Here is a 57,671-nt window from a genome sequence, read left to right as displayed (position 1 = left end):
ACGTCGCCGAGGTTCTTGCTCACACCGCGACCGGGCGTCAGGTCGGGCAGCAGCGTCGCGTGCCAGGTGAGGGTGGTGCCCTCGCCCGGCGCCGCCGAACCGAGCACCGCGCGGCACGAGTCGAGGCCGACGGTCACGTCGTGGATCTCGGCCATGCTCGACAGGGTGTCGCGCGGGATCAGTGCGCACACGTCGATCTGCCTGGTCGCCTGGGCGACGGTCGCGCGCTGCTGTTCGGTCGTGGCGGGCTGCGACCAGAATTCGGGCGGTGGCGCCGGGATCACCGGCGCGGGCGGCGCGGTCTCCTGCCGGGATTCGCTCGCGTCATCGTCACCACACGCGGCGCAGCACAGCAACACCGCGGCGGCCAGCACCATCCGACGATTCATCAGCACCCCTGTCCTCGGTGGAACCGGCCCGCGCACCGAGTCTGCCCGGGTGGCAATCGGGCCGCAAACATCGTGCCCGGAATGTTGTGACCCTGCTCAGGGAAACACGGCGAGGGTTTCGCGCATGACCCGCTCGGCGACGGCCGAATCGGCGGTCACCGCCACGGTCGGCACCCGGGGGCCGAGCAGGGCGTCGGTCGGGCCGGGCGCCATGCGCGGGCCGACGATCGCCGAAAGGGCCGTGACATCGGACTGGGTGCCCTCGAAGCGGTACACCTGACGGATGCCGACGGTGAAGGCGGGGACGTCGTCGACGATCGTGCGTTCCTCGTTGTAGTCGTAGGTGACGATCGCGGCGTGCCCGTCGACCGTCAGCTTGCACGTGGTGACACCCTGATCGGCCACGGGCACGGTGACCCCGAGCAGCGGGGCGACGGCGCACGGGTCGGTCCCGGTCACCACCGTCCGGTCCGAATCCGGTGAGCTGCCCTGCGCCGGTTCCTCGCGCCACCGCACCAGCGCGATCCGCATCAGCGTCTCCGCGGTGGCGCAGGCGTCGCGCGGCGCCCGCACGCTCATCGACAGATCGGCGCCGGAGATGAAGCGCGCCCACGCCTGACAGCTTCCGCGGACCTGCGGATCGTCGGATCCGGACGGCTCGTCGTGGAAGAGCACGCGCACATCGCCCATGGACCGCTCGCGCACCGGCAGGTCCATGCTCGGCTCGCCGGAGAAACTCACCCCCGTACTCCAGGTGGCGTCGATCCCGGTGAGATGTCCGTCGACGGCGATGTTGAACCGGCACTGCTGAGGATGCACGTTCTCGACGTCCCTGACCTTGCCCAGCGTGCCCAGCCGCACGCGGGGCAGCAGCCCGCACACATCGAGCGCGCGCACCTTCCGCAGCACCTCGGACCGGTCCTGGTCCGAGATCGCCGCGGTGGACCAGAACCCGCCCCGCGGCATGGTGTCGTCCACCGCCTCGCCCTGGCAGGCGACCAGCGTGAGGGCCGCCGCGAGGAGCGGGAGTGTGCGTCGCACGGCGGGTCCCTTCGGATCAGGCAGGGGGGAACAGCGGTAGAAGCTGTCGCATCACGTCTTTCGCGACATCCTCGGTATCGGCGAAAACGTCGACCACCGGAACCACGTTACCGCCGAAGCCGGTCGGGCCAGGCGGCAGCTCCGGGCCGACGACGGCGACCAAGCTGGTGTCGCGCGCGTACACGGTCCGCCCGTCGATGTTCTGCTCGGTCTTGCTCAGGAAAGCGCGCTCGAGCAGCTTGTACGAGATGACGACATCCGCGCCGCGGTAGGTGAACCCGCAGCCGGTGATGGTCGGCACACCGAAGTCGCCGGTGCCGTCGAGGCGGGCCCGCACGGCACACGGGTCGGCGCCGTGCAGGGCCGTGCGCCGCGTATCGGGGGAGGTGCCCTGCGGCGGCGCCGTCAGCCAGCGCTGCACCGTGGCACCGGCCAGCGCGGTCAGCCGTGCGCACCCGTCGACCGCGCTCGGCGTGGTGGTCTGGAAGTAGAGAGCGGCGCCGGAGCGGAACCGCGCGGTGGCGTTGCAGGTCTTCTCGGTGGCGCCCTCGGCCTCGTCGCCGGGCAGGATCGACAGCGAGACATCACCGAGCTGGGTCTCGGTGTAGCCGGGGAAGCGCGGGACATCGCCGAACAGGACCATCGACGCCCAGCTCAGCTTGTCCACCGCTCCGTTCGACGCGAATGCGACCCGGCAGGAATCGGTTTGGTCGTTGTCGACCGTGCGCACCTCGCCGAGCGCGGCCAGCTCCGAGCGCGGGACCAGCGCACAGACATCGATCTGCCGGGCCCGCGCGGCGACCTCGGCCTTCTGCTCGTCGGTCTGCGGAACGGTGTGCCACCAGTCCGCCGACACCGGCGGCAAGGCGGGCGGTTCGGCTGCGCGCGACGACTCGGCAGTTCCGCACCCGGCCAGCACCACGGCCGCGGCGGCCAGAACGAGCTGTCGCGCAGGGGTTTTCCGCCCGAAGCGCCGCCGTGCCGGCGACTGCTCGGTGTCGGCCCTCGGCCCGTGTGGCAGGGCCAGCGGAACAGCGGCTCGGGTGACGTGGCGCGGCATGAGTGATCCCCCTGGAAGATCGCGGTCCGGTGGTGGACAGCGCGAGCCGCAGTTTGCCGGGTGCGCGGGGAGAAAGCAAAGGGCGGCGGCGGACCGAGTGGCCGGCTTCACGCGGTGACGGGTCGGTGGGCGAATGTGGTGGATCTCTGGCGATGCGATGGTGGCGCGGCGGCGGTCGTGGCGCACAATAGGGGCCGCGTGTGTGGTGCGTCGGTACGGTCATCCTGGCCGGGCGGGGCGCGCCGCAACACAAGCTGTTGTGCTTACTGGCGATGTCACCCACTACGAGTAGTGTTCAGGTGAACGGGCTCGCGCACGGCGGCGGTGCGGGTAAACGGTCTGGCGGAAAGGTGTGGAGGCGGAATGAAGCTCATCGATCGGGTACATGCCATCAACTGGAATCGGGTGCCCGATGAGAAGGACGCCGAGGTCTGGGATCGTCTGACGGGCAACTTCTGGCTGCCGGAGAAGGTTCCGGTGTCCAACGACATCCCCTCCTGGAACACCCTGACCCCCGATGAGAAGCGGCTGACCATGCGGGTCTTCACCGGCCTGACGCTGCTCGACACCATCCAGGGCACCGTCGGCGCGGTCTCGCTGATCCCGGACGCGCTCACCCCGCACGAGGAGGCGGTGTACACCAACATCGCGTTCATGGAGTCGGTGCACGCCAAGAGCTACAGCTCCATCTTCTCCACGCTGTGCTCCACCAAGGAGATCGACGAGGCGTTCCGCTGGTCGGAGGAGAACCGCAACCTGCAGCGCAAGGCCGAGATCGTCCTGTCGTACTACAACGGCGACGACCCGCTCAAGCGCAAGGTGGCCTCCACGCTGCTGGAGAGCTTCCTGTTCTACTCCGGCTTCTACCTGCCGATGCACTGGTCCTCGCGGGCCAAGCTCACCAACACCGCCGACATGATCCGGCTGATCATCCGCGACGAGGCCGTGCACGGGTACTACATCGGCTACAAGTACCAGAAGGGCCTCGAGCTGGTCTCCCAGGCCGAGCGCGACGAGCTCAAGAACTACACCTTCGAGCTGCTTTTCGAGCTCTACGACAACGAGGTCGACTACACCCAGGACCTCTACGACGAGGTCGGCCTCACCGAGGACGTCAAGAAGTTCCTGCGCTACAACGCCAACAAGGCGCTGATGAACCTCGGCTACGAGGGCCTGTTCCCGAAGGACGAATGCGAGGTGAACCCGGCCATCCTGTCGGCCCTGTCGCCCAACGCCGACGAGAACCACGACTTTTTCTCCGGCTCGGGCTCGAGCTACGTGATCGGCAAGGCCGTCAACACCGAGGACGAGGACTGGGAGTTCTGACCCGGTCCGCGCGCTTGCGCCACCGCAGGGGCGGCATGCCGTAGCGGCGGTGGAAGGCGCGGTTGAACGCGGCTTCGGAGTGGTAGCCGACCGCGCCGGCGATCCTGCCCACCGGCTCGTCGGTGGAGCCGAGCAGGTGCGCGGCGTGTTCGAGCCGCCGGTCGGTGACGTAGGCGCCGGGCGAGCGGCCGAGCAGCCGGGTGAACCGGTCGGTGAACGCCGACCGGGACATCCTGGCCAGCGCCGCGAGTTCGGTGACCGGCCACGGACGGTCGGGTTCGTTGTGGATCGCGGTGAGGACCGGACCGAGCGCGGGGTCCAGCGCCGCGGTGAGCCAGCCGGGCGCGGTGTCGTCCTCGGCCGACCAGGCGCGCAGGGCGTGGATGAACAACAGGTCGAGAATGCGCGAGATCATCACGCCCGCACCGGGTCTGGCGTCGGTGAGCTCGGCGACGAGCAGCTGCGAACTGAGCGTCAGCCAATCGCGTCCGGCGCCCGCGCGGACGACCACGGCGGCGGGCAGGACCGACAGCAGCGGATCGGCGATCACCTCCTCCACCCGGAAGGTTCCGGTGACCCAGCGCGGGGTCGCCGGGTCGGGCAGCTGCTCGAGGCGCCGGACGGTGTCGGCCGCGGTGAGTTCGCGTTCGGGGGCGTCACCCCACGCCGATCACGTGACGGTCGCCGCGCGCGAGCAGCACCATGTCACCCGCGCGCAGCGGGACGGTCCGGCCGTCGACGTGGACGACGAGGTCGCCACGCTCGGCGATGTGCAGCAGCCGGATGCCCGCGGGGATCGCGATCGCGAACGGCGGCGTCGGGGCACAACGGACGAGCCGATCGCCGCGGAGCCGGACGGTGTGCAGGATGTCCGAGAGCGCGTCCAGCTCGCTGTCGGGGGCGAGCGGGTCCGAGGCGGCCGGTTGTTCAGCAAAGTTTTCTGGCCCATCAGTCATGGTATTTGCCTCATCATCCAAATATCGTGGCTCTTGTCCGTCGTGTCAACGGCGGTGAACCCGACCCGAGAGAAGGCATTCATGGCTGTGGAGCCGACAATCGTTCTGGTGCATGGTTTCTGGGGTGGCGCCGCCCACTGGTCGAAGGTGATCGTCGAGCTGAACCGGCGCGGTGTCACGCAGGTGCGCGCGGTGGAGAATCCGCTCACCTCGCTGGCCGACGACGCCGAGCGCACGCGGAAGATGGTGGCCCAGGTCGACGGCCCGGTCGTGCTCGTCGGGCACTCCTACGGCGGCGCGGTGATCACCGAGGCCGGTGACCTGCCCAATGTCGTCGGACTGGTCTACATCGCGGCCTTCGCGCCCGACGCGGGGGAGAGCCCCGGCGCGATCACCGAGCAGCAGCCGCCCGCCGCGGTCGCCGCGATCGCCCCGGATTCGGACGGCTACCTGTGGATCGCGCGGGACGAGTTCCACGACAGCTTCTGCCAGGACCTGACCGCCGACGAGGCGCTGGTGATGGCGGTGACGCAGAAGGCCCCGCTCGGCTCGACCTTCGGCGACACGGTGACCGCGCCCGCCTGGAAGGCGAAGCCCACCTGGTACCAGGTCTCGACGGAGGACCGGATGATCCATCCGGACAACGAGCGCCGCATGGCCGAGCGGATGAACCCGCGCAAGATCGTGGAACTCGCGGCGAGCCACGCCTCCCTGGCGTCGCAGCCGGGGCCGGTCGTCGACTTGATCGAGGAGGCGATCAGGGGCAGCGCGGACTGAACGCCGCCCGCGCGCTGTCGGCGGTTGCCCATGGAAATCGGGCTTTTCGGAAGTGGGGGGTTGTCGGTCTAATCGGTGGATGACCGCGATCCGGCAGCTTGGCACGTTCGGTGAGCTCCTCGGTCGAGGTGGGGCGGGGGAGCGCGTCGCCGTGGTGGACGGCGGGCGCAGCTGGAGCTATGGGGCGCTCGCCGACACCGCGCACCGGCTCGCACGCGAGCTGGTGGCGCGGGGGGCCGGGCCGGAGACCGTGGTGCTGGTGGCGGTGCCGCGATCGGTGGAGCTGGTGCGCGCGGTGTGGGCTGTCGCCGCGACCGGCGCCGCGTTCCTCCCGGTCGACCTGCGGCAGCCGCCGAGCAGGCGCGGGCAGCTGCTGGCCGAGGCGGGCGCCCGGATCGGCATCACCACCAGGGCCGTGCTGCCCGGGCTGCCGAGCTGGATCACCTGGATCGTGCTCGACGACGAGGAACTCCTGCGCCGCTGCGCCGAGCACGATCCGGCACCGCTCACCGATGCCGACCGGCTGGCCCCGGCCCGTCTCGACCAGCTCGCCTACGTGATCTACACCTCCGGTTCGACCGGCGCGCCGAAGGCCGTGGCGGTGACTCATCGTGGGCTCGGCACACTGCTCGCCGAGGTGTCGGCCGCGCTCGGACCACTCGACGACGCGCGCGTGTTGCAGATCGCCTCGCCGGGCTTCGACCTGTTCGTCAACGAACTCCTGCTGGCCTTCGCGCACGGCGCGACGCTGGTGATCGTGCCGCCGGAGATCACCGGCGGCGCCGAACTCGACGAGCTCATCGCCGGGCAGGCGGTGACGCACGCGATCATCACGCCCGCCGTGCTCGCGACCCTCGACCCGCGCAGGCACACCACACTGCGCGGGCTGATGGTCGGTGGCGACGCTTCGGATCCGGCGCTGATCGCGCGGTGGGCGCCGGGCCGGACCTACGTGAACGGCTACGGACCGACGGAGACGACGGTCTTCGTCACCGCCCGGCGCTTGGTCGCCGGTGCGCCGGTCGCGCTGGGCGCGGCGTTCGACGGCTGGACGGCACAGGTCCTCGACGAGCGCCTGCGCCCGGTGCCCGCGGGCGCGCCCGGCGAGCTGTACCTGTCGGGGCCGGGCGTGGCACGCGGCTATCGGCGCGCTCCGGGCGCGACGGCGGCGCGGTTCGTCGCCGGGCCGTCCGGGACGCGCAGGTACCGCACCGGCGACCTCGTCCGCTCCGACGCCGAGGGCAATCTGGAGTTCCTCGGCCGCACGGACTTTCAGCTCAAGGTCCTCGGCATCCGGTTGGAGCCCGGCGAGATCGACGCCGTGCTGACAGCGCACGCCGACATCCGTGCCGCGGTGACGACCGGCTGCCGCAATCCGGCGGGCGCGCTGGTTCCGGTGAGCTATGTGACCGCCGAACCGGGACACACGGTGGACATCCCCCGCGTACTGGCCTTCGCCCGCGAGCGGCTCGCCGCGCACGCGGTGCCCGCGACCGTGGTCGTGCTCGACGAGTTGCCGTTGACCCCGGTCGGCAAGGTCGACCGGGCCGCCCTGCCCGCTCCCACCTTCGCCACCGGGCGCGGCGCCGAGCCGGCCGACGCGGTCGAACGCCTGGTGAGCACGGTCATGGCCGGACTCCTCGGTACCCCGGTCGGCGCGCACGACGACTTCTTCGCCCTCGGCGGGAACTCGCTGCTCGCGGCCCAGCTCGGGGCGCGGCTGGGCGCCGCGACGAGCAAGCACGTCCCGGTGCGCGCGGTCTTCGACGCGCCGACCGTGGCTCGGCTGGCCGCCACGGTGCGCACGCTCTCGCGGACGGCGCCGCGACCACCGGTGACGCGGCGCGAACGTCCGGCGGCCCTGCCGCTGGCTCCCGCCCAGCGGCGCCTGTGGGTGCTCAACCGGATCGACCACCGGTCGCCTGCGGACAACATCGCCTTGGCGGTGCGCGTGCGTGGTCCGCTGTCGGTCGCGGCGCTGCGGGCCGCCCTCGACGACGTGATCGAGCGGCACGAGCCGCTGCGCACGCTGTACCCCGAGGTCGACGGCATCGGTGTCCAGCGTGTGCTGCCGATCGACGGGGCGCGCGGCGCGCTCGATCGGGTCATGGTGGACCCGGCTGGGCTGGACCCCGCGCTGGCCGAATTCGGCAGCGTGGGTTTCGATCTCACGTCGGAGCCACCGCTGCGGGCCAGGCTGTTCGCGATCGGTTCGGACGAGCACGTGCTGGCCCTCGTCGTCCACCACATCAGTGCCGACGGCTGGTCGCTGGGCCCGCTGGCGCGCGACCTGTTCGGCGCGTACGCGGCGCGGCGACACGGCGGTCTGCCCGACTTCGCGCCGCTGCCCGCCGCCTACGCCGATTACGCACTGGCACAGCAGGACTGGCTCACCGGTCAGGCCGGCGCGGCGGAATTCGACAGTCAGCTACGGTACTGGCGGGCCCGGCTCGCCGGGCTCGCGCCCCGGATCGACCTTCCCGTCGACCGGCCCCTTCCGGCTGTCGCGTCGGGCGTGGGCGCGGTCGTCACCCTCGAACTCGGCCCTGAACTCGCGTCGGCGCTGCGGCGGCTCGCGGTGGCGCACGGCGCGACCCAGTTCATGGTGGTGCACGCGATTCTCGCTGTGGCACTGGCTCGTTCGGGCGCGGGAGGCGATATCGCCATCGGCACTCCGGTGGCCGGTCGCGGCGGGCCGGAGCTGGACGACCTGGTCGGCATGTTCGTCAACATGGTCGTGCTCCGCACGACCGTCGACCCCGCCGATTCCTTCACCGGCGTGCTCACCCGCGTCCGCGACATCGACCTGGGTGCGCTGGCCAATGCCGATCTGCCGTTCGAGCGCGTCGTGGAGGCGATTGATCCGCCGCGCACCCGCGCCTACCATCCGCTGTTCCAGGTGGTGCTCACCGCGGCCGCCGCCGTCGACACGGCAACGGCCGGTCTGGCCGTCGAACCCGTCGAATCCTCGCTCACCCCCGCGAAATTCGACCTCCAGCTGACGATGTCGGAACCAGCCGCCGACACCATCGCGCTGGCGTTCACCTACGCGACCGACCTGTTCGACCGCGCGACGATCGAGCTGTTCGCCCACACTCTCGAGCGCCTCGCCGGCGCGGTCGCCGCCGACCCTGCCGCGACGGTCGGTGACATCGACCTGACCGATGCGAGCGCCCCGGCGGCGCCCCCCGCCGACCGCCGCGACCACCGTACGCTGAACGACCTGTTCGACGTCGCGGCACACCGGCACGCGTCCGCGACGGCTGTCCGCGCCGGGACGACCACGCTGACCTACCGGGAACTCGACGACCGCAGCGCGGTCCTGGCCCGGCGGCTCGTGGCGGCGGGAGCCGGCCCCGAGCGACGAGTCGCGGTCCGCGTCGGCCGCTCGGCCGAGCTGATCGTGGCCGTTCTCGCGGTGATCCGTAGCGGCGCGGCCTATGTGCCCATCGACCCGGAGTCGCCACGCGAGCGGATCGACTACCTGCTGGCCGACGCGCGGCCGGTGCGCGTGATCGAGGACGGGCTGGTCGTGCGCCCGGTCGCCGGTGGCGGACTGGCCGAACGGTGCGAGGGCGCCGCCGTCGGGCTGTCCGATCGGGTCCGCCACGCCCCGGTTCGTGCGGAGAACGTCGCGTACGTGATCTACACCTCCGGGTCCACCGGCGCGCCGAAAGGTGTCGCGGTCGAGCATCGTCAGATCGTCGCGCTGCTGGAGCGGTCCCGGCGGGCACTGACCACCCGCGCCGGCGATGTCTGGGCGCTGTTCCATTCGGCCGCGTTCGATTTCGCCGTCTGGGAGATGTGGGGCGCGCTCACCACCGGCGCCGCGCTGGTGGTGGTCGATCGCGAGACCGCGCGGTCACCCGAGCGGCTGCGTGAAATGCTCGGCCGCGAACAGGTTTCGGTGCTGGGCCAGACGCCGTCCGCTTTCGCCGGTCTGGACGAGGCGGACGCGCTGGCGACGACGAACGAACGCGTCGCGCGGGGCCGTGCGGATCAGGAGACGTCGAGCGCGCGGCGGATCCCGCCGCGGGCGACGCAGGGCGCCGGGCGAGTTCCGGAGGTCCGGGGCGAGCCGGAGCCCGCTCATGGCCCGCCGGCCGAGTACGCCCCACCGCCTCTGCGCCGCATCGTGTTCGGCGGTGAGCCGCTGGATCCGCGCCGGCTCACCTCCTGGCTCGACCGGCACGGGTCCGATGGGCCTCGGCTGGTGAACATGTACGGCATCACCGAGACCACGGTGCACGTCACACACACCGCGATCACCGACGGCGAACATCACCGGGCCGGGAGCCCGATCGGCCGACCGCTCGACGGGCTCACCGTCGAGGTGCTCGACGCCCGGCTGCATCCCGTGCCGACCGGTGTCGTGGGCGAAATCTATATCGGCGGAATGCAGGTCACCCGTGGCTACCTGCATCGGCCCGGGCTCACCGCCACCCGGTTCGTCGCGGACCCCCGTGCCGTGGGCCGCGTTCTCTACCGCTCGGGTGATCTCGGCCGCTGGAATCGCGAGGGTGGACTCGAGCACTTCGGTCGCGCGGACCGGCAGGTGAAGATTCGCGGCTACCGCATCGAGCCCGCGGAAATCGAAGTGGCGCTGCTGAAGTGCGCCGGTGTCGCCGCGGCGGTGGTGGTCGTGCGCGACGATCCGGCGAGGGGGCAGCAGCTCGTCGGTTACGTGGTGGCGGCGAGGGGCGCCGAGATCACGGCTGCCGCCGTCCGTGCCCGACTGCGAAACATGCTGCCCGAGTACCAGATTCCCGCCGCTGTGATGGTGATCGACGCCCTGCCGCTGACGCCGAACGGAAAGCTGGCGCTCGCCTCGCTGCCGGCTCCCGAGTTCGGCTCCGGCCGCGCGTACCGGGAGCCCGAGGGAGCCACCGAGCAGACGATCGCGGCGGTCTTCGCCGAACTCCTCGGCGCCGGCCGGGTCGGCGCGGACGACTCCTTCTTCGATCTCGGCGGCAACTCGATCCTGGCGACCCGGGTGGTGTCCCGCCTGCGCGCGGAACTGTCGGCCGACGTCGCCCTCGCCTGGCTGTTCAGCGACCCGACCCCGGCCGAACTGGCCCGCCGGGTCGGCGAGGGAGCCGCGGAATCCGCACTGGCGCCGGTGCTCACCCTGCGCGGCCGCGGCCGCGGCGCGCCGCTGTTCTGCGTGCACCCCGTGGTCGGCCTGGCCTGGAGCTTCGCCGGTCTGTCCGCCGAACTGTCCTGCCCGATCTATGGCCTGCAGTCGCCCGCCATCGCCGAGGACACCGCGCACCCCGAGTCGATCGAGGCCATGGCCGCCGACTACGTGACGAGGATCCGCGCCGTCCAGCCGCACGGACCGTACCGGCTGCTCGGCTGGTGCGTCGGCGGGGTGATCGCGCACGCCATGGCGGTCCGGCTGCGGGACCTGGGGGAGCGGGTGGAGGTGCTGGCCATGCTGGATTCCTTCGTCGGCGACGTCGGCTACCGCAGTGAGGATCCGGTGACGGTGGGCGACCTGCTCGGCCAGTTCGGCACCGAACACGAACTCGCCACTCCGGTCACCGAATTCACGCCGGCCGACGCGGTCACGCTGGTGTCGAGCCTGCCCGGCCCGTTCGAGGAACTGACCGAGGAGCGGGTGCACCGGCTCTTCGCGGGCATCCTGCACACGCAGGTGATCGGCGCGGCCCACCGCCCCCGCGTCTACGACGGCGACCTGCTGTTCTTCACCGCCGACCGCGACGACCGCGGCGAAGGCCGGGTGGCCGTCGCCTGGCGCGACCACATCGCCGGTGACATCCGCGACGTGCCGGTCGACGCCACCCACTGGAACATCACCGGCACCCGCGCGCTGAGCACGATCGGGCCCGCGCTGGCCGAGGCGCTCGACGGGCGTCCCCGTCGAGCCCACGCGTCGGTGGACCATCGTGCGGCCGAGGGCACCGACGTCGGGTGACGGTGGCGACGACCCCTCGCCGCCGCCACCATCTCAGCGCAGGGCCGCCAGTCCGCGGCGATCGATCTTGCCGGTCGGCGTGCGCGGCAGTTCGTCGACGAACACCACGTCGCGCGGTGCCTTGAACCGCGCCAGATGCGCCTTCACATAGGTGCGCACCGCGTCGGCGTCGAGGTCGGCCGCGCGGACCACGAAGGCCGCCAAGCGCTGGCCGAACTCCTCGTCGGGAACACCGATCACCGCGGCCTCGGTGACGGCCGGATGCCGGTAGAGCAGGTCCTCGACCTCGCCGGGGAAGACGTTCTCGCCGCCGGAGACGATCATGTCGTCGTCGCGTCCGTCGATGAAAAGCCGCCCGCCGCTGTCGAAGTGGCCCAGATCGCCCGTGCTCATCAGCCCACCGCGGACCTGCTTGGAGCCGCCGCCGGAGTACCCCTGGAAAGCGATCGAGTTGCCGACATGGACGGTCCCGATTCGCTCCGGTTCGATGACGGGCGTGTCACCGTCGAAGAGCGCCACGGTGATCCCGACCGGTGCTCGGCCGACGGTGCCCGGCGCGGCGAGCCAGTCAGCGGGTGTGGCGATGGTGGCGGTGCCGGTCTCGGTGCAGCCGTAGAAGTTGTAGAGCACCGGGCCGAACGTCTCGATCGCCCGCGTCCCGAGCGCCGACGGCAGCGCCGCGCCGGCCGTGAACACGATGCGCAGGGCGCTGGTGTCGGCGGCGGTCAGTACTCCCGGACCGAGATCGAGGATGCGGCGCAGCATCGTCGGGACCAGGACGATCATCTCGGCGTGATGCTCGGCGAGCTGGGCGAGCGCCCGGGCCGCGTCGAACTTGCCGTGCAGCACGACCGTCGACCCGAGATTCAGCGCGAGGATGAACTGCGAGAGGGCGGTGCCGTGGAACAGCGGCGCGCACAGCAGCACCGTCTGGCCTCGTCGCAACGGCACCCGATCGACGAATTGCGCACCGGCCAAAGGTGATTCGACCCTGCGCGGTGCGCCCTTCGGCGTGCCGGTCGTCCCGCCGGTGAGCAGGACGAAGCCGCCCTGCCGCACCGGATCGGGGAGCCGTGCGCCGCTCGCTGCGAATCGCCCGAGCCCGATCGCGTGCTTGTGGTCACCGCGCGCAGGGTCCGTGGCGGTGCGTGAATCGGACAGAGTGCTGTCGGTCGGCGGTGACGGGCTGGGGTCGAGCAGGGTGATTCCCGCCGGCAGATCCGTCGCGAGCACGGCGAGCCCTGGATCGAGCACGAGCGCGCCGACCTGCTCGCGGGCCAGCACGTCACGCAATTGCGCCGCCCCGAATCCGGTGTTGAGCAGCACCAGCCTGCTGCCGAGTTTGGCTGCGGCGGCGATGGTTTCGACCAATGCCAGCCCGTCGGGCGCGAGGACGCCGATCGTGTCCCGCGCGCGCAACCCCTCGGCGTACCAGCGCGCCGCGATCGCGTCGGTGTGCCGGTCCAGTTCCCCGTAGCTCACCCGGACCGTGCCGTCGATGAGAGCGATCCGCTCCGGTGCCCGGCGCGCCGAGGTGCGAATCCCCCCGGCGATCGGGCCGAGCGAGCGCATGGTGCGGGCGGTCCGGACCAGCTCGTCCGGTCGGCGGAGGTCGATGAGTCCGGCCCGCTGCATGACGGTGAGCTGCCGCAGTGACGTGCCCGCGGCGCGCACCCACCGGCGCCCGCTCAACATACCCGCGGCCCCGGATCCGCCCCCGCGGTCACCGCGAGCAGCCAGGCGACCGTCCCCAGCTCGGGCACGATCTCGGCGCTGATGTGCTCCGACATCGGCACCCGGAACATCCGCATGTTCACCCCGCGTGCGCAATAGGCCGCCGCGATCTTGTCGATGGCGAGTTCGGCGGGCAGCAGCTGATCGGTGGTCGAGTGCCACATGAGCAGCGGGATGTCGGGCGTGTTCTCGGGCCGGCCGAAACTCGCCGCCGAGAGTGCTTCGTGCGCGGCGGCCAGCGCGGCCTCCGGATCGGTCAGGTAGTCGACCACGGGACGCAGCAGCGTGGACGCGACAGTGGTGTAGAGACAACGGTTTTCGAGATCCGCGGCCACCTGCTTGCCCTCCGGTGTGAGGTAGGTCTGCAGGGCCTGATCGAACTCGGGGTACTCGCGAGCCAGGCCGAGCACCGCCAGCCAACCGGTGAAATTGGCCTGCGGCTGCTGACCGGAGATGGCGAACGGGGCGATGGCGACCTTGTCACCGGGGATGCCGCCCTGCGCGCTGCCCTTGATCTCGAGCTCGGGAGCGTAGTGACGGCGCTGTTCGGCCGCCGACGCCGAGGAATTGCCGCCGCCCGAGTAGCCCCACAGTCCCACCGGCGACGCCTCGAGGCCGAGGCCGCCGCGCTTGGCCGCGCGGATGCCGTCGAGCACCATCCGGCCCTCGGCCGGGGACATGATCGTGTTGCGCTTCCCGTCGAAATCGGTGACCGCCACCGCCGCGCCCGCCGACAGGAACTGGCCGATCAGCGCGACTTCCTTCTGGATGCCCGCCCGCAGGGTGTACGAGGGATTGCACTGCTGACCGAGACTGTCGATGGCCTCCTGGTACGAGATGAGCGGTCGCGCACCGGGACCCAGCCACGGGATGCCCGGCACGAGCACGGTGGTCGCGGTGCTGATGGGGGTGTCCTGCGCGTCTGTGCTGCGGAAGAGCAGTTGGGTGGTGTGCACCGGTACGGGGATGCCGAGCGCGTACGTCTGCACGACGCGGCTCCGGAGGACGTCGCCGTTGGCGCGGCTGTCGAGGTCGGCCGGGTCCGCGTACCAGGGGTCGTTCTGGGGTGTGGGCAGCGGGACCACCGCCGGGTACACCTGCGCCTCGTTCGGCAGCGGCGGGAGCTGGAAATCGTCGGCGGTGGCAGTCCCCGCGGCCAGCGTCAGCGCGACGGCGCCGAGCAGGGCGGTGGTGCCGAGACGGGATCGGTGGGTGGCCGTGCAGCGTCGCATGGCATCTCCTTCGGTAGGTGATCCCGATTACAGCAGGTTCTCTTGTTATGAACAAGAGGTCTTGTTCTTATTGCGCGATCGGTAGGCTGAGCTGCGTGACGTCGACCGACAAGAGTCCAGTGCGCTCCCGGCGCATCCAGGGACTGGACGCCGAACAGCGCCGCGCCCGCCGCCGCGAGCAGATCCTGGCCGCCGCGTTCGAGCTGATCGCCGCCGAGGGGTATGTCAACACCGCGATCGAGCAGATCTGCCAGACCGCGTTCGTCGGCAACAAGGCGTTCTACGAGCTGTTCGACAGCAAGGAGGACTGCTACCTGGCACTGCTCCAGCAGCAGAGCGAACGCGCCCAGGACATGGTCGCCGCGGCGCTGGCCGACTCCTCCGGCGACCGCCGCGCCGTGGTGGCCGCCGTGATCGGCGCCTTCGCCCATTCGATGGTCGACGATCCGCGCGTCGCGAAGGTGACCTTCGGCGAGGCCAGCGGCATCTCGGCCAAGGTCGAACAGCAGCGCCGCGTCAACCGCCGCTGGGCCGCCCAATTCCTCGAAACCCTCTGGCGCGAATACGGATTCGTGCCGCCCGAAGGCATCGGCATCGACCTGCACGCCCTCGCCGTCGCCACCATCGGCGGCCTCTTCGAAACCGTCTCCGACTGGTTGCACACCGACGCGGGAGCCACGGGCGACATCGACGTCCTGATCAGGGACCTGACCGCCTTCGCCGACACAGTCCACCTCGGTCTGAGCGCCACCCGCTAGACCGTGATCGGTCGCCGATCAGCGGTGAGCGGCACCGATGATCTGCTGGGTTTCGGCGGTGGTGGCGGCGTCGCACAGGATCAACACGATCCCCGGCGCCGGGAGCAGCTGTGCCGGATCGCACCGGGCGAGGCTGTTCGGCGGCGTGTTCTCGACGAGATCGCCGCGGTGCCACGTGCGCAGGCCGTCGTCGATCGAGACCACCTCCTCGGCCAGCAGGAGCGTCTCGCGATACGGCAGGGAGTACCTGGCGTGGCCGAGGACGACGGGAAGTGGCCTGGTCCCAGCGGGGTGGTCGCGCTCGGTCAGCGTCGTTCTGCTGCCCACCGTGCTGAGGACGGCGGTCGGGTCGGCGGACAGTACGCTCGCGGGTTCGGTCACCTCGGCGGTGCGCAGGTCGTCGGGAGAAGCGAAGTGCACGTGGCGAAGCGGACCGGCTCGCTGGTCCCAGTCGACCGAAACGACATCGTCCACCACGGACACTTCCGGCACCCGCCGGGCGTCGGGTACCGCGAGGTCGCGCTGGGCGATCGGTGTGCCGGTCAGGGCGTCGAGGGCGCGGATGGCGGTCGTCGTGGTGGATCCGGTGCCGCACAGCATCACCTGGTAGACGGCCGTCGAGGTGATCGCGGTGGTCGACTGTCCCTTCGCACAGTCGACGGGGACGCGCGGAGCGGACCACATCCGGCGCCCGGTTCGCGCGTCGTAGCGGATGAGCGCGCCGCCGTCGCGCCAGGTCAACATCGGGAGCGAGACGTCGGGCTCGACCGTGCCCAGCTCCGTCGACTCGCCGTGGCTGAAATCGGTGGAAGTCCAGAGCACTTCGCCCGTGGAAGCGTCGAAAGCCTTCCATCCCAGCCGGTTCCAGTAGGAAATCGCAACGTTCTCGGGTCCGATCACCGCGAGGGACCGAACGTCGAGGCGCACGCCCTGTTCGTGCGCGCCCGGACGCAGATGATGCCAGCGCGGTTCACCCGTGACGCCGTCATAGGCCGTGATGCCCGTGTCGGTTCCGACCAGAAATCCGGGCCCGCCCGCCACCACGGTGGCCGAGCTGGGCAGCTCGAGCCGGAACTGTTCGGTCCCCAGCCGGCTCGGCACGGGTGCCGCTGCCGCGGGCGGTGCGGTGCGGTGGTCGATGAACCGGCTGTCGTCCCCCGCGCGCACGGCGATACCCGTCGCGATCGCGCAGACCAGCACACCGATCATCGCCATCGTGGCGCCGGACCGCCGCGACAGCGCACCGCGCACCGGAGGGGCGAACGACGCGCCGAGCACCAGAACCGTGCCGACCACGGTCAGGATCCACGCCGCGACCGCTACCGGTAGCTGCGGAAACCGGGAGTAGTGCTCCAAGGTCCGCATGACGGTGTCGCGGATGTCGAGCTTGACGCTGATCACGAACTCGGCGACGACGATGAGATGCATCGCGACGGTCGGCACGTTGCCGAACCCGGCGGCCTGCAGCGACCGCGACCACCGCAGCGCGCCCGCGAGCGCCAGCAACGCCGCCACGCCGAGCACGATGGCGAAAACCCCTAGCTCGTCGGCGATGTCGCCGGCGATGCGCGGCTGGATCTCGACGGGATTGCCCGCCGCGAAGACAAGACTGTGCAGACCCAGCGCTATGCCCCCGGTCAACAAGACGACACCGAGAATCGCGGCGGCCGTCAGAGGCCGCGAATAGTCCCGTAGCCGTGGCAAAGTCGTCCGACTGTCGTCCATCGATCCCTCCCCGCGGCGGTACTTCCCCCGTCCGCCTCCCGCACCGAGGATAACGCTCGGTCTGATGCGGCGCTGAATCCCAGCAGCCCTACCGGACACCCGCACGGATTCCGGCATGACGCCCAGCATGGACCACCCGATTCGTTCATGCTGGTAGGCATGGCGAATCGGTGGATGGGGATCACGATCGACTGCGCGAAACCTTTCCGTTGAGGCTCGAGGGAACCCGTTCCGGAACGGCTACTCCACGGCGTTCTGGGGTGTGTCCAGGCGGGGGTTGGCGCGGGCGTTGGTGTGGAGGTAGCGGGCGGTGCCGTCGGTGAAGTCGTAGAGGGCGATCGTTCGGGTGTCTTCGGTGGGATCGATCGCGGGCATGAGGAAGTGGGTCTCGGTTATCGGTTGAAGCTCGTAGCGGAGGCGCTCGGGGTGGTGGAGCAGGTCGGCTCGCATCGGGTCCAGAACCATGGTCAGGTAGAGCTTGTCGTTCTCGGCGGACACCTCGTAGCGGGCGTCGGGGCCGCTGTAGACGCCCTCGTACCTGTGTGGGTCGAGACGCAGCGTCGGGTTCGGTGTGGGTGCGTCGGGGAGGGTGGTCGTGCCGAGGTCGGAGAGGATCGCGGTGAACGCCGCGCGGTGGAAGCTCTCCCGGGGGCTGCCGTTGATGAGGACGGCGATCGCGGTGCCGGAGTCGGGGAGCAGGCGGAGGCGGGCGTTCTGACCGATGGTGCTGCCGTCGGTGGCGTAGACGGTTTCACCGTGCCAGTCGCACACGACGAGGCCGAGCGCCCACTCGGGGCCGATCAGGTACGGGTCCGGCACGGGTACCCGGGAAGACGTCATCTCCAGGAGGCCGGCGGCGGAGACGATCTGAGTCCCGTTCGGCGCCACGCCTTCGTTGAGCAGGACATGGGCGAACCCGAGTACCTCCCGGATGGTGGAGGTGATGTTCCCGCCGGGGCCGAAGGCGCGCGGCAGGTGGTCGATGGGCGTGACGAAGGGGTCCTCCCCAGGCGAGCGGAGCAGATGACCGGTCGCGGCCCTGGTCTGGTCGACCTCCTCGTGTCTGCTGTTCGTACTGGTCAGGCCCATGGGGTTGAAGAGCCGGGCGCGCAGGACGGCGTCCCAGGGTTTGCCGTCGAGCACCTCCATGATCCGTGCGAGGACGGCGTATCCGAGGGCGGGACTGTAGCCGTGGGTGTGTCCGAGCGGGAACACATGTCGCGCGTCGGCCATGCCGGCGACCATGCGTGCGTAGACGTCGTCGTCCGCACCGGGGTCGCCGTAGGTCTCCTCGATGCCGTGGGTGTGCTGGAGCAGGTGACGCGCGGTGAGTGCGGCGCTCGTGCGGGGATCGGCGACCGCGAAATCGGGCAGGTAGGTCCGCACCGGTGCGTCGAGGTCGGCTCGGCCCTCGTCGACGAATCGCAGGAACGCCAGCGCGGTCCACGTCTTGGTCATGGACCCGATCTGGTAGACGGTGTCCGTGGTCGCGGGTTCGCGCGTTTCCACATTCTTGACCCCGGTGGCGAATTCGGCGATCTCGCCGTCGCGCAGCACGCCGATCGCCGCGCTCGGGATGCCGTGTTCGGCGAGTAGTTCGGTGATCCTGGCCCTGGACCGCGACAGATCGAGCGTCATCGCGGGAGGCCGATCGCGTTCGCGGCGTCGGCTTCGAAGTACTGCGTCGTCGCGTAGTCGCCGGCGTGGGCCTCGACGAACTCCCGGACGGCCTCGATCGAGTCGTGGGTGATGATGTTCACCGCCGCGGCGCCGTCCTTGCTCGCTACCGCCACCTTCCATGCGGCGCCCCGTGGGAGCCTGGCGTGTGCCCGCCGGAGTCCACTCCAGAATTTGTCGTTGTCCGAGACGGTCGATACAGCCATTACATGCATTCCGCTGCCTCTCATTCCTGCTTTCCGGATGAGAAAAAGCTATGTTGCGTTCACTATCTGATCAACGACCTGTCAGGGTAATGCCAGGACAATCCGCCAATCGTTGCAACAGCATTGACAACTAACGCAATTCTGGCGAGCGAGTTGTTGCACTGCGTTGTCGGGAAAGCAAAGGAGGTCGCGGTGCAGGGAGGCAGGCTGACGCACGAGGAGCGCCGCCGGATCGCGGTGTGGCTCGCCGACGGACTCGGGTACGCCGAGATCGGCCGACGGCTCGGCAGGCCGACCTCGACGATCAGTCGCGAGGTCGCGCGCAACGGCGAATCCGGCGACTACGCCGCCGAGCGCGCGCACCGGGCCGCGGGCCACCGTGCGCGCAGGCGAGTGCCGTCGCCGCCGACCTCGGACGACGGGCAGTCCGGTGCGGTGGAGCGCGAGTTCGTGGACCGGTTCGCGGCGCTGCTGTCCGCGACCGGCCTCCCCGGAATGGTCGCGCGAGTCTTCGTGCGGCTGCTCACCGCCGACACCGCGGGACTGACCTCCGCCGACCTCGTGCGCGAACTACGAGTCAGCCCCGCCTCGGTCTCCAAATCCATCGGCTACCTCGAAACGATGGAACTCGTCCGGCGCCAACCGGATTCGGTGGGACGACGCGAGCGCTACCGCGTCGACGACGGGGTGTGGCTGCGCGCGTGGCAGGCCGACACCGGCGCGCACGGCGAGATAGCGACCGCCGCCCAGCGGGGCATCGAGATCTTCGGTGCCGACACGACTGCGGGCGCCCGGCTCGCCGAGATGGGCCGGTTCTTCGCCCGGCTCAGCGCGCAGATGGGCGGCAGCGACCTCGCCGACGGTGCCGCCGACGACGCGCTGACCGTCCTCGCCGCCCTCGTCCACGCGGGCCGTCCGCGCACGATCGACGCGCTGAGCCTCGCGCTGGCATGGCCCCGGGACCGGGTCGTCGGCGCGCTCGACTTGCTCGAACGACACCCCAACCTCGGCGACCCACTCGCCCTACTCGCCACTGGCGCAGACACATTCACCGTCACCACGGGACCTGACCGCCTGTCCCCGGCGCAACGCGAGGCGCTCGCACGCTGAACCGTCAGCCCACGACCACCACGGCGCACGCGGCGAGGAAGATCATCTGCAAGGCCGTGCGGGCGGGGAGGGGCATGGTTTTGATGCCCAGGTTTTCGCGGGCGGCGCGGATGTTGGCGGGGAACATGGCCAGCAGGAGTGCGAAGAGGCAGGCCGCGGCGAGTTCGGTGGTGGCGGGGATGAGAAGGCCGAGGGCGCCTGCGATTTCGAGGATGCCGGTGAGTGTGACCATGGCGGGGGCCGAGGGGAAGCTCGGCGGGACCATGGCGATGAGGGCAGCGCGGCGCGGCTGCTGGAAGTGGGCCGTGGCGGTGAGGGCGAACATCGCGGCCAGGCCGACGGTGAGGGCGTGCGGCCAGGAGTCGGGCCAGGTGAGGTCGGTGAGCCAGCCGATCAGCCGGGTCGCGGCGGTGACGACGATGAGGACGATGAAGGGGGCCATGGGGATTCCTCGGAGACGAGCGCTGACAACAATCTTGACACTGCAAAGATTGACACCGCTCAAAGAACTTGTCAATGGCAAGTTTGTGGGTGAGGATCGAGGCATGAGCAAGACCGGGTACCACCACGGGGATCTGCGGGCGGCGCTGCTCGAGTCGGCGGCCGAGCAGATCGCGGCCGAGGGCGTCGAGGCGGTGTCGTTGCGCGCGCTGGCACGACGGGCGGGGGTGTCGCACGCGGCGCCCGCGCATCACTTCGGTGACCGGGCCGGCCTGTTCACCGCGCTGGCGATCGAGGGATTCGAGCTGCTGGCAACGGAATTGGCGGGCGCGGGCGACGACATGCGCGAGGTCGCGGTCGCCTACATCCGCTTCGCCCTGGCCAATCCCGGCCGGTTCGACATCATGTACCGCCGCGAAGTGCTGCGCGCCGACGATCCCGACCTGCTCGCGGCCAGGGCGCGCTCGGGCGCGGCCCTGCGGTCGGGGATCGCGGAGCTGCGGTCGGGGGAGTCGGCCGAACGGCAGCGCTCGACCCGGCTGGCCGCGTGGTCACTGGTGCACGGCTTCGCCACGCTGTGGCGGGAGGGCGCGCTGGAGGGATCGGAACTGGCCTCTTCGACAGACCCCGAAGAGCTCGCGCGGGCGATGCTGGCGACGGTGCAGTTCGACTGACCCGCGGCCCGGCGTCCGCTACCGGGGCGGCGGCCCGCTCGGCGGCTGACCACCCGGACCCCGGCCGCCACCGGGAGAACCGTTGTCGGACTGTGTGTTCTGTGATTTCGCCGCCACGCCCACCGTCAGTGACACCGCCATGCCGCTGGCCGGTGTACCGGTGACGGTGGCGAGTTCGGCGTCCCAGCCGTCGCCGAAGACATTGTCCGAGGACAGACTCACGCCAGACATGTTCGCGATGCTGGCGGAGTAGCCGGAGTCGGCCGCGAAGACCGACTGGCAGGCGTCCTGGGGGAGCGCGATCTGCGAGGTGAGGCGGGCGTTCCCGCCCGCGACGGCGGTGGCGAGAGAGTCGTAGACCTCGAAGTGGATGTGCGGCCAGCGCCCGGCGTAGCAGGCGGGGAAGACGGAGGTGAAGCGGACGACGCCCGTGTCGTCGGCGACCTGCACGCCGCGCAGGTAGTTCTGGTCGGTGACGCCGTCGCTGTAGAGCGAGTAGCGGCCCTCGCGGTCGCAGTGCCAGACATACACGGCCATGCCCGCACCGGCCGCGCCCGCGACCAGGTCGCGCAGGTTCAGGGTGAGCGTCATCGGAACACCTTGCGCCGCACCGGTGTACGCGCCGAAGCTCGGGGTGATGTCGGAGCGCACCACGCCGGATTCGATCAGGACGTTCGGTCCGTTCGAGCCGTCGCCCGGGTAGGGGCCCGCAGTCTCCTGGGGCGCCGCGGCGGGCGTCGCCGGGTCCGTGGTGGTGGCGGTGCTCGTGTCCGTGGCCGACGAGCAGCCCGCCGCCACCGCCGCCACGCCGGCGACGCCGAAGAAGCCCAGCGCCTTACGCCGCGACATCACCCGCAGATCGTGCCCAAGTCCCAGATCGTGTTCGTCCATACCGTGACGGTAGATCCGGCCCCTGCGCCGGAACCGCGAACACGCTGGGAGTTCGCTGGGAGTCGGGTCAGTCGGTGACGTAGCCGTTGAGGCTGTTGCGCAGGTCGGTGAGGACGGCGCGGGCAGCGGTGAGGCCGGTGGTGTGCCAGATGGCGTCGTCGACGGCGAAGACGCGGCGGTCCATGGCCGCGCCGAGTTCCTCGAACTCGTCCGAGCGCAGCACCTTCCTGCCGTGTTCCTCGCCGGCTTCGCCCGCGAACATCACGTAGATGATGTCGCCTTCGGCCTTGTCGGCCAGTTCGCCGGTGGCGATGTCGAAGGAGGTGCCGCGCTGGGCGGTGGGCCGCTGTACGCCGACGTCGGACAGGATCTGGGCGGCGAAGGTTTCGGTGCCCTGCGCCTGGGTGGTGTCCGCGGTGAAGCGCAGCACCGAAGCCTGCGACTGGTTCGCGTTGAGCGCGGCGCCGAGGTCGCGTGCCTCGGACAGGTAGCTCTGCAGCGCGACGTCGGCGGCGCCGTCACGGCCCATGCCCGCGGCGTAGGCGGCGAAATCGGATTGCCAGCTGCCGCCGGACCCGATCAGCACCGTCGGGGCGATCGCGCTGAGCGCCTCGTAACCACCGGCGGCGGGGGCGACGTCGCCGAGGATCAGGTCGGGCTTCAGTTCGGCGATGCGCGCGGGGTCGGGCTGCCCGATCGGGCCGACGCTGGGCACCTCGAGCACGCCGTAGCCCAGGTACATCGGCTGCGGCCGCGGGCCGTCGAGGGTCACCGCGCCGGCGACCCGCTCCCACAGGCCGACCGCGCAGGCGGCGTCGAGGGCCGAACTGGTGAGCACCACGATGCGCTGCGGATCGGCGGGGACCTGCGAGGTCCCGGCCGCGTGGGTGACGGTGCGGGTGGCGCCCTGCGCCGGATCGGGGGCGCTGGGCAGCGGGCAGGCCGTCGCGGTGTCGCGGTCGGCGCCGACCACGCCGGCGCCCGCGATATTGGTGGTGGTGCGGATGATCGTGCTCGCGTCGTCGTGCTTGTCCGCGCAGCCGGCGCTGACCACGGCGACGCACAGGAGCGCGGCAACGGCGAGGACGCCGCGCGAGCGGGCGCCACGGCCCTGCTCGGCGGTGCGACGGAATCGGGTGCGTTCTCGGGCGCTCACCGGCATGCGCACGAGGGTACTGCGTGGTCGCGCGCGCGACGGTCGCGGGCCGAGGTCATCGGCGACTGGCCCGCCGGAAGCCGATCGCGGCGGGGACGGCGAACAGCACGATAGCCCCGGCCGACCAGATCAGCGTGAGCACGAGCGGCCGGGCGATGGGCCCGTGGTCGGCGAGCCCGCGCATGGCGTCGACGGCGACCGACATGGGCTGATTGCGCACCACCGGCTGGATCCAGGTGGGAAACGCGACGAGCGGCACGAACCCGGTGCTGAAGAACATCATCAGCGAGGTGAGGATCGTGATGCCCTCCACCAGTGAGGCTTTCGCGGTGAACACGGCCACGGCGGTGACGATCGTGGCGAACGCCAGCCCGAACAGCACGGGCACCAGCAGGAACACGAGCGCGGCCAGCGGGCCCTGATGGAAACGGAAGCCGAGCAGGAAACCGACGAGCACCACGGCGAGGGTGCCGAGCACGATCCGGCAGCCCTCGGCGATGATGCGCGAGGCCAGCCCGGAGGCGCGGTGTACCGGCAGCACCCAGAACCGGGCCAGCAGCCCCGCGTCGCGTTCGCGGCCCAGCAGCACTCCGCTCGCGACGGCGCCGGAGAGCGCGCCGACGATGGCAACCATCGGCACCGAGCCGTAGAGCGCGTCCTCGCCGGTGAACTTCTGGATCTGCCCGCCGACGACGATGTCGAGCATGATCAGCAGCAGGCACGGGATGAGCAGGGTCTCGAGCAGGGTGATCGGATTGCGCGCCCAGCGCAGCAGCAGCCGTTGGGTCTGGATCGCGGTGTGCCGGACCAGCGCGCCCACCGAGGTCTCCGACGCGGGGTTCGTCGTGGACATCACGCCCTCCTCGCGCTCAGCCGGATGGCCAGTGGGGTGCAGATCAGCAGGATCGCGCCCACCCACAACAGCGGCGGGCCCATCAGCGACCAGCTCACCGTGCCCGCGTTGCCCGCGGTGTCACCGGCGAGGGCGCGCAGGGCGGTGGCGAACTGCGAGACGGGCTGATTGCGGACGAACCACTGGATCCAGCTGGGGAACTGACTCGCGGGCGCGAGCCCGGTCGAGAGCATGCCGAAGATCAACGGCGGCAGCACGAGCGCCTGGGAGGTGGCCTCCGGACTGCGCGACACCGTTCCGATGACATCGGCGCCGAGGGTGAAAGCGAGCCCGATGAGCAGCGAGAACGCCAGGAAACCGAGGGTGTGCGCGGCGTCCAGCCGGAACCGGAACCCGATGACGTACCCCGCCGCGACCGCCGCCGCCAACGAGATGAGCAGCCGGAAGACATTGGCCGACATGCGCGCCGCCACCGGAACGAGCGGCCGCAACGGCATCGAGCCGAACCGCCGGTTGAGTCCGGCGACGGAATCGGTGGCCGCCCGGAACGCCGCCGAGATGGCGGTGAACGCCGCGGCCTGCAGGATCACCAGCGGCATCATGTACTGGGCGTAGCTGCTGAAACCGTTGCCGGAGAACATCATCACCGTCTTGAGCGGAATGTAGAAGCTGGCGGTGAACGCGGCGGGCGCCACCACGGAGGCCAGCACCTCGCCGCTCTTCACCGACGGGACGATCAGGCGCGTGGTGAGCACCCACCACTGCTGCACGGTGTCGGGTGTGGCGCGCAGGTCGGTGCGCCAGGTGGTGGCGGTCACGAGAACGCCTCCGACGCGGGCTCGGTCGTGGCGAGATGCCCGGTGAGCTGCAGGAAGACATCGTCGAGGGAGGGGCGGCGCAGGGCGATGTCGACGAGCTCGACGGCCGCGTCGTCGAGCCGGCGCAGCGCCTCGGCGAGCGTTTTGGCGCCGTCGGGGGCGGGGATGGTGATGCGATCGGTCTCCGGGCCGAGCGTCGCCAGGTGGTCGGCGGGCAGCAGCGAATCGAGCGCGGCCACGATGGCGGGCAGTTCCTCGAGGTCGAGCGGGACGATCTCGCAGTAGCTGCCGCCGGTGCGGTGCTTGAGTTCGTCGGCGGTGCCCGAGGCGATGACGACACCGTGGTCGATCACGATGATCCGGTCGCTGAGCGCGTCGGCCTCCTCGAGGTATTGGGTGGTGAGCAGGGTGGTGATGCCTTCCTTCTTGAAGCCGCGCACGAGATCCCAGACTCCCTGCCTGCTGCGCGGGTCGAGGCCGGTGGTCGGTTCGTCGAGGAACACCACGTCGGGCCGGACCACCAGTCCGCAGGCGATGTCGATGCGCCTGCGCATGCCGCCGGAATAGGTGCCGACGCGGCGGTCGGCGGCCCGGTCCAGGTCGAACTCGCTGATCAGTTCCCTCGCCCTGGCCTTGGCCGCGGGTTTGCGCAGGCCCATCAGCCTGCCGAACATCACGAGGTTCTCGTAGCCGCTGAGCATGTCGTCCAGGGCGGCGTACTGGCCGGTCAGCATGATGGATCTGCGCACCGCGGCGGGATCGGCGACGACATCGTGTCCGGCCACCACCGCCCGGCCCCGGTCGGGGCTGATCAGCGTCGACAAGACGTTGACCATGGTGGTCTTGCCCGCGCCGTTGGGCCCGAGTATCCCCAGCACTTCGCCGGGCGGGGCCTCGAAATCGACGCCGCGCAGGGCATGGACCTCGCCGAACGATTTCTCGATGCCTTCGACGCGCACGCCGCCGGAACTCGTTGCGCTCATCGGTCTCCTGCTTCCATGTGGTCGTCGAGCACCGGCGAGATCGCCGACAGTGCTTGCGGAGTGGTCATCTCGTCGTGCGTGACGTCGACGGGGACGTCGACGATCTCGCCGGTCACGTAGGGCCGCCAGCCCTCGGGCCCCATCCATTCGGCGGGGTCGACGGTGGCCGTGAAATACAGGACGTCGCCGTCGTAGACGGGGCGCTGATAGCCGGTGCGGGTCCCCGCGGAGGCGTTGTAGGAGCCCGCCATGCGTTCGATGGTGGCGGCGTCGAGGAGTTCGACTCCGCCCATCTTCGCGGCGATGAGCTGGGCGGCTTCGGCGGCGGTGGCCTCGGCGGGGACGTTGTCGATGCCGAAGATCGAGCCGAAGGTGTTGATGAAGGCGCCGGGGGTGAGGCGCTCGATGGTGTCGCCGTCGATGTCGGCGGTGTCGGTGTCGAGCAGGGCGACCACGCCCACCCGCTCGCCCGCGGCCGTCAGCTCGACGGCCATGGCCTGGGCGATCAGCCCGCCGAACGACCAGCCGAGCAGGTGATACGGGCCGTGTGGTTGGACGGCCCGTATCTCGCGCACGTACCGCCGCGCGAACTCCTCGATCGAGCGGGCGGAGGGCTCGCGGCCGCTGAGGTCGGGGGCCTGTAGTCCGTAGATCGGGCGGCCTGGACGCAGTCGTTCGGCGAAACCCAGGTAGCTCCAGGACATTCCGGAGGAGGAGTGCACGCAGAACAGGGCGGGGCGGTCGCCGCCGAGCCGGATCGGCAGCAACACGTCCAGGCCGAGTCCGGCGGGTCCGGCGTCGGCGGCGCGCGCCGCCAGCGCGGCGGTCTCCTCGGCCGCGGCCCGCTGGGCGGCGGGAGAATCGGCGAATCGCGCTGCGGCGCTGAGCGCTTCGGCCCAGAGGTCGGCCAGTTCGGTGACGGCCTCGCGGGTCAAGAGGTGTTCCGGGTAGCCGAAGTCGGCCCGCAGGCGGTCGCCGGACACCAGGGCGTTCACATCGATCGCCGACATGGCCGGGACATCGGGATGTTCGGCCGCGTGCAGGTCGCCGAGATCGTCGGCGGGGAGCCAGCCGAGACCCTCCAGCCCGGCGGGGATCTCGGCGGAGGTGTGGCGGCCGAGATAGTTGACGACGATCTGTCCGGGCAGCCGGGTGGGGAGTTGCGCGGCGGTGTCCGGGTTCAGGTAGCGGAGCAGGCCGAAGCCGATTCCCTTGTCCGGCACCGCGAGCAGCTGATGCTTGACGGCGCGGATCGCGGTGCCGAGGGCCGGACCGCCGGCGAACGCGTCGTCCAGATCGATGTCGTCGAGGTCCAGGCGCACCGGGTACAGGGAGGTGAACCAGCCGATGGTCCGGGACAGGTCGGCGCCGGGCACGATCTCCTCCTGGCGTCCATGGCCTTCCAGGCGCAGCAGCGCCGATCGCTCGTCGACACCGCGGCGGGCGCGCCACCGCATCAGGGCCAGCGCCAGGGTGGCGTAGAGGCCGTCGGTGACGCTGCCGTGGAACAGCCGCGGCAGGGTGGTGAGCAGGGCGTCGGTGACCTGCTCGGAGACCTCGAGATCCACGCGGCGCACGGTCGGGCTCAGGTCGATCGCGGGATCGAGTTCGCGGTCGCCGAGCGGCGGGTCGGGGCAGTCGACGACGCGCCGCCAGTAGCCGAGTTCCTCGGCGCGCTCGCCTGCCGCCTCGGTGAGGGCGTACGACCAGCGACGCATGGAGGTGCCCACGTCGGCCAGGACCGGGGTGGCGCCCGCCGACACCTGCGCCCACGCGCCGATCAGGTCCTGCACGAGGATGCGCCACGAGACACTGTCGATGGCGAGGTGGTGGGCGACGATGATGAGCCGTCCCGGGCGGGTGCGGGCGCCCGCGTCACCGACCTGGTCGAGCCAGCGGAACTGCAGGACCACGCCGCGCGCGGGGTCGAGGCGGTTCATGGCGGCCTCGAGTTCGGTCTGCGCGTATTCGCGCAGGTCGATGCTGTCGAGCGCGTCGAACTCGGTGCGGTGCACCAGGGCGTCGACATCGACGGAGCCGGGCTCGGCGACCCGCAGGTGCCAGCCCTGCTCGTCCCGCCAGAGCCGCGAGCGCAGCATGTCGTGGCGGTCGAGCACGGCGCCGAGGGTCGCGACCAGGCCCTGGCGCTCGATGCCGACGGGCAGTTCCAGCACCGCGGTCTGGGCGAACCGGTCGAAGTCGCCGCCGCGTTCGACCATGTACCGGACGATCGGGGTGAGCGGGAGTTCGCCCACGCCGCCGCCGGGCAGCTCGGCCAGCTCGACGGCCGCGCCCGCGGTGTCGACGGCCGCGGCGAGCGCGCCGACCGTGCGGTGCTCGAACACCTGCAGCGGAGTGCAGTGCACGCCACGCAGTTTCGCCTGCGTCACCAGCTGGATCGCGAGGATGCTGTCACCGCCGAGGGCGAAGAAGGAATCGTCCACCCCGACGCGGTCGCGGCCGAGCAGTTCGGCGTAGACCTCGGCGAGGATCTGCTCGGTCGTCGTCTCCGGTGCGCGGTACGGCGCGTCCTCGACGGTGAACACGGGTTCCGGCAACGCTTTTCGATCGAGCTTGCCGACCGCGTTGATGGGGATCTCGTCCAGGACGACGAAGGCCGCGGGGACCATGTACCCCGGCAGGATGTCGGCGGCTTCGGCGCGGATCCTGGCGATGTCGAGGTCGATGCCCGGGGAGCGCACCAGATAGGCGGCGAGTGCGGTTGCGCCGGTAGGGCCTGGAACACCCAGTGTCACAGCGACGTCGACGCCGTCGAGGCGGCTGAGGACAGCGTCGATCTCGCCGAGTTCGATGCGCTGGCCACGGACCTTCACCTGGAAGTCGGTGCGGCCGAGGTACTCCAGGGTGAGTACCTGCTCCCGGTCCGGGTGCGCCCGGTGCTCCTGGTGCCCGACGGCCTCGACGTGACCACCCCGGGCGAGGCGGGCGTTGCCGGTCCAGCGCACGAGATCACCGGTGCGATAGAGGCGTTCGCCGGGCGCGCCGAACGGGTCCGCGACGAAGCGCGTGGCGGTCAGGCCCGGGCGGGCGTGGTAGCACCGTGCCATGGCGGAGCCGGCGAGATAGAGCTCACCGGCGACGCCGACCGGTACAGGTCGGAGCCGGTCGTCGAGGACGAGGGCCGCCGCGCCGCGGATCGGTGCGCCGATGGTCACCGGTTCGTCCGCCGACAGGGGCGCCGAGGCCGTGGCCCAGATGGTGTATTCGGTCGGGCCGTACAGGTTGACCATGGTCCGCCCGGACTCGTCACCGCACCAGCGCGCGACGAGGTCGGGGCCGACCGCCTCACCGGCGACCGCCAGGACCCGCAGGCTCGAGACGGTGGCCGGGTCGATGGTGGCCAGCGCCGACGGGGTGATCACCATGTGCGTCACCGACTCCGCCGCGATCAGCTCCGCGAGCGGGCCGCCGCCGAAGACGTCGGGCGGCGAGATCACCGACGCGCCGCCGGCGCCGAAGGCCATCAGGGCCTCGAAGATCGATGCGTCGAAGCTCGGTGAGGCGACCTGGAGTACGCGGGCCTGTTCGTCCAGGCGCAGGTCGGCGCGTTGCGCGGCGACCAGGTCGGCCAGCCCGCGGTGGCTGACGGTCACGCCCTTCGGCGTTCCCGTGGAGCCGGAGGTGTAGATCATCCAGGCGGGGCTGTCGATGTGGATGGGGGCCGGGAGTTCGGTGGTGGTGAGCGAGGCCGCGCTCATCGCGTCCAGGTGGGCGGCGCATTCGGGGTCGTCGAGGACCAGCCACCTCGTGGTGTCGGGCAGCTGCGGCCGGTAGGCGGCCAGCGTCAGCCCCACCGGCGCCCCCGAATCGGAGAGCATGTGCGCGATCCGATCCGTGGGATGCTTCGGATCCACCGGCAGGAACGCCGCGCCGGTCTTGGCCGCCGCCCAGATGCCGATGTGGAGCTCGGCGCACCGGGGGAGGCCCAGTGCCACCACGGTTTCGGTGCGCGCGCCCGCGTCGATGAGCAGCCGGGCGAGCTGGTTCGAGCGTGCGTCGAGTGCCTGGTAGGTGGTGCTGGCGGCGGGGGCGTGACCGCTGGCGTCGGCGGCGCGATCGTCCGGGATCTGGATGACGAGGGCGGGGCGGTTCGGGTGGGTGGCGGCGGTGGCGGTGAGCAGGCGGGCCAGGGTGGTCGTGCCGCTGGTGGACGGGCCGCGGACCGGGATCAGTTCGGCGCGTTCGGATTCCGCGAGGATGTCGATGTCGGCGATGCGGAGGTCCGGGTCGTTGAGGACCGCTGTGAGCACCTGGCGCCATCTGGCGGCGAACTCGGTGACGGTGGGCGGGTCGAAAAGGTCTGTCGCGTAGGTGAGTACGCCCTCGATGCCCGCGGGGCCGGTCTCGTCGAAGCGCTCGCGCAGATCGAGGGTGAGGTCGAAGGCGGAGGAGCGGCGATCGAAGTCCTCGACCTCGAACCGCAGGCCGGGGAGTTCGAGGACCGGCTCGACGAAGTTCTGCAGCGACAGCGACACCTGGAACAGCGGGTGATGCGCGGTCGACCGGACCGGGTCGAGCACCTGGACGAGCCGCTCGAACGGCACATCGGCGCGGGCGAAGGCTTCGAGGTCGGTGGCCCGCACCTGCCCGAGCAATTGCCGGAAACCGGTGCCCGGATCGACGGGGGTACGCAGGGCGAGCGTGTTGACGAACATGCCGACGAGGTCGTCGAGCGCGGCCTCGCCCCGGCCCGCGACCGGCGTGCCGATGACGACGTCGTCGGTGCCGCCCAGCCGTGCGAGCAGCACCGCCAGCGCGGCGTGCACCACCATGAAGACGCTGACGTTGTTCGCCGCGGCAGTGTCGACCAGCGCGCGGTGCGTCCGCTCGTCGATGGTGAAGGCGACGTCGTCGCTGCGCATCGACTGCACGGCCGGGCGCGGGCGATCGCTGGGCAGCTCGAGTGCGTCCGGCGCGCCCGCGAGAACCTCGCCCCAGTACCGGATCTGCTGCGCGGCCATCGAATCCGGATCGGACTCGCTGCCGAGCAGTTCGCGATGCCACAGGGCGAAGTCGGTGTACTGCACACCCAGCGGCACCCGATCCGGCTCGTCTCCAGCCACCCGCGCCGAATACGCGGCGACCAGATCGCCGGCAAGCGGCGCCATCGACGCACCGTCGGCACTGATGTGGTGCACGACGAGGACGATGACGTGGACGGGTGGGTGTTCCCCCGCGTCTGCGCCCGAGGGGGAGCCGGCGACCGCTGCTGCGCGCATGTCGGTGCCACCGGTCCGGTCCGGCGCTGGCGTGCCGATGTAGAACAGGGCGACGCGCAGGGGCGGTTCTCTGGTGAGGTCGAAGCCGGTTCCGGCCAGGTCGTTGATGCGGGCACGCAGGGGCGCACCGTCGTCGGTGGTGACGACCGGCATGGGGGGAACGGCGGTGTCGACGTCGACGACGACCTGGCGCGGGCCCTCGGCGTCGGCGGGGTAGCGGGTGCGCAGGGTCTCCTGGCGTTCGACCACGTCGGCGAGGGCGCGGCGCATGGCGTCGACATCCAGGTCGCCGGTGAGGCGAAGGGCGATGGCGATGTTGTAGGCCGAGGAGCTGGGGTCGAGCTGGTTGAGGACCCACATGCGCTGCTGGGCGGGGGAGAGCGGGACGCGGTCGGGGCGGATGCGCGCGGCCAGCGCGGGGCGGCCGGGACCGCCGTCGGCGGCGGGCACGACCCGGGAGGACAGGTGCGCGACCGTGGGGGCGTCGAACAGGTCGCGCAGGGCGATGGTGGCGCCGAGGGCGGAATTGACGCGGGCGACGACCTTGGTGGCGCTGAGCGAGTTGCCGCCGAGTTCGAAGAAGGACTGGTCGACGCTCACCCGCTCGGCGCCGAGCACGTCGGCGAACACCCGGGCGACGGCCTCCTCGGTCGGCGTGCGGGGCGCGAGGTACGGACGGTCGGTCACCGAGAAGTCCGGTACCGGAAGGGCTTTGCGGTCCAGCTTGCCGACCGGGGTCAGCGGAATCTCGTCGAGGACCACGACGTAGGCGGGCACCATGTACCCGGGCAGCTCGGCGGCCACCCCGGCACGCACCCGTTCGGTGTCGAGATCGATCCCGGGCACCGGCAGCACATAGGACACCAGCACCGTGGCGCCCGCAGGTCCCGCGCGGCCGATGGTGACCGCGTAGTCGATCTGGTCGTCGCGGGTGAGCACCGCGTCGATCTCGCCCAGTTCGATACGCAGCCCGCGGATCTTGACCTGGAAGTCGCTGCGGCCCAGGTATTCCAGTGCCAGGTCGCCGTCGTTCTCGACCCAGCGCACCATGTCACCGGTGCGGTACATGCGTTCCCCGGCGGCGCCGAACGGGTTGGCGACGAAGCGGCTCGCGGTCATCTCGAAGCGGTTGAAATAGCCACGGGCCAAGGCGGGGCCGGCCAGATACAGCTCGCCCTGGATGCCGACGGGGACCGGTCGCAGCCAGCCGTCGAGCACGACCACCGCCGCACCCCGGATCGGCCCGCCGATGGTGACCGGTTCGCCCGCGACGAGTTCGGCCGGACCGGTGGCCCAGATGCTGAATTCGGTGGGGCCGTACAGATTCAGCATGCGCCGCCCCGGCGCCCACTTCTCGATGAGCTCGGGTGTGGCGGCTTCGCCGGCGACCGAGAGCACGCGCAACGCGTCGAGTCCGGCCGGTTCCATGGTGGCCAGGGCCGACGGCGTGATCACCGCGTGGGTGACCCGCTCGGTGCGCAGCAGCTGGGCGAGTTCGTCGCCGCCGTACACCTCGGGCGGCGACACCACGAGCCTGCCGCCCGCCGCGTGCGCGGTGAGCATCTCGAATACGGAGGCGTCGAAGCTGGGGGAGGCCACCTGCAAGGCGCTGGCCGTCGGGTCCAGATCCATGGTTTCCCGCTGGGCGGCCGTGAGATTGGCGACGCCGCGATGACTGAGCAGCACCGCTTTGGGCTTGCCGGTGGAGCCGGAGGTGTAGATCAGGTAGGCGGTGTGATCGAGGTCGATGGGACCGCCGCGCTCCGCGTCGGTGATGGGCGCGTCGGAGACCAGCATGGCGCGGCGCAGGGTGTTCAGGTCGTCGAGCAGCAGCCAGTCGATGGTGGCGGGCAGTGTCTCGCCGATCGCGGTGACCGTGACGCCGATCGGCGCCTTGGAATCGGCGAGCATGTGCTCGATCCGTTCGACCGGGTAGCTCGGGTCCAGCGGCATGAACGCCGCGCCGGTCTTCACCAGCGCCCACACCGCGACCACCGATTCCAGCGAGCGGGTGAGCGCGAGCACCACGAACACCTCGGGCCCGATCCCGCGCCGCAGCAGCACGCGCGCGAAGCGGTTCGACCAGGCGTCGAGTTCGCTGTAGCGCATGGACAATTCGCCCGCGGTGACCGCGACCGCGTCGGGGTCGATGGCCGCGCCCGCCGCCAGGATGTCGGGCAGAGTCCGCATGGGCAGGGCGCTCGGGCCGCGCACCGGCGCCAAGGCGGCCCGTTCGATGTCGTCGCAGGGCTGCAGCTGCGAGACCAGGGCATGCGGGTGGTCGGCGAGCTGCCCGAGCAGCCGCACGAACCGGTCGAGCAGCGACTGCGCGGCGGTGGGGGCGAGCTGATCTGCCAGGAATTTCACGGTGATGCGCAGCGCGTCGCCGGTGTCGCCGCGCAGCGGGATCACCATGAGGTTCAACGGATACGGCGTCGCGTCGGTGCCCTCCACGTCGAGTACCCGCATCCCGGCGATGTCGAGCGCCTGCGACAGCGCCTCGCGATCGATCGGATAGGACTCGAAAACGGTGAGGGTGTCGAACAATTCGGCCAGACCCACCGCGCGGTGGATCGCCGCGAGACCGACGTGCTGGTGATCCATGAGCCGGGCCTGCTCGGCTTGGACGCGGGCCAGCAGATCGCTCACCTTCTCCGCCGGATCCAGCGTCACCCGCACCGGGACGGTGTTGATGAACAGCCCGACCATCTCCTCGACGCCGGACAACTCCGGCGGTCGCCCCGACACCGTGCTGCCGAACACCACATCGGTGCGGCCGGTGAGCATGGCCAGCAGCATCGACCACGCCGCCTGGACGAGGGTGTTCACCGTCGCGCCCGCCTCGCGGGCGGCGGCCTCGAGCACCCGGACGGTGTCGGCGGTCAGCTCGTGCGAGAGCATGCCGGTCTCGGTGGACTCGATGCCGGCCAGGGTGGGCACAGCGCGGGTCGGGGTGTCGATCCCGGCCAGGGCCTGCCGCCAGGCCGCGAGGGAGGCGTCGGCGTCCTGGGCGGCGAGCCAGGACAGGAACTCGCGGTAGGAACGTGCGGGCGGCAGCGCCGCGGCGTCACCGTCGGTGACGTAGAGCGCGAGCAGTTCGCGCACGAGCAACGGCGTCGACCACCCGTCCAGCACCAGGTGGTGATTGGTCATGACGAGCCGGAATTCGCCCGGTGCGGTGGTGACGAGGGTGAAGCGGACCAGCGGCGGTCTGGTCAGATCGAAGCGGGTGCGCGCGTCGAGCGCGATCACCCGATCGAGCTCGCGCGTGCGCTCCTCGGTGTCGGCGATATCCGTGAGATCGATCGTGTCCCAGCGGATCTCGGCGTGGTCGAGGACGAGCTGACGCGGCCCGTCGTCGGTTTCCACGAACGCCACCCGCAGATTCTCGTGCCGGTCGATCAAGCCCTGTGCCGCGCGGCGCAGGCGGGCGGCGTCGACCGTGCCGGCGAGGGTGAGCAGGGACTGGACCGTGTAGCCGTCGGCGGTGTCGGAGTCGTAGAGGGCGTGGAAGAGCAGGCCGTACTGCAGCGGGGACAGCGGCCAGACATCCGCGAGGCGCGGGTATGCGTTCTCCCATCGCTCGATCTGTGGCTGGTCGAGCGTGACCAGGGGGAAGTCCGACGGGGTGCGGCCACCCGCGCCCGCGTCGGCCGCGTGGATGACCAGCGCTTCGAGCGCGGCCGACCAGAGATCGGCCAGCTCCCGCACGGCGGCGGCGTCGAGCAGTCTGCTCGCGTAGGCCCAGGTGACTTCGAGGCCCGCGTCGGTGTGCACGGCATTGATGTCGACCACAGCCGCCAGGGGCGCATCGTCGTCGTTGGTCGCGGCGAAGCGGCGCGGGATCCACGGATCGGCGCCGCCGGTGACCGCGCGGCCGAGGTAGTTGAAGCTGAGCTGCGGGGTCGGGGCGTCGGCCAGTGCCCGCGCCGTCTCGTCGTCGAGGTAGCGCAGCAGGCCGTAGCCGACTCCCTTGTCCGGGATCGCGCGCAGCTGTTCCTTGGTCGCCTTGATCGCCGCTCCCGCCGACCGACCGCCGGCGAACGCGTCGGCCAGGTCGATCCCGGTCAGGTCGACGGCGACGGGGTAGACGCTGGTGAACCAGCCGACCGTGCGTGCGACATCCGCGCCGGGGAGCAGGGATTCGCTGCGGCCGTGGCCCTCGAGGGTCAGCAGCGCGCCGGTGCGGTCGCGCCACCGGCAGACCGCGAGGGTGAGGGCGGCGAGCAGCACATCGTCGGCGCCGCAATGGAATCGCTCCGGCAGGGTGGTCAGTACCGAGTGCGCGAGATCGGCCGGAATCTTCGTGCGGTACTCCGCCATGGTGGCGACGGTGTCGCCCGCCGGATCGAACGTGGCGTGGCCGTACGCGGTGTCCGGAGTGGCCAGAATCCTTTGCCACACCGGCAATTCGTCGCGGCGTGCGGCCGCTTGCTCGGGCTGGCTGTATGCCCACCGCCGGAACGAAGTGCCGACAGGGTCGAGCGCGCCACCGTACGCCGCGGTGGCCAGGTCGGGCAGCAGGATTCGCCACGAGACGCCGTCGGTGACGAGATGGTGCAGGACCAGCCAGCACAGGGGCGAGTCCTCCGGCCGTTCGAGCAGGACGTACCGGGCGACGACACCGGAGGTGGGGTCGAGCCGGTCCGCGGCCTGCTGGAGGGCGCGCTCGATCAGGTCGCGGTCGCGGGAGCTGACGGAGTCGAGGGTGGTGCCGGCGTCCTGCGCCGTGGTACCGGCGGAGGTGTGATCGTTGGTGCGTGCGGCTTCCGGCTCTACCCGGACCACCTCGATCAATTCGTCGACGTCGATCGAACCACCTTCGGCCACAACCCATTCCCAGTGGCCTTCGACTTGCCGCAGCGACGAGCGCAGCAGGTCGTGGTGCTCGGTGAGCGCCTGGATCGCCGTCGCCAGCGCGGCACGATCGGTGCCCGCGGGCAGACCGATCAGCACCGCCTGGGCGTAGCGGTGCCAGGTGTCGCCGTGCTCGAGCATGGCGTGCACGATCGGGGTGAGCTCCACCGGACCGACACCGCCGCCGGGCAATTCGTGCACCACGGCGGCTTCGGTGGTGGTGGCGACCGCGGCCAGGGCGGCGACGGTCTTGCGCTCGAAGACATCGCGGGCGCTGAAGCCCAGTCCCGCGGCCTTGGCGCGGGAGACCAGCTGGATGGAGACGATGCTGTCGCCGCCGAGGGCGAAGAAGCTCTCGTCGACACCGACCACATCCAGCCCGAGGACGTCGGCGAACAGCTCGGCCAGGAGTTGTTCGCGTGGGTTCGACGGCGCCCGCAGCTCGACCGCCCTGGCGCTGAAATCCGGGGCGGGCAGAGCCTTGCGGTCGACCTTGCCCAAAGGAGTGAGCGGCACCCGATCGAGGACCATCACGACCGACGGCACCATGTAGGCCGGAAGCTGTTCACCGACAGCGGCTTTCACCGCCTCGGGATGAACCTCCGCGCCCGGCGCTGCCGTCACGTACGACACCAGCGCCGTCGCACCCGAGGGTGATTCGACGCCGAGGGTGATCGCGTAGTCGATCTCGGCCAGCCGCTGCAGCGCGGCATCGATCTCACCCAGCTCGATCCGGAAGCCGCGCACCTTCACCTGGAAATCGCTGCGTCCCTGGTATGCCAGGGTGACGTGGCCGTCGGCGGCCGTCCACCGGACGAGATCACCCGTCCGGTACATCCGCTCACCCGGCGCGTGCGGATTCGGGACGAACCTGCTTGCGGTCAATCCGCTGCGGCGGTGATACCCGCGCGCCACTCCGGGACCGGCGAGATACAGCTCGCCCAGGGTGCCCGGCGCGACGGGCCGCAGCCACGGATCGAGCACCAACCCGGTGACACCGTGGACGAGACCGCCGATGGTCATGGGCGCTCCCGGCCGCAGCGGTGCGCTCAGCGTGGTGGTGACCGTCGTCTCGGTGGGCCCGTACCCGTTGAGCAGTACCCGGTCCGACCACTTCGACACCAGTTCCGGCGGACACGCGTCACCACCGACCACGATGGTGCCCAACTCGGGCAGCGTCGCCGGATCCAGCGAACCGACCACCGCGGGCGTGACATTGAGATGGGTGACCCGATGCGCGCGCAGCACCTGCGCCATGTCCTCGCCCGCGTACGCCGACGGCGGCACGATCGCCAGCGCGGCGCCGCTCGCGAGCGTCACCAGGATCTCCTCCACGGAGATGTCGAAACTCGGCGAGACAGCGTGCGCGACAACCGAACCCGTGTCGACACCGAAACCGCCGCCCGAACCCGCGACGAGATTGGCCAGGCCGCGATGCGACACCAGCACGCCCTTGGGCAGGCCGGTCGAGCCCGACGTGTAGATGATGTAGGCCACCTGATCCAGGTGGACCGCGCCCCGCCGATCGGCATCGGTGAGCGGCCCGGTCTCCTGCTCGGCGATCCGGCGCACGGTCGCCTCGTCGTCGAGGCAGAGCCAGGAGACGCTGTCCGGCAGCGACTTCCGTGCCTCGGCCACGGTCAGCCCGCTGACCACGCCGCTGTCGCCGACCATGTGCTCGATCCGGTCGGCGGGATAGGTCGGGTCGATCGGCACGAACGGCGCGCCCGTCCTGGCCACCGCGACGGTGGCCAGCACCGACTGCGCGGAGCGGGGAATCGAGAGCGCCACACCGTGTTCCGGACCCGCGCCCGCGGCGATGAGCACCCGGGCCAGCCGGTTCGTGTACTCGTCCAGCGCCCGGTAGGTGAGTGTTTCCGCGTTGCCCCAGCGCAGGGCGACCGCGTCCGGGTCGATGGCCGCGCCCGCCGCCAGGATGTCGGGGAGGGTGCGTGGCGCCACGCCGGCAGGACCACGCGCCGGCACCGAGAGCGCCTGCTCGTCGGCCGCGAGGACGGGCACCGTGGACAGCGGCGCGTCCGGCCCCGCCGCCAGGAACTGGTACAGGAACAGCAGGAACCGTGCGTGGTGGGCGGCCAGCTCGGCCGGGCTGTAGAGATTGCCGTTGCCCTGCAGGTCGATGTGGGTGCTCTCGCCGCCCACCCCCGGATACAGGTTGACGAACAGGTCGTCGATGAGCCCCGAGGTGAGCACGTGCAGGCGCCCGACGACCGAGCCCAGCGCGATCCTGGTGTCGACCATCATGAGATTCACCGCGGGCCCGAACGACGCCGCCTCGTCCATCGACCAGCCCAGATCGCGGACGATGTCCTCCTGCCGGTACCGCTGACGGCGCAGCGCGCCGGTCAGCTCGCCCTGCACCGCGCGGATCGCGTCGGCCACCGTCGTCGTCGGCGCGAGGGCGACGCGCAGCGGGACGACATTGGCGAGCATGCCGCCGGACCGGCGCAGCGTCGCCGAGGTCCTGGCCGACACGGGCAGACTCAGCACCACCTCCGTCGCACCGGTCATCGCCGCGAGATACGCGCCGAACGCCGCCACCACGGTCGGCGCCACACCCGAATTGACCTTCGCCGCAACGGTGTCGAGCAACGCCGCGGTCTCCGCGGGCAGCGCGCCCGACACCCGGGCCGGGTGGGCGTCGACGGGCGCGTCCCGGCCGGCGAGGTTCACCGGATCGGCCATCCCGGCCAGGTGCGCGCGCCAGTACTCGCGATCGGCCGCGAAGCGCTCGGAGGTCCGGTACGCCAGATCGGCCTCGACGATCTTCGACAGCGGTTCGGCCTTGGACGGCGGTGGCTCGCGGCCCTCGACGAGGGCGTTGTAGAGCTCGCCGGTCCGCTGGACCAGGGCGAGCGCGCCCATGCCGTCCAGCACGATGTGGTGCATTCGCGCGTACAAGAACCAGCGTTCCTCGCTCACCCGCAGCAGCGCGACCCGGACTAATCGGTCGGTCATCATGTCGAGTGGGGCGGAGTACTCCGCACGCATCCAGGCGTGGGCGGCCGTCTCGGGGTCCGGTTCGGCCCGGAAGTCCAGTTCGTCGACCTCGTCGTCGAGCGAGAGGTCGACGAGCTGGCGCGGCTCGCCGTCGACGTCGACCAGCCGCACGTACCCCGTGCCGAATTCGCGGCCGGTGCGCCGCACGGCGTCGGTCAACGCCGCGTGGTCGACCGGGCCGGTCAGCTCGATGTACTGGGCGATGGAGATGGGGGTCTCGCCCGCGATGTGCTGGGCGAACCAGATGCCGCGCTGGGCGGCGGACAGGGGAAGAGTGGCCTCGGTCGTCGTCGCACGCGAGGAAGACTGGGTCATGAGCAGACCTGCGTTCTCATGTGTGGAGCTCGGTGTTCACCATGGGTCCCCGACCCGGACGGGCAGCTACCTGCGGTGAGGTAGTGCTCGACGCTGCGCACTCACAAGGTCCATTCTGAACCTGTGGGGACCCGACCGGAACAGGTTCAGGAAGCCGCGCGCAGATCCGTGATGGACAGCGGCGCGTCCGAGCTGACCAGGTAGCGCTGCAGCGTCCAGCGGTCGTCGAGAACCAGCCAGTCGATCGCGTCGCTGAGCTCGGGCCTGCGGTCGGCGGTGGTGATCCCGAAACGCGCGTCCTGGGCGGCCGACGCGCCGTCGGCGACAGCCGCCGGCGTCGCGCCGATCTTGCGCACCGCGGCCGCGGCGACGATCGCCTCGACGTCGGCGTCGATCGCCAGCGCGATCCGGTCGCCGATCGCGGCGCCCCTCGTGAGCAGCAGCCGGGCCAGGCGGTTGGCCCAGCGGTCCAGGTCGGTGTCGGCGAGATGTCCGTCGGCGATCGGGGCGCCGGCCTGCCTGCGCGGCAGCTGGATGACATTGTCGGCGGTGACCAGAGTGCTCATCGGATGTCTCCTCGAAGGCGAGTCGGCGGTGCTTTTCGGTACACCTCCAATCTCGTCCCCGAGCCCTCTTTCCGACAGCAACCCCAGCGTTGGGGTGCCGACTCCCAGGGGGCGTGGTTCCCACCCCAAGGTGGGTGAACCCGGCGGCGGGCGTTCTCGTCGGGCGCTCCCGGACACGGGATCAGCCGAAGCCGATGACCTCGATTTCGCGGTAGTCGCGGTCCGTCGCGATCAACACGAGAGAGCCCCCGAGGGTGGTCCATCGCAGGGCCGCGGTCTCAGATGGCACGGTGACCGGTTGGGCCGGGCCAGGAAGACCTGTCCGCTTGTCCCATGTTCGCAGCGTGTACGCGTTGTGCTGACGGGTGACAGTGACGACCTGGTCGGCGAGCACGGCCGTCGCGTAGGTGAACCGCGCGTGCTCCTCGACCGATGCTCGGTCGAGCTCGGCCGTCCGCGTTCCGTCGGCCGCCGACAGGATCTCCCACCGGCGCACAGGATCGCCGGGGAGGGACGGACTGGCCAGGATGTCGTTGCCTGCCGCGAGCACCCCGGAGTGCCCTTCGCTCGATACGACCAGCGCCGAGGCCAACGGGGCGCTGGGGGAGAGGAGAACGTCGGTCACGCCACCGTCGTGCCGGCACGTCGTCCAGACATAGCCGCTGTCGAGCACTTGGACCTCGACATAGCAGGGCAATCGCCTGCTCGGCGCGGGAAAGGCGCGCCAGCCGAGTATTTCACCGGACTCCGCGTCGAGTTCGGTGACGGCCACCGCGGTCTCGTCACCGTGACCGCAGGACGCGACTCGGTAGATCGCGGTCATCGTGGCGACGACATGCTGAACTGTGCCGGCGCACGCGGACGATTCTTGTGGAGAGGTCCACAGGGTGCGGCCGGTCCTGGCGTCGACCCGAGTCACCGTCCCGTAATGGGAGACGAAGGCGAGCAGGTTGCCCCGCACGATGCTGCCACGGTCGTCGGCGGGAAGATCCGTCGCCGTCCAGAGGAGTTCGCCGGTGACAGTGTCGAAGGCCAGCCAGCCCCGCTTCTCCCAGTAGGTCAGCACGGCATTCTCGCCGCGCAGGGCCACGGTCTCCTTCGGCACGTTGCCCACGTTGTCGGACCGGACGCCGAGGCGCCGGTAGTGCCAGCGCTCGGTCCCTGTCGCACCGTCGTGCGACGTGACGCCGTCCCGGGTCGAGACGACGAATCCGTTTCCGGTGGTGATGATTCGAGCGTTCGGCTGATCAGGATCAACCGGAAGCCGCAGTCGGAACCGCTCCGGCCCCAACACCGCGGGTGCGGCCGTTTCCTGGCCGGGTCCGGCGGTGGCACGATCGATCGAGGTCGTGTCGTCACCCAGCCTTGCCGCGATCCCGGCGGCGCCGAGCACCGGCACGACGCCGACGACGACGGCCGTCGCCAGCGCCGCCACTCGGGGCCGCGCGACCGTCGGTGTCGCCACGAGCACGAAGACCAGCGCCGCGCCGAGGAGAACGAGGACCAGTGCGGCGATCGCCGATGGCACCCTCGGTGTGACGGCGAAGGTCGAGGTGAGCCGCTGATACGTCGACGGGATGTGCGCGGTGACCGCGAACGCGATGCCGCCGATGAGCACCGCGACCATCGCGAGCACACCACCGGCGGTGATACCCGTGGTGCGTTCGTCGACGCGATGCCTGCGGTTCAGCACCGCGGCCCCGAGGACCACCGCCCCGATCAGCGCGACCGTGCCGGCGAGGAGGAGGGTCCCCCGGACGAGGTGGAAGGGGAAATCGCGGGCTTTCGGGTAGTCGTCGTCGAACGGCACCGGAATCGGCGCCGCGAAGAACTGGCTGTACAGCGCCAGCGCCACACCGCCGACCAGGAGCACGGCACCGACCACACCCGCGAGGATCGGCAGCGGACTCCGCGAACGCGCGCGATCGATGGACGGATCGCTGGACATGTTCCCCCCGAAATGACTCGATCGGCACCACCCCCGGGTGCCGCGTCGAGACTAGCGCCCGTGACGGCGACGCGGAAAGCGCGTCGCCGTCACGCTCAGCGGGCGTTGCCGCCGATGCTGAAGTGGGCGCCGGTGGGGTCGGTGAGGCCGGCCATGCGGCCGTAGGGGGTGTTCATGGGGTCGAAGACGACGGTGCCGCCCAGGGACTTGGCGAGTTCGGCGGTCTTGTCGACGTCGTCGGCGCCGAAGTAGACGGTCCAGGCGCCGGGGACGCCCTCGGGGAGATGGCCGCCGCCGTCCATCACGCCGCCGCGCATCGGCGAGGTGGCGTGGATGGTGGTGTAGCGGAACTCGGGGGAGTCGGCGACGGTGAACGCGTCGTTCCAGCCGAAGACCTCGCGATAGAACGAGAGCGAGGACTCGTAGGAGCGGGTCATCAGCTCGAACCACGACGGCACCCCGGCGTGCTCGCTCCAGACGCCGTCGCCGACCTCGCCGATCGCCTCGAACCCGGCGAACTGATCGGCCTGCCAGACCCCGACGCCCACCCCGCCGACATCGGCCAGCACCGCCATCGTGCCGAGATCGCCGACCGCCATCGGCGCGACGAGCACGTTCCCGCCGCCGTTCTCCGCCCGCGTGGTCGTGGCCGCGGCGTCGAAGGACGACAGGTACACCGTCCAGCGGTCGGGGAACGGATCGCCGTCGTCGGGCATCCGGTTCATCGCACCCGCGACGGCCTTGCCGTCCTTGCGCAGCGTCGTGTACCCGCCGAATTCCTCGCCGCCGCGTTCGGCGGTCCAGCCGAACAGCTCGCCGTAGAAGGCGATGGCGCGGTCGAGATCGGCGGTGTAGAGATCGACCCAGGTGGGATCACCGGGTTGGCGGGTGACGGACATGGCGACTCCTCGGCTGCGGGGGACTGGCTCGACAGAGACGGTGGCGACGCGCACCCACCGTCATCGATCATGACGCCCGTGTGGCCGAAAAGTCATCGGCGACATCCGTTGCACCCGCGCGACCTGCGGAGGAAGATCGAGAACGGCGTCGGTTCGACACGCCGCGGATCGTCTACGGCGCGCTGAATACGACACAGAGTAGGACCCGCGCGTCGTGCTGCGGCAGCACGGTTTACGATTCACTCCAACGCATGCTGACCGTCGTCTGCCTCTGGCCCGAGGACGGAGAAGCCCGCGAGTGACGTACAGGCATCTTCAGGAGGATCAGTGACTGCGGTAGAGCCCAGGCCAGTCCCTCAGTTGGAAGCGACTCGACCGTATCCTGCTCGGACCGGGCCCAAGGGCTCGTTCCTGTACAAGGCGGTCACCACCACCGACCCCAAGGTGCTCGGCACCATGTACCTGGTGACGGCGATCAGCTTCTTCCTGGTCGGCGGCCTCATGGCGCTGCTCATGCGCGCCGAGCTGGCGCGCCCGGGTCTGCAGTTCCTCTCGCCCGAGCAGTTCAACCAGCTGTTCACCATGCACGGCACGATCATGCTGCTGTTCTACGCGACGGCGATCGTGTTCGGCTTCGCCAACATCATCCTGCCGCTGCAGATCGGCGCCCCCGACGTCGCCTTCCCGCGACTGAACGCGTTCAGCTACTGGCTGTACCTGTTCGGCGGCACCATGGCGACCGCGGGCTTCGTGACCCCCGGCGGCGCGGCGGACTTCGGCTGGACGGCGTACGTGCCGCTGACCGACATCCTGCACTCGCCCGGTGTCGGCACCGACCTGTGGATCCTGGGCCTGGCCGTCTCCGGTCTGGGCACCATCCTCGGTGGCGTCAACATGCTGACCACCGTGGTCTGCCTGCGCGCGCCCGGCATGACCATGTTCCGCATGCCGATCTTCACCTGGAACATCGCGGTGACCTCGGTCCTGGTGCTGCTGGCCTTCCCGCTGCTGACCGCGGCGCTGTTCGGTCTGGCCTACGACCGCCACCTGGGCGGCCACATCTACGACCCGGCCACCGGCGGCATCCTGCTCTACCAGCACCTGTTCTGGTTCTTCGGGCACCCCGAGGTGTACATCATCGCGCTGCCGTTCTTCGGCATCGTGTCCGAGATCTTCCCGGTCTTCAGCCGTAAGCCGATCTTCGGTTACACCACGCTGGTCTACGCGACGCTGGGTATCGCGGCGCTGTCGATCGCGGTGTGGGCGCACCACATGTACGCCACCGGCGCCGTGCTGCTGCCGTACTTCTCCTTCATGACCTTCCTCATCGCGGTCCCGACCGGTGTGAAGTTCTTCAACTGGATCGGCACCATGTGGCGCGGTCAGCTGACGTTCGAATCACCGATGCTGTGGTCGATCGGCTTCCTGGTGACCTTCCTCTTCGGTGGTCTGTCGGGCGTCATCCTGGCCTCGCCGCCGCTGGACTTCCACGTCACCGACTCGTACTTCGTCGTCGCGCACTTCCACTACGTGCTCTTCGGCACCATCGTGTTCGCCACCTTCGCGGGTATCTACTTCTGGTTCCCGAAGATCACCGGCCGCATGATGGACGAGCGCCTGGCCAAGTGGCACTTCTGGACCACCTTCGTCGGCTTCCACACCACCTTCCTGGTGCAGCACTGGCTGGGCGCCGAGGGCATGCCGCGTCGCTACGCCGACTACCTGCCCAGCGACGGCTTCACCACCCTGAACACCATCTCCACCATCGGTGCCTTCATCCTGGGCTCGTCGATGCTGCCGTTCGTGTGGAACACCTTCAAGAGCTACCGCTACGGCGAGGTCGTCACGGTGGACGACCCGTGGGGCTACGGCAACTCCCTCGAGTGGGCCACCACCTGCCCGCCGCCGCGGCACAACTTCTACGAGCTGCCGCGCATCCGCTCGGAGCGTCCGGCGTTCGAGCTGCACTACCCGCACATGATCGAGCGCATGAAGGCCGAAGCGCACGTGGGCTGGGGCTCGGGTAAGCACGCCACGCACGTCAGCGAAGGCGCGCTCGCCAAGAAGTAGGAAACACCGTAAGACGAGGGTGTGCACCTGCTGGGTTCACCAGCGGGTGCACACTCTTTTTGTGGGTAATCGAACGGAGCAGATCGACTTGGCCGACACCACAGTTCTCGTGACCGTCACCGGCCCCGACCGACCCGGCGTCACGTCCGTGCTGCTGACGGCGCTGTCCAAGCATCAGGTGAGCCTGCTGGACGTGGAACAGGTCGTCATCAGAGGTCGCCTGACCCTGGGCGTGCTGGTGTCGTGCCCGAACGACGCCGAGGCGCTGCAGGACGACCTCGAAGAGGCGATGAACACCGTCGGCATGCAGGTCGACGTCTCCGTCGACGCGCAGATCGGCAAGCCGCCGATGTCGACGCACGCCGTCGTCGTGCTCGGCGCGCCGGTCACCGCGCACGCCTTCAGCGCGATCTCGCGCATCCTGGCCGCCCTCGGCGCCAACATCGACACCATCCGCGGCATCGCCGACTATCCGGTGACCGGCATGGAACTGATGGTCACCGCGACCGACACCGGCGCCGACACCGACTCCCGGCTGCGCACCGCGCTGGCCGACGTGGCGGTCGCCGAGCAGGTCGACATCGCGGTCGAACGGGCCGGGCTGGCGCGGCGGGCCAAGCGGCTCATCGTGTTCGACGTCGACTCCACGCTGATCCAGGGCGAGGTCATCGAGATGCTGGCCGCGCACGCCGGCGTCGAGGACCAGGTCCGCGAGGTCACCGAGGCCGCGATGCGCGGTGAACTGGACTTCGCCGAGTCGCTGCGCCAGCGCGTGGCCACCCTGGAGGGCCTCGACGAATCGGTGATCGAGGAGGTCGCCGACCGCATCGAGCTCACCCCGGGCGCCCGCACCACCATTCGCACCCTGCGCAGGCTCGGGTTCCGCTGCGGCGTGGTCTCGGGCGGTTTCCGGCAGGTCATCGAGCCGCTCGCGCACGAGCTGGAACTCGATTTCGTGCAGGCCAACACGCTCGAGATCGTCGACGGCAAGCTCACCGGCCGGGTGGTCGGCGAGATCGTCGACCGGGCCTTCAAGGCCACCGCGCTGCGCAAGTTCGCCGCCGACGCGGGCGTGCCGATGGAACAGACCGTGGCCGTCGGCGACGGCGCCAACGACATCGACATGCTCAACGCCGCCGGGCTCGGCGTCGCGTTCAACGCCAAGCCCGCGCTGCGCGAGGTGGCCGACACCGCGCTGTCGCATCCGTACCTGGACGCGGTGCTGTTCATCCTCGGCGTGACCCGCGACGAGGTCGAGGCCGCCGACGCGCGCGACGGCGGCGTGCGCCGGGTTCCGCTGCTCGGCCGGTAGTCCTGGCGCGTCGCGACCGGCACAATCCCGGTCGCGGCGTTAGCCTCCAGCGCAGGGTGTCCATCGGCGTTGGGAGTGTGCCATGCGGAAAATCCTGCTCGCGGTCTGCGCGGTGGCGATGACGGTGACCGGGTGCGGAGACGACGACGACTCCGCCGGCACCCTCTCCTCGACCACGATCCGGCTGCCGGCCGCGGCGCCGCAGAGCGCGGCGGGCCCGGTCGAGGTCGACGAGCGGTTCAACGGGAGCACGGTCGCGCTCGAACTCGGGCAACGGCTGCTGGTCCGGTTGCCGCAGAACTCGAACGACACCGACTCCTGGTCGCCGGTGAACATCGAGCGCGGTGTGCTCGCCCCCGAACCGCCGGTGTCGGAGGGCACCAGCATGGTGTGGCCGTTCCTCGGGGTCGGGCCGGGGACCTCGACCATCCAGTTCGCCTACGGACCGGCCAGCGAGGCGCCGATCGAGCCGGGGCCGGAGTTCGTCATCACCGTGCGGGTGGCCTAGTGCCCGTCGCGTCGCCGGCCTGACCGCGCCGATAGGGTGGTCGGCAGTGGTGGTGTCGATCGAATCGGGTGTTGAGGCATGAGCGGCGGGGACGTGAGCGTGGAGACCGAGGCGCGAGAGCGCGACGACGCGGCCGAATTCGCGCTCCGGCACGCCGAATTGGCGCAGGGCTACGGCGGCGCGGGCGATCCCGACGACCCCGCCATGGTGCAGGCCATGCAGATGGTGCTGCACATCCCCAAGGCCGAGCCGCCCGCCCGCAGCGCGCTGCTGGAAGCCGCCGCGGCCGCCGCGGTCGCGGTGTGCCTGGATCCGCGCTCGGGGCCGGGCGGGGAGTGGGAATCGCGGTACCTGGCGTGGAAGCGGTCCAGGATCAGGAAGGTCGCGCGCCGGGCCCGTGGCGCGCAGTGGCTGGCCGCGGGCGAGGTCGACGGGGTGACGATCGAGGTCGACGGCGCGCAGGCGCGTGCCTTCGTGCCCGGCCCGGTCGGCGCGATCGACCAGCGCATCCGCAAACTCCAGATCGGCGGCACCGACCTCGAGCACGACGAACCCGGCCCGCCCAATCCGGAACTGCCCGTGCTGTGGGTGAACGCGGCGCTGGAAATGTCGGTCGGCAAGGCGGCCGCCCAGGTCGGACACGCCAGCATGTTGCTGGCGGGCGCGCTGCCCGTGGCCGCGGCGGCGGCCTGGGCGGAACGCGAATTCCGGTGCGCGGTGCGCGATGCCGGGCCCGACCGGTGGCCCGCGCTGGTGGCCGAGGTCGCGGCCGGACGCGCGGTGGCCGTGCGCGACGCGGGCTTCACCGAGGTCGCGCCCGGCTCGATGACCGTGATCGCGGTGCCGGGCGCCGCCTGACCAGCGCCGACGAATCGGACGCGGGCCGGTCGTTCCACTGACGGCTCCGGTGGGCCAAGATGGAGCGCGTGTCGCAACCCGATCCCGATCTGCTCATCGACTTCTCCGACGTGACCATCCGCCGCTCGGGCCGAACGCTCGTCGGCCCGGTCAGCTGGCAAGTCGAACTCGACGAACGCTGGGTGGTGCTCGGCCCGAACGGGGCCGGCAAGACCTCGCTGCTGAGAATGGCCGCCGCCGAGGTCCATCCGACCTCCGGCGCGGCGAACCTGTTGGGGGAGACGCTCGGCCGCGTCGACGTCACCGAACTGCGGCCACGCATCGGGCTGTCCTCGGCCGCGGTCGCCAGCCGCATCCCCGTTGACGAGAAGGTCAGCGATCTGGTCGTCTCGGCGGGCTACGCGGTGCTGGGGCGGTGGCGGGAGCGCTATGACGAGATCGACACCGAGCGCGCCATCGACATGCTGGAAACCCTGGGCGCCGAACACCTTTCCGATCGCACCTACGGCACCCTGTCCGAGGGCGAACGCAAGCGCGTACTGATCGCCCGCGCCCTGATGACCGATCCCGAACTGCTGCTGCTCGACGAGCCCGCCGCTGGCCTCGACCTGGGCGGGCGCGAGGAACTCGTGGAGCGGCTCGGCAATCTGGCAGCCGATCCCGACGCGCCCGCGATGGTCCTGGTGACCCATCACGTGGAGGAGATCCCGCCGGGCTTCACCCACGCCCTGCTGCTCAAGGAGGGCGAGGTCGTCGGGCAGGGTCTGCTCGAGGACGTGCTCACCGCCGAGAACCTCAGCGCGGCGTTCAGCCAGTCCATCGCGCTGGACCGGGTCGACGGCCGCTGGTTCGCCCGCCGGGCCCGACGCGCTGGACAGCACCGCAGGGCCTGATTCCCGCTCAGCGGGAAGCGTGCGGCCGGTGCGACGGGGCGCGGTGGAATTGTTTCCCTTGCGAACCACACGGGCGTTATGGTGCTGGCGGGTCGCCCCGACTGCCGCGACGGCGCGGGAGCGGGCGGCCGGACGCTTCGGCGGCCGTGGGTCCACGGTGGCCCGACCGGCTGTCGGTCGGTGGAGAGGAACGGTATGAGTGAGTCCGGGGCGCCCGCACGGGCCGCGTCGACGGTGATGCTGGTGCGCGACGGTGACGCGGGCCTCGAGGTGTTCCTGCAGCGCCGGGTGACGGGGATGGCCTTCGCCGCGGGCGTCACCGTGTTCCCCGGCGGCGGGGTCGACGCCACCGACGGCGTCGCCGACATCGCCTGGACCGGACCCGAACCCGCCTGGTGGGCGAAGCGTTTCGGCACCGACGAACCGGCCGCGCAGGCGCTGGTCGCCGCGGCCGTGCGGGAGACCTTCGAGGAATGCGGTGTGCTGCTGGCCGGGCCGACCGCCGATTCCGTCGTCGACGATTCGACGCGCTACCGCGAGGCCAGGGGCAAGCTGGAGCGCCGGGAACTCTCGCTGGCCGACTTCCTGGCCGCCGAGGGCCTGGTGCTGCGCGCCGACCTGCTGCGGCCGTGGTCGAACTGGATCACCCCGGAATCCGAGCCGCGCCGCTACGACACCCATTTCTTCGTCGCGGTGCTGCCGCAGGGCCAGATCGCCGACGGCGCCACCTCCGAGGCCGCGCACGTCGCCTGGAGTACGCCCCAGGCCGCGCTGGCGAGCTGGCGGGCGGGCGAACACGTGCTGATGCCGCCGACCTGGTCGCAGCTCGACGCGCTGTGCGGATTCGCCGACACGAACGCCGTGCTGGCCGCCGAACGCGACATCGTGCCGATCATGCCCAGGTACTCACCCGGCGCCGGAGGCAGGCCGCTCTCGGACTTCCCGGACAACGAACGGTATTTCGCGGAACTCCCGCAGCAGGCCGGATTCGGCGGCCGGTAGGTTTGGCCGCATGGCCGAATTCGTCACCATCGAGCTGCCCGCGGAGCCGTCCGCACGCGGCGTCGCGCTGCTGCGCATCGATCGTCCGCCGCTGAACCTCGTCGACGCCCAGCTGGCCCGTGAGGTCGCGGCCGCGGCGGCGACGGTGGCCGAGCACCCCGGGGTGGCCGCGCTCATCGTCTACGGCGACGAGCGGGTGTTCAGCGCGGGCGACGAGATGAGCGAACTCGCCGAACTCGATGCGGGCCAGGCCGCGGCGATGGCAGCCGACCTGCAGGCGGCGCTGGGCTGTCTGACCCGGGTGCCGCAGCCGACGGTCGCGGCGATCACCGGCTACTGCCTCGGCGCGGGCCTCGAGCTGGCCCTCGGCGCCGATCATCGGATCATCGGCGACAACGTCAAGCTCGGGTTGCCGCAGATCAAGGCGGGCCTGATCCCGCTGTCGGGAATCCGCAGGCTCTCGCTGCTGATCGGCGCGAGCCGGGCCAAGGACCTCGTCTACACCGGCCGCTTCGTCGACGCCGAGGAGGCCGCGGCACTCGGTCTGGTCGACGAGGTCGTCGCGCCCGACGACGTCCTCACCGCCGCCCGCCGTTGGGCCGAACAGTTCGTGACGGCCGCGCCGCGCGCGTTGGCCGCCGCCAAGGCGGTCTTCGAGGCCGGCCCACACGGCCACTCCGCGGCCGTCACCGAATGGTCGGCGTTGTTCGACACCGACGACGCCCGCACCGGCACCCGCGCCTTCGCCGCCGACGGTCCGAACAGCGCCGTTTTCACCGGACGGTGAGCTGAGACCGGTCAATCGACCAGTTGGAACGGCCGGAACCAAGACCGCCCATTGCGTGCTGAGGGTCTCCTATTACTCTTGGCGGTTATGACGGTCCACCCCGATGACCCGGCGCCGAACCCGCACGCCACCGAGGCCGAGGTCGAAGCAGCGCTCAAGGACACCAAGCTCGCCCAGGTCCTGTATCACGACTGGGAAGCCGAGACGTACGACGACAAGTGGTCGATCTCGTACGACGAACGCTGTATCGCCTATGCCCGCGGCCGGTTCGACCTCGCCGTAGGCCCCGCCCCGCTGCCCTACGAGCGGGCGCTCGAGCTCGGTTGCGGCACGGGGTTCTTCCTGCTGAACCTGATGCAGGGTGGCATCGCGAAGAAGGGTTCGGTCACCGACCTCTCGCCCGGCATGGTGAAGGTCGCGCTGCGCAACGCCGAGCACCTGGGCCTCGATGTCGACGGCCGGGTCGCCGACGCCGAGACCATCCCGTACGACGACGACACCTTCGACCTGGTCTGCGGCCACGCCGTGCTGCACCACATCCCCGACGTGGAACTGGCGCTCAAGGAGTGCCTGCGCGTGCTCAAGCCGGGCGGGCGCTTCGTCTTCGCCGGTGAGCCCACCACCGTCGGCAACTTCTACGCCCGCAAGCTCGGCCAGGCCACCTGGAAGGTGACCACCGAGATCACCAAGCTGCCGTTCCTGTCCGGCTGGCGCCGTCCGCAGACCGAGCTGGACGAGTCCTCCCGCGCCGCCGCGCTCGAGGCCGTGGTCGACCTGCACACCTTCGATCCGAGCGATCTGGAGAAGATGGCGAAGTCGGCGGGCGCCGTCGACGTGAAGGCCACCACCGAGGAGTTCGCCGCGGCCCTGTGGGGCTGGCCGGTGCGCACCTTCGAGGCCGCCGTGCCCGACGAGAAGCTCACCATCGGCTACCGCATGGCGCAGTACCGCGCCTGGCTGGGCCTGAGCTGGCTCGACGAGAACGTCCTGCGCAAGGTCGTGCCCCGCGAGTTCTTCTACAACGCCATGATCACCGGCGTGAAGCCGGGCGCGGCGCAGAAGTAGGTGGGATACCGCTTCGGCCGCGACGACGTCGCCTTTCTCGGCAGCGCGGCAGGCCGTGCCGCGCTCGCCGAGGTCGACCGGCTGGAGCTGACCACCGCGACGCACCTGCGCGACATCGAGCGGGTGCGTCGTTCCCATGCCGAGCACGCCGCCGCGCTGATCGAGACGGTGCGGCTGCGGCGCAAGGCCGCGGCGAAGCTGTCGGCGGCCGCCGAGTGGCTGTTCACCGACGACGCGCTGCAGCAGGCCACGCCGGCCCTGGTCGCCCGGCATCGGGCCGCGCGGCTGGCCGGTCGCGCCGTGCACGATGTCACCTGTTCGATCGGCGCCGAGCTGGCCGAGCTGGCTCCGGTGTGCCCGGTGGTGGTCGGCAGCGATCTCGACGAGGTGCGGCTGGCCATGGCCGCCCACAATCTCGCGGTCGCCCCACTCACGGCACCCGGGGCCGACGCCGACCCGGGCAGACAGGACCTCGGCGAGGCGGAATCGGCGCGCGTCTCGAGCGCCGCTGCCGTCGCATGGTCGGTGGCTGCGCGTTCAGCCGCGCAACCAGCGTCGACCGTGGCGGACAGTGGCCGAAACATCGTGCTGGCCAAGGCCGACGCCCTCGTCCCGACCACCCGCGACACGGTGATCATCGCCGACCCGGCCCGTCGCGCCGACGGCCGCCGCACCTACGACCCGGCGAAACTGCAACCCCCGCTGCCCGATCTGCTGGCCGCCTACGCGGGCCGTGACCTCGCGGTGAAGTCCGCGCCCGGCCTGGACTTCGACCGGCTCGGCTGGGACGGCGAGGTCGAGATCGTCTCCCTCGACGGTGCTGTGCGGGAGGCGTGCCTGTGGTCGCCCGGTCTCGCCGCGGCGGGCGTCACTCGGCGCGCCACCGTCCTCGACTCCCGGGGCGGCGCAACGACTCTCACCGACGCCGACCCCGACGACATCCCCGAGCGCGCGCCCGGCGACTGGATCGTCGATCCCGACGGCGCCGTCGTCCGCGCGGGGCTGGTCCGCCACTACGCCGCGAAACACGGCCTCTGGCAACTGGACCCGCACATCGCCTACCTCACCGGCGACACGGTCCCGGCGGGCATGCGCGGCTTCCGCATCGAGGACCGCTTCGAACTCCGGGAGAAGACGCTGCGCCAGGAACTGTCCCGCCGCGACTGCGGCGCCCTCGAGATCCTGGTCCGCGGCGTCGACATCGATCCCGACGCCCTCCGCAAGAAACTCAAGCCACGCGGCGCCACTCCCTACACCCTCGTCCTCACCCGCATCGGCCGCACCGGCGCCGCCTTCCTCTGCACCGCGGTCGCCCCCTAGGCGTCAGTGCCTGGTCCAGTCGGGCTGGGTGAAGTGGGCGACCCGGGATTCGGCGGGGGAGTGGCCGAGCAGGACGACCGCGCGGAACTGCCACAGCAGGGCCCCGGTGGGGGCGTGGATGGTCATCTTCGGGCCGATGCGCATCTGGAGCAGCCCGGCGGCATCCGCCTCCGGAAGATCGCCGCGCAGTTCGTGCTGGAGAGTGGCGTGTTCGGGGCGCACCCAGTGCGGGACGTCCTCGTCGGCGAGCCGGGCGAGGTCGACCTGGTGGACGGAGAACACCTCGTCCGGATTGGGCCGCAGGGCGTCGACATCGGCGACCGTGACCACGATCGGGGTGATCGCGAAGCCGGAGGTCGCCGGAAAATCGTCCAGCAGGCCGAGCACATCGGCCGGTTTCGCGGTCAGGTTCAGCTCCTCGTGCAGTTCCCGTAGCGCCGCCAGCTCAGGGGTCTCACCGGGCTCGAGCCGCCCGCCCGGCAACCCCCACTGGCCCGCGTTGCGACCGCGGTAGGCGCGCTTCATCACGAGCACCGACAGGCCGTCCTCGCCCGGCACCACGCACAGCGTCACGCCCGCGCGACGCATGCCGGGGGCGTCGGGGACGGCGATCCGGGGAAACGCCGTCAACCGGGCCTTGGCGAGGGCGCGGAATTCCTCGATGTCGCGCGGGAGGTGCGGGTGGCTCACCCCTCGATCTTGCACCCGGACTCAGGCCTCCATCTTCTTCACCACGCGCTGGACCGTGAGCCAGGTGCGGGTCGTGATGTCCTTGCCGTAGGTCTTCTCCAGGCGGGCCATGAAATCCGGCGTCTTGCCGGTGCTGTTGTCGATCACGGTGAGGAACGCGCGTGCGCCGGCGTCGTAGCCGATGACGCGGGTGAGCGGATCGTCCTCGAACGCCGTCGTATCCGCCTGACGCATGCGGTCTTTGAAGAAGGTGACCGTGAGATAGGAGCCGCGTTCGTGCGGCAGGCCCTCGAACGGGTCGCGGTCGAGCAGGGCGCGCAGTTCGGGATGGCTGCGGATGATGGTGCCGCCGGGGATGCCCAGCTCGGCCGACAGCGCCTCCTGGATGCGTTCCTCCAGATCGGCGGGATCATCGGCGGTGCGGAACACGAGGTTGCCGCTCGTCAGCACCGAGGCCACCTTCGTGAACCCGAGCCCCTCGAACACCGCGCGCAACTTCTCGTTCCGCATGTTCGGATTGGTGGGCATGATGCCCCGCAGCAGCGCCGCATAGCTCTCCACGGAGCAGACCGTACCCACCGCCACCGACACGCACCATCGTGCACCGCGCGCGTCGGCGGGGCGGACGATCACGCCTGGGCGGCGGCGTTCTTCTTGCGCTCGATATCGGCCAGCGCGGCCAGGTAGGCCTCGCGCTCCTCGGCGCTCGCGTCCCAGGCGACCTTGCGGTTCTTGACCACCTTGGCGGGCGCGCCGACGGCGATGCTGTAGTCGGGGACGTCCCCGCGCACCACCGCGTGCGCGCCGAGCACACAGCCACGGCCGACGCGGGTGTCGCGCAGCACCGTCACCTTGGCCGCGATCCAGGTGTCGGGGCCGATCCGGACGGGGCTCTTCACGATGCCCTGGTCCTTGATGGGCAGGGTGATGTCGTCCATCTTGTGGTCGAAGTCGCAGATGTAGCACCAGTCGGCGACCAGGGTGGATTCGCCGATCTCGATGTCGAGGTAGGTGTTGACGACGTTGTCCTTGCCGAACACCACCTTGTCGCCGATGCGCAGCGAACCCTCGTGGCAGCGGATGGCGTTGCCGTCGCCGATGTGCACCCACCGGCCGATCTCCATGCGGGCCAGTTCCGGGGTCGCGTGGATCTCCACATTGCGGCCGAGGAACACCATGCCGCGCAGCACGATGTGCGGGTTGGTCAGCCGGAACTTGGCCAGCCGGTAGTACCGCACGAGGTACCAGGGGGTGTAGGCGCGATTGGCGAGCACCCAGCGCAGCGATTCCCTGGTCAGAAAGCGTGCCTGCTGCGGATCGCGGCGGCGTGATCCACGCCAGCGCGCGCTCAGCGGCGCGCCCCACATGCTCGTCACGAACTACTCTCCCGTCGTGATCCGCCGGGCCTGGTACCCGGGGAGTCGGTCATCGGGTAAACAGAGTACTTTCGGAGCGCACACGAACTGTGCGATACCCCGATCCTCGGCTTCGAACATCACAGGGAGAACAGCAGGTGCGAACTCGGACTCGTGTCGCGGTCGCGTTCGCTGCCGCCGGTGTGGTGGCGCTGACCGGTTGCGGCACCTATGTCGACGACATCACCGTCGGCCCCGGATTGGGCTGGCCCGCAGCGCATCACGACGGCCGCAACGGGGGCGCGAGCCCGGTGACCGGGGCCGAGTCGGTGACGCTGAGCTGGTCGCGGCCGGTGGGCGGGCCCATCGCCCAGCCCGTGACGATCGGTCCCGAAGGCCAGATGTTCGTCACCACGAGCACCGCCAACTGCGCGATCTTCTCCTTCCAGATGCACACCGGGCGCAAGCGGTTCTGCAACGCGCTCGGGCCGTCCACCATCGAGGCGCCCACCGTCGTCGACGGCACCAACAACGTCTACGTCGGTGACGACGGCGCGGTGAACTCCTTCAACTACCTCGGGCAGCCGCGCTGGCGCACGCCGGTGGCCGGGGTGCCGGTGGCGATCCAGTTCACCGGCGACGGCAAGCTGCTCACCATCACCCAGTCCGGTCAGGTCGACGTGCTCGACCGCCAGACCGGCGGCCGCGAGGTGCCCACCCTGCAACTGCTCGGCGAGCCCGACTTCCTGCAGTACCCCGGGCTGACCCGCCCCGCCTCCGGCGACGGCCTCGACGACTGCCGCACCGGCGGCCCGCGCTGCGCGGTCGCCAACACCACCGCCGTCGACCCGGACTCGGGCCGCTTCTTCGTGACCGTCTGGGAGCCGGGCAAGACGGTCGCCGCGCTGCGCGCCCTGCGCTATGCCGACGGCAAGGTCACCCAGGTGTGGAGCGCCGACATGCTCACCGGCGGCAGCGCCACCAGCCCCACCCTGTCCGCCGACGGCGCCACCGTCTACGTCGGCGACAACAGCGGCCGCCTGATCGCGGTGAACACCGAGGACGGCAGCACCCGCTGGATCCACGCGCTCGGCTGGACCCCCAGCGGCGGGATCTCCGTCGTCGACGACCTGATCATTCCCGCGGGCGACGACGGCTACCTGATGGCCGTCCACGACCGTGGCGATCGCGTCGAGCCGGCCTGGGAACGTAAGGACCTGGCCCTGCGCGGCACCCCCGCCCAGACCGCGGGCGACATCGGCTACACCGTGGCGGCCATCGGCGCCGGACTCAACCTCATCACCTTCGACACCACCACCGGCAACACCGTCGACTCCGACGTTCTGCCCGGTGCGACCGGCACCACCACCGGCACATCGATCGGGCCGAAGGGCGAGGTCCTCGTCGCGACCCGGCTCGGCGAGATCTTCACCTTCCAGCCCGACGCTCAGTAGGGGTTGGCCCGGTCCGCCCAGCGCGCGTCGACCTCGGCGGCGAGCCGCCGGGGGAACGAGACGCGCGCCGGGTCGCCGTCGGCGGTGTAGCGCTGTTCGGGGTGCGCGGCCAGCCAGTCGAGCCAGTACGCCGAGTCGAAGGGGACCGCGCCCCGGCCCGACCGGATCCGCGGAACTCCGCCGGGATCGACGGAGCCGTACGGTGCGGGCGCCGGCTCGGCGCCGACCAGCAGTACCGCGTCGAAACGGTAGCCGGTGCCGTCCCAGCCGCCCGCCCGCGCCAGGTCGCGGTCGCGGGGCGCGATGCCGAGCGGTAAGGCCATGGTGCGCACCGTGACTCCGGGCGCGGCCACGGTGATCGCCCGCACGTTCAGCACCAGCTGGCGTTGCACGCCTTCGGCGTCCAGGCTCGCGAGGTTCGCGTGTTCGGCGGTGTGCGCGCCGATCTCGTGCCCGTTGGCCGCCAGCCAGGGGAGTGCGCGCGGATCGCCGCCGAAGGGCTCGTTGTTGACGTAGAACGTGGCGACCGGCCGGAAATCCGGGTGTTGTGCGCCGAATTCGGCGAGGATGCCCGCCGCGCTGTCCGGGGCAGGCGCGCCCCCGGCGGTGAACGTGAGCTGGCTGCTGGTGGAATCGTCGAAGGTGAGCACAACCGGGTGCGTGCCCGCGGGCAGGTCGAGTTCGCCGGAGATGTACTGCGCGACGGTCACCGGGCGATAGCCCTCGCGGTACAGCCGATCGAGTTCGTCGCGGAACTCCGCTGGGGTCTGGTCGTATTCGCCCGTGGGGTCGGGGGTGATCTGGTGATACATCAGGATCGGGACGAAACCCAGTTCGTTGGCGGCGATCGCGGCCGGATCCGCCGGGGTGCTCGGCGGGGGCGCCGGTGGTGGTTCGACGATCGCCTGCGGGGTTTGCGCCGCGCACGCGGTGAGGGTCAGGGCGAGCAGTGCCGCGCCGAAGAGCCGGGATACCGCTGTCGAACCGCCCGTCATCGCGGCAATGTTACGCGGCGGCAGAGGTTTTCCCTCGATCTTGCGATTACCGGTGGACCCCGCACGCTACTGCGCCATAGTGGCCTGGCGAACCGTAGTGGAAGTTGGTGTGGGCGTTGGGATTGCGTATCCAGTCGAGGGATCGGACGCGGTGGGCGACGATCGGCGGGGGCGCTGTCCTCGCCGTCGTGATCGTCGCGCTGCTGGCCGGATTCGCGTTGACCAGATCCGGTAGCACGCCCACCGCCGACACCACGCCCCCGGAACTGCGGGTGCTCGCGCCCGAACCGGTGTCCTCCTATCGTGCGCCGATCGTGGTGCGCGGCACGGCGATCGATGCGGTGCGCGTGTCCGTCGGGGACGAGTCCGTGACGCCCGCCGCGGACGGGGCCTTCGAATTCTCGGTGCCGTGGGCGCCTGCCGTCGAGGTCGTCGCGGTCGACGCGGCGGGTAATCGGAGCGGCGCGATCGCGGTGACGGGGTTCGCGTTGCCACGGCTGCGCGCCGTGCACGTCACCGCGCACGCCTGGTCGCACGAGGGATTGCGCGAGGGCGTGCTCGCCATGGCGCGCGAGGGGCGCATCGATACCGTGCAGCTCGACATCAAGGACGAGGACGGCGTCGTCGGATACGACTCGCAGGTGCCGCTCGCCCGCGAATCCGGCGCTGTCGCGGCCATTTACGACGCTCCGGCCGCTTTGCGTCAGCTGCACGACCTCGGGGTGCGGGTGGTGGGACGGATCGTCGCGTTCCGCGATCCGACGGTGGCCG

At 70.8% G+C, this 57,671-nt stretch carries 39 protein-coding genes and 1 pseudogene (2 of these 40 cut by a window edge); 17 read left to right on the top strand and 23 right to left on the bottom strand.

Translation table 11 applies throughout. The features are described from left to right. The 3 genes from DFR69_RS04825 to DFR69_RS04815 all read right to left on the bottom strand — a co-directional run. Positions 1-389: the start of a peptidase gene (locus DFR69_RS04825; RefSeq protein ID WP_110036816.1), read on the bottom strand. It extends 583 nt beyond the left edge of the window; only the first 389 of its 972 coding nucleotides appear in the window; it begins with the start codon at positions 387-389; its stop codon lies off the left edge, out of view. A 96-nt stretch (positions 390-485) separates the two neighbouring features. Further along, positions 486-1,430: a hypothetical protein gene (locus DFR69_RS04820; protein WP_110036230.1), complete on the bottom strand. Its 945-nt coding sequence runs from the start codon at positions 1,428-1,430 to the stop codon at positions 486-488. 16 nt (positions 1,431-1,446) lie between these two features. Continuing rightward, positions 1,447-2,490, bottom strand: a complete 1,044-nt coding sequence (locus tag DFR69_RS04815) for a peptidase (protein WP_146229192.1) — start codon at positions 2,488-2,490, stop codon at positions 1,447-1,449. Between the two features lie 363 nt (positions 2,491-2,853). On the opposite strand from DFR69_RS04815, the gene nrdF reads away from it, so the two are divergent. Beyond that, a complete protein-coding gene (gene nrdF, locus DFR69_RS04810) occupies positions 2,854-3,816 on the top strand; it encodes a class 1b ribonucleoside-diphosphate reductase subunit beta (RefSeq protein WP_110036228.1) in 963 nt (320 codons plus the stop codon). On the opposite strand, the pseudogene DFR69_RS35730 reads toward nrdF, so the two are convergent. Beyond that, a pseudogene (locus DFR69_RS35730) lies at positions 3,785-4,772 on the bottom strand (AraC family transcriptional regulator). The gene nrdF and the pseudogene DFR69_RS35730 sit on opposite strands and share 32 nt — an antisense overlap. Positions 4,773-4,853: 81 nt before the next feature. Between DFR69_RS35730 and DFR69_RS04800 the strand changes: the two are divergent. Then, the gene (locus DFR69_RS04800) at positions 4,854-5,549 is read left to right on the top strand and encodes an alpha/beta hydrolase (RefSeq protein ID WP_110036815.1); all 696 of its coding nucleotides are present in this window, start codon (positions 4,854-4,856) and stop codon (positions 5,547-5,549) included. A 79-nt stretch (positions 5,550-5,628) separates the two neighbouring features. Next, positions 5,629-11,487 carry an amino acid adenylation domain-containing protein gene (locus tag DFR69_RS04795; protein ID WP_110036227.1) on the top strand — a complete coding sequence of 1,953 codons (5,859 nt, stop codon included), beginning with the start codon at positions 5,629-5,631 and terminating at the stop codon, positions 11,485-11,487. A gap of 33 nt (positions 11,488-11,520) precedes the next feature. Here the strand turns inward: DFR69_RS04795 and DFR69_RS04790 are convergent, their stop codons facing one another. Then, positions 11,521-13,182: an AMP-binding protein gene (locus DFR69_RS04790; protein WP_110036226.1), complete on the bottom strand. Its 1,662-nt coding sequence runs from the start codon at positions 13,180-13,182 to the stop codon at positions 11,521-11,523. Continuing rightward, entirely contained in the window at positions 13,176-14,453 is a 1,278-nt protein-coding gene (locus DFR69_RS04785) for a lipase family protein (protein ID WP_110036225.1), read from the bottom strand. The genes DFR69_RS04790 and DFR69_RS04785 overlap by 7 nt, the downstream gene beginning before the upstream one ends. 95 nt (positions 14,454-14,548) lie before the next feature. Between DFR69_RS04785 and DFR69_RS04780 the strand changes: the two genes are divergently transcribed. Continuing rightward, entirely contained in the window at positions 14,549-15,211 is a 663-nt protein-coding gene (locus DFR69_RS04780; protein ID WP_244198094.1) for a TetR/AcrR family transcriptional regulator, read from the top strand. An 18-nt stretch (positions 15,212-15,229) separates the two neighbouring features. Here DFR69_RS04780 and DFR69_RS04775 read toward each other — a convergent pair whose 3' ends face one another. The 3 genes from DFR69_RS04775 to DFR69_RS04765 form a co-directional block, all read right to left on the bottom strand. Next, complete coding sequence (locus DFR69_RS04775; RefSeq protein WP_167456154.1) at positions 15,230-16,936, bottom strand: outer membrane protein assembly factor BamB family protein; 1,707 nt, start codon at positions 16,934-16,936, stop codon at positions 15,230-15,232. A gap of 240 nt (positions 16,937-17,176) precedes the next feature. Further along, positions 17,177-18,574 (bottom strand): serine hydrolase domain-containing protein, encoded by a 1,398-nt coding sequence (locus tag DFR69_RS04770; protein WP_110036223.1) that lies wholly within the window; start codon positions 18,572-18,574, stop codon positions 17,177-17,179. After that, positions 18,571-18,819 carry a hypothetical protein gene (locus DFR69_RS04765; protein WP_208643909.1) on the bottom strand — a complete coding sequence of 83 codons (249 nt, stop codon included), beginning with the start codon at positions 18,817-18,819 and terminating at the stop codon, positions 18,571-18,573. Before DFR69_RS04765 ends, DFR69_RS04770 begins: the two co-directional genes overlap by 4 nt. 192 nt (positions 18,820-19,011) lie before the next feature. On the opposite strand from DFR69_RS04765, the gene DFR69_RS04760 reads away from it, so the two are divergent. Beyond that, complete coding sequence (locus tag DFR69_RS04760; RefSeq protein ID WP_110036221.1) at positions 19,012-19,929, top strand: GbsR/MarR family transcriptional regulator; 918 nt, start codon at positions 19,012-19,014, stop codon at positions 19,927-19,929. Positions 19,930-19,933: 4 nt separating this feature from the next. On the opposite strand, the gene DFR69_RS04755 is transcribed toward DFR69_RS04760, so the two are convergent. Next, the gene (locus DFR69_RS04755; protein WP_110036220.1) at positions 19,934-20,371 is read right to left on the bottom strand and encodes a DoxX family protein; all 438 of its coding nucleotides are present in this window, start codon (positions 20,369-20,371) and stop codon (positions 19,934-19,936) included. Between the two features lie 103 nt (positions 20,372-20,474). On the opposite strand from DFR69_RS04755, the gene DFR69_RS04750 reads away from it, so the two are divergent. Continuing rightward, positions 20,475-21,044, top strand: coding sequence for a TetR/AcrR family transcriptional regulator (locus DFR69_RS04750; RefSeq protein ID WP_110036219.1), 570 nt, complete (start codon positions 20,475-20,477; stop codon positions 21,042-21,044). A gap of 18 nt (positions 21,045-21,062) precedes the next feature. On the opposite strand, the gene DFR69_RS04745 is transcribed toward DFR69_RS04750, so the two are convergent. The 9 genes from DFR69_RS04745 to DFR69_RS04705 all read right to left on the bottom strand — a co-directional run bounded on the left by DFR69_RS04745 (position 21,063) and on the right by DFR69_RS04705 (position 42,591). Next, the gene (locus tag DFR69_RS04745; RefSeq protein WP_110036218.1) at positions 21,063-21,935 is read right to left on the bottom strand and encodes a dioxygenase family protein; all 873 of its coding nucleotides are present in this window, start codon (positions 21,933-21,935) and stop codon (positions 21,063-21,065) included. A 67-nt stretch (positions 21,936-22,002) separates the two neighbouring features. Continuing rightward, positions 22,003-23,097 carry an ABC transporter substrate-binding protein gene (locus tag DFR69_RS04740; protein WP_110036217.1) on the bottom strand — a complete coding sequence of 365 codons (1,095 nt, stop codon included), beginning with the start codon at positions 23,095-23,097 and terminating at the stop codon, positions 22,003-22,005. A 49-nt stretch (positions 23,098-23,146) separates the two neighbouring features. Then, positions 23,147-23,944, bottom strand: coding sequence for an ABC transporter permease (locus DFR69_RS04735; protein WP_110036216.1), 798 nt, complete (start codon positions 23,942-23,944; stop codon positions 23,147-23,149). Then, positions 23,944-24,762, bottom strand: coding sequence for an ABC transporter permease (locus DFR69_RS04730; RefSeq protein ID WP_110036215.1), 819 nt, complete (start codon positions 24,760-24,762; stop codon positions 23,944-23,946). Before DFR69_RS04730 ends, DFR69_RS04735 begins: the two co-directional genes overlap by 1 nt. Then, positions 24,759-25,745, bottom strand: coding sequence for an ATP-binding cassette domain-containing protein (locus DFR69_RS04725; protein ID WP_110036214.1), 987 nt, complete (start codon positions 25,743-25,745; stop codon positions 24,759-24,761). Before DFR69_RS04725 ends, DFR69_RS04730 begins: the two co-directional genes overlap by 4 nt. After that, complete coding sequence (locus DFR69_RS04720) at positions 25,742-39,178, bottom strand: non-ribosomal peptide synthetase (protein ID WP_110036213.1); 13,437 nt, start codon at positions 39,176-39,178, stop codon at positions 25,742-25,744. Before DFR69_RS04720 ends, DFR69_RS04725 begins: the two co-directional genes overlap by 4 nt. 146 nt (positions 39,179-39,324) lie before the next feature. Further along, the gene (locus DFR69_RS04715) at positions 39,325-39,744 is read right to left on the bottom strand and encodes an AMP-binding protein (protein ID WP_110036212.1); all 420 of its coding nucleotides are present in this window, start codon (positions 39,742-39,744) and stop codon (positions 39,325-39,327) included. Between the two features lie 181 nt (positions 39,745-39,925). Further along, entirely contained in the window at positions 39,926-41,692 is a 1,767-nt protein-coding gene (locus DFR69_RS04710) for an outer membrane protein assembly factor BamB family protein (protein WP_110036211.1), read from the bottom strand. Between the two features lie 95 nt (positions 41,693-41,787). After that, the gene (locus DFR69_RS04705; RefSeq protein ID WP_110036210.1) at positions 41,788-42,591 is read right to left on the bottom strand and encodes a VOC family protein; all 804 of its coding nucleotides are present in this window, start codon (positions 42,589-42,591) and stop codon (positions 41,788-41,790) included. A gap of 327 nt (positions 42,592-42,918) precedes the next feature. Here DFR69_RS04705 and ctaD point away from each other — a divergent pair, with 327 nt between their 5' ends. The 9 genes from ctaD (at position 42,919) to DFR69_RS04660 (ending at position 52,406) form a co-directional block, all read left to right on the top strand. Then, positions 42,919-44,661: an aa3-type cytochrome oxidase subunit I gene (gene ctaD / locus DFR69_RS04700; protein ID WP_110036209.1), complete on the top strand. Its 1,743-nt coding sequence runs from the start codon at positions 42,919-42,921 to the stop codon at positions 44,659-44,661. A gap of 82 nt (positions 44,662-44,743) precedes the next feature. Further along, positions 44,744-45,973 (top strand): phosphoserine phosphatase SerB, encoded by a 1,230-nt coding sequence (gene serB, locus DFR69_RS04695; RefSeq protein ID WP_110036813.1) that lies wholly within the window; start codon positions 44,744-44,746, stop codon positions 45,971-45,973. Positions 45,974-46,055: 82 nt separating this feature from the next. Then, on the top strand, positions 46,056-46,481 hold the full coding sequence (locus tag DFR69_RS04690; protein ID WP_110036208.1) for a protease inhibitor I42 family protein: 426 nt from the start codon (positions 46,056-46,058) through the stop codon (positions 46,479-46,481). Positions 46,482-46,559: 78 nt separating this feature from the next. Further along, complete coding sequence (locus DFR69_RS04685) at positions 46,560-47,339, top strand: peptidyl-tRNA hydrolase (protein ID WP_110036207.1); 780 nt, start codon at positions 46,560-46,562, stop codon at positions 47,337-47,339. A gap of 59 nt (positions 47,340-47,398) precedes the next feature. Further along, the gene (locus DFR69_RS04680) at positions 47,399-48,232 is read left to right on the top strand and encodes an ABC transporter ATP-binding protein (protein ID WP_110036206.1); all 834 of its coding nucleotides are present in this window, start codon (positions 47,399-47,401) and stop codon (positions 48,230-48,232) included. 195 nt (positions 48,233-48,427) lie between these two features. Next, positions 48,428-49,234 carry an NUDIX hydrolase gene (locus tag DFR69_RS04675; protein WP_110036205.1) on the top strand — a complete coding sequence of 269 codons (807 nt, stop codon included), beginning with the start codon at positions 48,428-48,430 and terminating at the stop codon, positions 49,232-49,234. A 10-nt stretch (positions 49,235-49,244) separates the two neighbouring features. Further along, entirely contained in the window at positions 49,245-50,021 is a 777-nt protein-coding gene (locus tag DFR69_RS04670; RefSeq protein ID WP_110036204.1) for an enoyl-CoA hydratase-related protein, read from the top strand. A gap of 87 nt (positions 50,022-50,108) precedes the next feature. After that, positions 50,109-51,086: a class I SAM-dependent methyltransferase gene (locus tag DFR69_RS04665; RefSeq protein WP_110036203.1), complete on the top strand. Its 978-nt coding sequence runs from the start codon at positions 50,109-50,111 to the stop codon at positions 51,084-51,086. Beyond that, a complete protein-coding gene (locus DFR69_RS04660; RefSeq protein ID WP_110036202.1) occupies positions 51,087-52,406 on the top strand; it encodes a THUMP-like domain-containing protein in 1,320 nt (439 codons plus the stop codon). Positions 52,407-52,409: 3 nt separating this feature from the next. On the opposite strand, the gene DFR69_RS04655 is transcribed toward DFR69_RS04660, so the two are convergent. From DFR69_RS04655 to DFR69_RS04645, 3 genes are all read right to left on the bottom strand, one after another. Next, positions 52,410-53,096, bottom strand: a complete 687-nt coding sequence (locus DFR69_RS04655; RefSeq protein ID WP_244198093.1) for an NUDIX hydrolase — start codon at positions 53,094-53,096, stop codon at positions 52,410-52,412. A gap of 21 nt (positions 53,097-53,117) precedes the next feature. Then, on the bottom strand, positions 53,118-53,657 hold the full coding sequence (locus DFR69_RS04650) for a DUF1697 domain-containing protein (protein ID WP_110036811.1): 540 nt from the start codon (positions 53,655-53,657) through the stop codon (positions 53,118-53,120). 68 nt (positions 53,658-53,725) lie between these two features. Next, positions 53,726-54,463, bottom strand: a complete 738-nt coding sequence (locus DFR69_RS04645) for an acyltransferase (protein ID WP_186817390.1) — start codon at positions 54,461-54,463, stop codon at positions 53,726-53,728. A gap of 146 nt (positions 54,464-54,609) precedes the next feature. On the opposite strand from DFR69_RS04645, the gene DFR69_RS04640 reads away from it, so the two are divergent. Next, positions 54,610-55,905 (top strand): outer membrane protein assembly factor BamB family protein, encoded by a 1,296-nt coding sequence (locus tag DFR69_RS04640; RefSeq protein ID WP_110036200.1) that lies wholly within the window; start codon positions 54,610-54,612, stop codon positions 55,903-55,905. On the opposite strand, the gene DFR69_RS04635 is transcribed toward DFR69_RS04640, so the two are convergent. Beyond that, positions 55,899-56,900 (bottom strand): polysaccharide deacetylase family protein, encoded by a 1,002-nt coding sequence (locus DFR69_RS04635; protein ID WP_110036199.1) that lies wholly within the window; start codon positions 56,898-56,900, stop codon positions 55,899-55,901. The two genes, DFR69_RS04640 and DFR69_RS04635, sit on opposite strands and share 7 nt — an antisense overlap. Positions 56,901-57,016: 116 nt before the next feature. On the opposite strand from DFR69_RS04635, the gene DFR69_RS04630 reads away from it, so the two are divergent. Then, positions 57,017-57,671, top strand: partial view of a putative glycoside hydrolase gene (locus DFR69_RS04630; RefSeq protein ID WP_244198092.1) — the start only. Its footprint extends 683 nt past the window's final position; only the first 655 of its 1,338 coding nucleotides appear in the window; it begins with the start codon at positions 57,017-57,019; the stop codon falls past the right edge of the window.

Origin of the sequence: Nocardia neocaledoniensis (assembly GCF_003182135.1) — a bacterium.
Classification (GTDB): domain Bacteria; phylum Actinomycetota; class Actinomycetes; order Mycobacteriales; family Mycobacteriaceae; genus Nocardia; species Nocardia neocaledoniensis.
The sequence above is the reverse complement of the archived record's forward strand: the minus strand, read 5'-3'. Positions and strand labels throughout refer to the sequence as shown.

Bases quoted from the DNA above. Each gene is read 5' to 3' on its own strand.
- DFR69_RS04815 (WP_146229192.1), bottom strand. From the start codon at position 2,490: ATGCCGCGCCACGTCACCCGAGCCGCTGTTCCGCTGGCCCTGCCACAC.
- nrdF (WP_110036228.1), top strand. From the start codon at position 2,854: ATGAAGCTCATCGATCGGGTACATGCCATCAACTGGAATCGGGTGCCC.
- DFR69_RS04800 (WP_110036815.1), top strand. From the start codon at position 4,854: ATGGCTGTGGAGCCGACAATCGTTCTGGTGCATGGTTTCTGGGGTGGC.
- DFR69_RS04795 (WP_110036227.1), top strand. From the start codon at position 5,629: ATGACCGCGATCCGGCAGCTTGGCACGTTCGGTGAGCTCCTCGGTCGA.
- DFR69_RS04790 (WP_110036226.1), bottom strand. From the start codon at position 13,182: ATGTTGAGCGGGCGCCGGTGGGTGCGCGCCGCGGGCACGTCACTGCGG.
- DFR69_RS04785 (WP_110036225.1), bottom strand. From the start codon at position 14,453: ATGCGACGCTGCACGGCCACCCACCGATCCCGTCTCGGCACCACCGCC.
- DFR69_RS04775 (WP_167456154.1), bottom strand. From the start codon at position 16,936: ATGGACGACAGTCGGACGACTTTGCCACGGCTACGGGACTATTCGCGG.
- DFR69_RS04770 (WP_110036223.1), bottom strand. From the start codon at position 18,574: ATGACGCTCGATCTGTCGCGGTCCAGGGCCAGGATCACCGAACTACTC.
- DFR69_RS04765 (WP_208643909.1), bottom strand. From the start codon at position 18,819: ATGGCTGTATCGACCGTCTCGGACAACGACAAATTCTGGAGTGGACTC.
- DFR69_RS04755 (WP_110036220.1), bottom strand. From the start codon at position 20,371: ATGGCCCCCTTCATCGTCCTCATCGTCGTCACCGCCGCGACCCGGCTG.
- DFR69_RS04750 (WP_110036219.1), top strand. From the start codon at position 20,475: ATGAGCAAGACCGGGTACCACCACGGGGATCTGCGGGCGGCGCTGCTC.
- DFR69_RS04745 (WP_110036218.1), bottom strand. From the start codon at position 21,935: ATGGACGAACACGATCTGGGACTTGGGCACGATCTGCGGGTGATGTCG.
- DFR69_RS04740 (WP_110036217.1), bottom strand. From the start codon at position 23,097: ATGCCGGTGAGCGCCCGAGAACGCACCCGATTCCGTCGCACCGCCGAG.
- DFR69_RS04735 (WP_110036216.1), bottom strand. From the start codon at position 23,944: ATGTCCACGACGAACCCCGCGTCGGAGACCTCGGTGGGCGCGCTGGTC.
- DFR69_RS04725 (WP_110036214.1), bottom strand. From the start codon at position 25,745: ATGAGCGCAACGAGTTCCGGCGGCGTGCGCGTCGAAGGCATCGAGAAA.
- DFR69_RS04720 (WP_110036213.1), bottom strand. From the start codon at position 39,178: ATGACCCAGTCTTCCTCGCGTGCGACGACGACCGAGGCCACTCTTCCC.
- DFR69_RS04715 (WP_110036212.1), bottom strand. From the start codon at position 39,744: ATGAGCACTCTGGTCACCGCCGACAATGTCATCCAGCTGCCGCGCAGG.
- DFR69_RS04710 (WP_110036211.1), bottom strand. From the start codon at position 41,692: ATGTCCAGCGATCCGTCCATCGATCGCGCGCGTTCGCGGAGTCCGCTG.
- DFR69_RS04705 (WP_110036210.1), bottom strand. From the start codon at position 42,591: ATGTCCGTCACCCGCCAACCCGGTGATCCCACCTGGGTCGATCTCTAC.
- DFR69_RS04690 (WP_110036208.1), top strand. From the start codon at position 46,056: ATGCGGAAAATCCTGCTCGCGGTCTGCGCGGTGGCGATGACGGTGACC.
- DFR69_RS04685 (WP_110036207.1), top strand. From the start codon at position 46,560: ATGAGCGGCGGGGACGTGAGCGTGGAGACCGAGGCGCGAGAGCGCGAC.
- DFR69_RS04680 (WP_110036206.1), top strand. From the start codon at position 47,399: ATGGAGCGCGTGTCGCAACCCGATCCCGATCTGCTCATCGACTTCTCC.
- DFR69_RS04675 (WP_110036205.1), top strand. From the start codon at position 48,428: ATGAGTGAGTCCGGGGCGCCCGCACGGGCCGCGTCGACGGTGATGCTG.
- DFR69_RS04670 (WP_110036204.1), top strand. From the start codon at position 49,245: ATGGCCGAATTCGTCACCATCGAGCTGCCCGCGGAGCCGTCCGCACGC.
- DFR69_RS04665 (WP_110036203.1), top strand. From the start codon at position 50,109: ATGACGGTCCACCCCGATGACCCGGCGCCGAACCCGCACGCCACCGAG.
- DFR69_RS04645 (WP_186817390.1), bottom strand. From the start codon at position 54,463: ATGTGGGGCGCGCCGCTGAGCGCGCGCTGGCGTGGATCACGCCGCCGC.
- DFR69_RS04635 (WP_110036199.1), bottom strand. From the start codon at position 56,900: ATGACGGGCGGTTCGACAGCGGTATCCCGGCTCTTCGGCGCGGCACTG.